Raw genomic sequence first — 44,952 nt, forward strand, 5'->3', positions numbered from 1 at the left:
GCGAAACCGCGAAACAGTTTCACGCGCAGGCCAGCCAGAACCCGCAAAGTTGAATCATGGGTCTGCAGCCGTTCGAAATAGCGTGCCGCAGTGCGCGACAGGGCGAGGAAACGGATGGCGGCAGAGGGCGCGAAAACGTCGAAGGCGAGAGCGGCCGTGGCGGAGAGCCCGGCGATGCCGGTGGCCGTGACAAACCAGCCAGACACGCCGAGAAGGGCAATGCCTGCCAGAACCGTGGTTGCGGCCAGCGCGACACCGGCAAGCAGCCCGAACCGGCGTTCGTTCAGGAACAGCCGGATGACCGGGCCGAGTGGCCTTAATCCACCCCGTCTCATGGGCGCCCCCTCATGTTCAACCCCTCAAGGATGATGACACGATCCATGCGTTCTGCAAGGACTGGATCGTGGGTTGCAATCACCATGGTCCGCCCGGAGGCGAGCGTCAGCAAGGCCTCGGTGATTTCGGATGCGGTGGCGCTGTCAAGATGGGCGGTCGGCTCGTCGGCAAGGATAAGCCCTGCCTTTCGGTCGGCCGCAGCACGCGCCAGCGTCAGGCGCAGCCCCTCGCCACCGGAAAGACCGGCGCCGTTCTCGCCGATCAGCGCGTGGCCATGGGCCTCGGCGGTCGTGTCCAGACGGGCAAGCGTCAGCGCCTGGGCGACGGCGCCGGCATCGATGTCGGTGCGGCCGAGCCGGATATTGGCGGCAATCGAACCGGCAAAAAGATGCGGTGTCTGGCCGATCCAGGCGATGCGGCGTCGCAGGGCGCTGGCCGTATCTGATGTCAGGGTCTCGTCATCGATCACGACGGAACCGCGATCGGCTTCAGCAAGACCGGCAATCAGCGACAGAAGCGTGGACTTGCCGCTGCCGGACGGGCCGAGAATGGCCACATGTTCACCGTCGGCGACGGAGAGGGAAAAATCCTCGAACACCGGGTCGGATGCACCGGCATGGGTGAAGCTCAGGTGGCGAATGGAAAGACGGGCTGGCCGGGCCGGGACTGCGGCCATGTCGTCCGCATCACCGTCAACCATCTTCAGGCCGCCTTCGGCCAGCCGGTCGAGCGCTTCAAGCGCTGCGACACCGGAAGCCCGGTCATGCCAGACGGCGGAAAGCATGCGCAGCGGGTCGAAAAAGGCTGGCGCCAGCAACAGGATGAACAAGCCTTCGGCAAGGGTGAGCTTGTCGCCCCAGGCGCCAAAGCCGATCTCGCCAAGCAGATGGAAGCCGATATAGGCGGCGGCCATGGCAACGCCTAGTGCAGAGAAAAGTTCAAGCACCGCAGACGTCAGAAAGGCGACCTTCAGCACGGCCATGGTGCGGATACGCAGGCTTTCGGCGCGCACGCGCAGCCGGTTTGAAACCATGTCGACGGCATCGAAGGCGCGGATCGTGGCAAGGCCGCGCAGCCGGTCAAGCAGAAAGGCGTTCAGCGTGCCCATATCAGCAAGGTGTTTTTCCGACGCGGACTGGGCGCTCCAGCCAATCAGCGCCATGAAAACGGGGATCAGCGGCGCCGCCAGCAACAGCACAAGGCCTGCGATCCAGGAGAAGGGAAAGATCACCGCCAGAATGACCAGCGGCACGATCGAGGCCTTCTTGCGGGCTGTCTGGAAACGGGCGAGATAAGGCACGATATGTTCGGCCTGCTCGGCGAGGATGCTGGCCGCCTCGCCGGACGGGGCACGGGCGGTATCAAGCGGCGAGCGGTGAGCGATGGCGGCAATCGCGGCGTCGCGCTTTTCGCTGAGGATCGAGCGGGCCGCGCGATAGGCAAGCCTTGCACCCTGACGCTCCAGCACGGCTTTCACAAGACCGAGAACCAGTACGATCACGGCCATCGGCATCATGTCGGCAACGGGCTGGCCGCGTGCGATCATGCCAATGGCATTGGCAAGACAGGCAGCCTGCGGCACCCACATCAATTCGGCGAGTGTCTGCAGCCAGGCAGCGGCGGACAGGCGGCGGCTGGTCGGGGTGGTCTTGGTCTTTTCGCGCCGGCGCCGGGGCGTGCGCGGCTTCTTGCCCGCCTTGCCGGCAATGGCTGCGGGCAACTCGAGTGCGACTGTACCGCTGTCGGGGGAAACACGCTGGTCCATCGCTCAGGCCACCTTGCCCTTGTCGCCCTTGGGCGGCTTTCCAAGCGTCATGATCCGGTCCTTGGTCTCGAGCAGTTTGGTAACCTTGGAGCCAAGGGTGAGCAGGGTCAGCAGCCGTTCGGTCTCGAGCGTCTTGATGTCGTCATACCAGCCGGTGAGCTGTTCGATCAGGGCGTGCATTTCATGCATGCGGGTCTGGGCATAGCTGTCGGCTGCATCTTCCGGTTCGCGCTGCAATATATCGCGGAGGACGGAGAGGGTGGGATCGATCTCGCGACGCTTGCGCTCCTCGGCGAGGATCCTCAGAATTGCCCAGACATCTTCCGGGGTGGTGAAATAATCGCGCCGGTCGCCCGGAACATGGCGCAGGTTCAGCAGTCCCCAGGACTGCAGCTCCTTCAGCCCCATGGAAACATTGGAGCGGGACATCTTCAGCGCTTCAACGATATCATCGGCAGAGACCGGTTCCGGTGCGATATAGAGGAGGGCATAGATCTGCCCGACCGTGCGGTTGATTCCCCAACGGCTTCCCATCTCTCCGAAATGTAGGACAAAGTCCTGCGCCATCGGCGACAAAATCATATCCGGTCCTGTCAAATCTGGAATTTCAGTAATTTCTGAAATCCTTGTACTGCGTCACCTGATATGTTGCAAGAGCGTTCCTGCCGGCCATCAAAATGCGCAATCGCGTCCCCCTAATCCTCAAAGGCTTTAGCAGAGCGGCCGCTCCGGTCATTTGATTTATGTCATGCCGCCTTGAAAAGGCCCGGATCGACTTTGGTCGTGGTTGTGATTTCGCCGCTGCGCTGCAAAAACTGGCTTTTGATATTTTTGCCGCCAAGGCCCGACGTCTCACGCCCGCCTTCTCGCGGCGCCCAAAGCTATGGTTCCGGCATCGTTCGGGCAACCATTCTTGAGTATAGGGAGGAGTTCCGGCTTGGAACAAAGAGTGCGCAATGCGAGCCTTCGCGAAAAGATTGTCAGCGCCGGCGAGGCGGCCGCGCTGATTACGGATGGCATGGTGGTCGGCATGAGCGGGTTCACCCGTGCGGGCGAGGCCATGGCGGTGCCGATGGCGCTGGCCGAGCGGGCCAAGAGCGCTCCCTTCCGTATCACGCTGATGACCGGCGCATCGCTTGGCAATGACCTCGACAAGACACTGGCCGAAGCGCACGTCCTGTCGCGCCGCATGCCCTTCCAGGTTGATACGGTGCTGCGTGGTGAAATCAATTCCGGCGAGGTGATGTTCATCGACCAGCATCTGTCGCAGACGGTGGAATTGCTGCGCACGCGCCAGATCGCGCCGGTCAATGTGGCCGTCATCGAGGCCGTCGCCGTGCTGGAACATGGCGGCATCGTGCCAACGACGTCCGTTGGCAATTCGGCCAGTTTCGCCATCCTCGCCGACAAGGTGATTGTCGAGGTCAATACCCATCACCCGCTGTCGCTGATCGGCCTGCATGATGTCTTTATCCCGGCCCAGCGTCCCTCGCGCAGTCCGATCCCGGTGGTTTCGCCGGAAAGCCGGGTCGGCCTGCCCTATATTCCGGTCCCGCCGGAAAAGATCGCTGCAATCGTCATCACCGAGAAGCAGGACAGCGCCGCCAAGATCCAGCCGCCTGATGAGGGCACGCGCGCCATTGCCGGCCATCTGATGGAATTCCTCGAACATGAGGTGAAGAAGGGCCGGCTCACCAATTCGCTGCTGCCATTGCAGGCCGGCATTGGTGCAATCGCCAATGCGGTGATGAACGGCTTTCTCGATTCTCCCTTCGAGAACCTGAAGATGTACTCAGAAGTCCTGCAGGACTCGACCTTCGATCTTTTCGATTCCGGCAAGCTCACCTTTGCCTCGGGCTCGTCGATCACACTGTCCACGCCGATGTATCGCAAGGTCTTTGCCGATCTCGATCGTTACAAGTCACGGCTGATCCTGCGTCCGCAGGAGGTGTCCAATCATCCGGAAGTCGTGCGCCGTCTCGGCACGATCGGCATCAATACGGCGTTGGAATTCGACATTTACGGCAATGTGAATTCAACCCATGTCGGCGGCACGCATATGATGAACGGGATTGGCGGTTCGGGGGATTTTGCCCGCAACGGCTACGCCTCGATCTTCGTCACCAAGGCGCTGGCCAAGGGCGGAGCGGTGTCATCGGTCGTGCCGATGGTCTCCCATGTCGATCACAGCGAGCATGATGTCGGCATTGTCGTCACCGATGTCGGCCTTGCGGATCTGCGCGGTCTGGCACCGCGCGAGCGGGCCCGCTCGATCATCGCCAATTGCGTTGACCCGCTCTACCGCGATGCGCTGAACGACTATTTCCAGCGTGCCTGCCGTCTTGGCGGCCACACGCCTCATATCATGGAAGAAGCCTTCGACTGGCACATCAATCTGAAGCGCCATGGTTCGATGCTGCCAGGGCTTTCGGTGGCGGCCGAATAATCGGCGCGCCGCAGGCTCAGCCGAGCGATGACGAGGCCCGGTGATCCGGGCCTTTGTCGCATCAGGCGGCTGCCCGGCGGCGGGAGACGGCGAGGGCGGTGAAGATGACCGCTGTGGTCGGAATGACCAGCCAGTTCATCAGGCTCCAGCCACCCTCAAGATTGACCAGGCTGCCGGCAAGGAAAGAAGCCAGCGCAACCGAACCGAAAACGAGGAAATCGTTGAGGCCCTGCACCTTGCCGCGCTCTTCCGATGTATGGCATTCGGTGATCATGGCGGTGGCGCCGATAAAGCCGAAATTCCAGCCGACACCGAGGAAGATCAGCGCGATCCAGAAATGAGCGAGCCCCAGGCCGGTGAGGGCGGAAATGGCGCAAAGCGCCAGGAGAACGAGGCCCGTCATGGCAATCTTCTCCTTGCCGAAGCGGGCAATGAGCCGTCCGGTGAAGAAGCTCGGGCCGAACATGGCCAGCACGTGCCATTGGATGCCAAGTGCAGCCTCCCCGACAGTATGGCCGCAGGCGACCATGGCCAGCGGTGCCGCTGTCATGACGAAGGCCATCAGCGCATAGGAGACGACGCCCGTCGAAACCGCCAGAACGAAGCGCGGGCTGCGGGCGATTTCGCTCAGCGGACGCCCGCCGGAAATCCCTTTCGGTCCGGGTGCAGCCGGCTTGGGGAAGCGCAGTCTCGAAATGACGAGAAGTGTCAGCAGCGCCAGCACTGACTGGCCGATGAAGCTGCCGGCATAGGGTATGCCGGGCAGGGCATCGCGGGTCCAGATCACCACCTGCGGACCGATGATGGCAGCGGCAAGCCCGCCGATCATCACGCGTGAAATCGCCTTTGCCTTCATGCCGTCGGCGACTGTATCGGCTGCAGCAAAGCGGAAGCTCTGCACATAGGCATTGTAGAGACCGGCGGCGACAGTGCCGAGGCAGAACAGCCAGAAGGCCGATGTGACGATGCCCGAAGCGGCGATGAGGCCGCCCATCATGCCGATCAGCGTGCCGAAGGTATAGCCGAGCCTGCGGCCATAGCGACGCATGATGAATGCGGCCGGCAATGTTCCGGCGGCAACACCGAGATTGAAGAGGCTCACCGGCAACGTTGCGAGCGTCTGATCCGGTGCGATCAGCTGGCCGACAATGCCGCCGAGCGAAATGACGATCGTCGGTCCGGCGCCGCCCAGAGACTGGGCAAGCGTGAGGGTGTTCATGTTGCGCCTTGAGGCGTCCATGGGGCAGCTTTCTGGATAGGGCGGCGGGACTATTCGTTTGCCGAGGAGAGGTCGTCTTCCATGCAGGCGAAATCGGTGGCGCAAAAGGTCTTGTAAAGCGCTGTCACGATGTCACGCGCTGGCGCGCTGTCGATGCGATACCAGATCGTCTGGCCGTCACGACGCCCGGAGATGAGCTTGTCGCGGCGCAGCAGTGCCAGATGTTGGGAGACGGTGCTATCGCGGATACCAAGAAAATCGGCGAGCTGTCCGACCGAGCGTTCGCTGTCGATCAGCTGGCAGAGTATAAGCAGGCGATGCCGATTGCCGAGCGCTTTGAGCAGCTCGCAGGCTTCATTCGCCGCATCTAGCATTTCTTCGCTTTTAATTTTCATTCTTGCGTATTTACGTTTATTTGCATATATTGTCAATGTGGTAAGTGTCATTTGTAACGTATGCTTTGATGATCGGCAATGATTGCGGTGCAACTTTGCCGCAGGGCAATCGTACCGCTTTCTCGAGGAGGATATTACGTGCAGGAGAGCCGGGAACATGGGGTCGAGGCACCAAAGGCAGCAACCGAAATCGTCTGCAGCCAATGTGGTGCGGTCAATCGTGTTCCGGCGTCGCGCAATGCGGGTGAGGCGCGCTGCGGAAAATGCAGCGAGCCGCTGTTTTCAGCCCACCCGGCCGATGTGGATGGTCAGATGTTCTCCCGACAGGTGAAGCGCTCGGGCGTGCCTGTGCTTGTTGATGTCTGGGCGCCCTGGTGCGGCCCCTGCCGGATGATGGCGCCGCAATTTGCCGAAGCAGCCAAGACACTCGAACCCGGTATCCGCCTGATCAAGCTGAATTCGGACAATGAGCAGACGCTTTCCGGCCAGCTCGGCATTCGCGGGATTCCCACCATGCTGCTCTATTCAGGGGGCCGCGAGGTGGCACGCACCTCCGGTGCCATGTCATCCACGCAGATCATCGCCTGGGTGCGTCAGTCTCTTGCGCCATGAGGTCTCGAGCGCCTTGCGTCCATTCGGGCGCACAGGCGAAATTCTGGCTGTCGTCAGTGGATGAAGTTTGCGACGGCGAAACCGTTCTTCTCCAGCTTGTTGCGGACAGCCTGGGCAATCAGCAGCGCTTCCGGCGTGTCGGAATGGACGCAGACAGAGCCCATCGGCGTTTCGATCCGCTTGCCGGATACGGTGATGATGGCGCCGTCGGACACCATGGCGACGACCCGGTCGCCGGCTTCTTCCGGATCATGAATGAGGGCGCCCTTCTGCCCGCGCGGAACCAGGAAGCCGTCATCGGAATAGGCGCGGTCGGCAAAGATCTCCGGCACCACCGTCAGCCCCATTTCCTCACCGATCCGGGCCTGATGGCCAAGTGCGATCGCCAGACAGATCAGCGCAGGATCAACGGCCTTGATGGCATTGTTGAGCGCGCGCGCCACGGCCTTGTCCTGCTGGGCCAGATTGCCGAGCGCGCCGTGGGCTTTCACATGGGTGATCGGATGGCCGACATAGTCGGAGACCGCCTGGGCCGCGCCGATCTGATAGGCGACCATGCGTTCGATATCGCCGATCGAATAGGGGATGTTGCGCCGCCCGAAACCCATGAGATCGGGAAAGCCCGGATGGGCGCCAACGGCGACATTGCGGTCGCGCGCAATCGCGAAGGTCTGGGCCATGATATTGGGATCACCGGCATGAAAGCCACAGGCGACATTGGCCGAGGAGACGATCTTGAGCATGGCCGCATCGTCGCCCTTTTCCCAGGCGCCGAAGCTCTCGCCCATGTCACTGTTGATATCGATCCGCTGGCGCATTTGGACCTCCCGGAAGTCTTGTTGATCATCTTGGATTTTTGCTTCAGTTTAGGGGCAGGTTTACCTGCACCTCAACGATTTTCTTGCTATAAGCTTCCCACTCACGACATAGCAATTCGGCGCGTTATGCGTAGGGAACATAGAAAAACAAGGCGAAAATCGTGATCAAGGGCTGCGTATGCCAGCGCAATCAATTGAGAAACCTGAGTTCTTGGAAATGGGGGTAAGAGAATGCAGCATCGTTATGGCAATCCTGGAACTGATGAATGCCAATGAACGCCGACGTGACGATCTTGGCGGAGACGATAACCGCCGCATCACAAAAGGTCGGAAACAGACGCCTTGTCATTGGCATTGCCGGTCCACCCGGTTCCGGTAAATCCACCATGGCTGCGGCGCTCGCCGCCGCGTTGATCGCGCGGGACCGTGCCGCGGTGATACTGCCCATGGATGGGTTCCATCTGGCGAACCGGCTTCTGGAAGAGAAGGGGCTTCTGTCCAGAAAGGGGGCACCGGAAACCTTCGACCGGTTCGGCTTCGCCTCGGCCCTCAAGACGGTCCGGCTGGATCAGCAGGAGGTGTTCGTGCCGGAATTTGACCGGGAGCAGGATCTGGCAATTGCCGCAGCGATCTCGATCGCGCCGGAAGACCGGATCGTGATCGTTGAAGGCAATTATCTGCTTCTTGATGAGCCAGGCTGGCGCGATCTGCGCCATATGCTTGATTTCACGGTCTTTCTGGATCCGCCCCTGAACCTCCTTGAGGAGCGTCTCGTCAGACGCTGGCGCGATCACGGGCTTGATGCCGAAGCCGCCGAACAGCGGGCAAGGGAGAATGATATCGTCAATGCGAAGCGTGTTCTGGCACATCGGCTACCGGCAACGCGGGTGTTCGACACGATTGCCTGATCTCGGTCCGTGAGCGATTGCCTCCATGGGCCGGCCAATGCTATGGCGGTGGCGAGTAAAACGCCGAAAGGAAGTCGCCGCCATGGATCGCCTGACACTCCGCCGCCCCGACGATTGGCATCTGCACCTGCGTGATGGTGCCATGCTTGAGGGCGTGATTGGCGACACCAGCCGCCATTTTGCCCGCGCCATCATCATGCCCAATCTGGTGCCGCCGGTGGTGACGGCCGCTGATGCGGTTGCCTATCGCGATCGCATTCTCAAGGCTATTCCGGACGGCGACAGCTTCAAGCCGCTGATGACGCTCTACCTGACGGAGAGCACCGATCCGGCAGATGTTGCCGCAGCCTATGAGAGCGGGCTGATCACCGCGGTGAAGCTCTATCCTGCGGGGGCGACCACCAACTCGCAGAGCGGCGTGCGCAATTTCGAAAATGCCATGCCGGTGCTTGAGAAAATGGCCGAGATCGGTCTCAATCTCTGTGTCCATGGCGAGGTCACGGCGAAGGATGTCGACATTTTCGACCGCGAGGCCGTGTTCATCGAAACCGTGCTTGATCCGCTGCGCCGGCGCCTGCCGGAGCTCAGGGTCACGATGGAACATGTGACGACGAAGGACGGCATCGACTATATTTCTGCTGCGGACAGGAACCTCGCCGGTTCGTTGACGACGCATCACCTGATCATCAATCGCAATGACATTCTCGTCGGCGGTATTCATCCGCATTATTACTGCCTGCCAGTCGCCAAACGCGAAAACCACCGTCAGGCGCTGGTTGCGGCTGCCGTTTCGGGTGATCCGCGCTTTTTCCTCGGCACTGATTCCGCGCCGCATGTGGATCCGGCCAAGGAATGCGGCTGCGGCTGCGCCGGTATCTATACCGCACCGAATACGATGAGCTGCCTCGCCCATGTCTTCGAGAATGAAGCGGCGCTTGACAAGCTCGAGGCCTTTGCCTCGCTCAACGGACCGGCCTGGTACGGATTGCAGCCCAATGCCGAGACGATCACGATGGTCCGGCGTGCGCAGCCGGTTGCCTATCCTGCAAGGATCACGACCGGTGCCGGCAGCGTCACGGTTTTCGACCCGAAATTCCCGCTGTTCTGGGATGTCGAGGCCTAGAGTATCCGTGCGTCCTTTTGGACGCACCAGGACGCTCTATCTTATTGAAACTACGCATCGGCCGGAAAAGCGGAGCCCGGTTTTTCGATAACCCGATCCAGCGCCCTTGCGAGCGGACGCGATGGCATTGCAGACGATCATACGGCGCGCAGCTGTGCCTGGCAGTCCTGGAGAATGAGAAGGCGCTGCATGTCGCGCTCATACAGACGGGTGCGGCGCGGATCGGGCACAACGGTCAGCTCGCTGGCCTGCATCGCGACGGCCGCTGCTGCAAGCCCGGCATGAAGACCGGCGGCAGACGCGGCATTAATGGCCGAGCCCAGCAGAACGGCGTCCTTCTCCCTGGCAAGAACGAGCGTCTTGCCGGTCACGTCAGGATAGATCTCGCGCAAGAGCGGATTGCGCGCATGGCCGCCGGCAAGCAGCAGCGTATCGGCGGCGAAACCTGCTTCAGCCATGGCGCCGATCACCTGTTTCAGACCGAGCGCAATGGCCACCAGCGCCCGGAAATAGAGCCGGCACAGTCCGTCAAAGGATTTATCCAGCGTCAGCCCGGCAATCATGCCCGTCATGGCCGGATCGGCAAAGGGCGAACGGTTGCCGTGGAAATCCGGCACCATGGTGATCCCGGAGGCGAAGCTGTCACCCTCCATTGCGCGCAGCGTTTTGATCCGGGCAATGACCCGGTCATGCAGAGCCTCGGTTGCGGTGCCGCCGGCGCTTGAAGCTTCCAGCAGATGGTTGAGCAGGCCACCGGTGGCCGACTGGCCGGCCTCCACCAGATAGGAGCCGCGATAAAGCGCGGAAAAGAAGGGGCCCCAAAGGCTCTTGCCGTGGTGCGGCACTGCTGACTGGCCAACGAGGCAGCTTGACGTGCCGCCGATCAGCGCCAGCGGCGAAGGGCTTCCCGTCTGCGGCGGCGGCAGGACACCGAGGGCGCCCGCATAGGCATCGACCATGCCGGGGGCGACCAGCACCGCTTCATCAAGACCAAGATCACGCGCGGCATTTGCTGTCAGCGGCCCGATGGCCGCGCCGATGGCAAGGGGCCGACGGTCAAGCCCGTCCCGGGCGGGAAGGTCTTCAAGGCCGACGGCTTTCAGAAAATCATGTGACCAGCCCGTCTCTGTTTCCGGCAGATAGGTCCACTTGGATGCCAGTGTCGAGATCGAACGCTGCGTGCTTCCGGTGGCGAGGAAGGTCAGAAAATCGGCGAGATCGAAGACATTGCCGCCGCTTTCAAGCAGATCGGGCCGGTTGCGGCGCGCCCACATCAGTTTCGGGATCTGCATTTCCGGTGACATGACGCCGCCAAGACGGCTGAGGACATCATGGCCTGTTGCCGTGCATTCGAAAGCCTCCGCACTGGCCCGGTGGTCGAACCAGGCGATGGTATCGAAGCCTTGACGCGACAGTGCGGCAGGTTTCTCGCCAGCGGGCTGAAAGACAAGCGAACAGGTGGCGCCAAAGGCGATTGCAGCAATCTCTGACGCCTCTATGTCCGCCTCGGCCCGCACCGCCCTGACGGTCGTCGCCACGGCCTGCCAGATGTTCTCTGAGGAATATTCGCCGCGCTGGGCCGTGTCACGGGAGAGGTCAAGCGGATATACGCTGCGCGCCTTCATGTATCCGTCGCCATCAAACAGGCCGGCACGGGCGCTTGCCGTGCCAACATCGACGGCAATCACAAATCTGCGCATTGCTGCTTCCTGTTGTCTCCTCACTCGCTAACACGTTGGACGAGTTCGGGCATGACGTCAAATTGTAGATCAGGGTGGAGGGCGGCAATCTGGTTGCGCAGGGGGGCGGAGGTGATGTGACTGCCGCCGAGAAAGGCGAAGATACGCATGCCCGCAGCCTTTGCCGCCTCAATGCCTGCCGGCGAATCCTCGATCACAATGCAGTCAGCCGGATCGCGCTGCATCTGTCTTGCCGCGTAGAGAAACAGGTCCGGCGCCGGCTTGCCATGACGCACCATGCTTGCCGAAAACAAATGCGGCGAGAAGCGCGGCAACAGGCCACAGATTTCCAGAGACAGCCGGATGCGCTCCGGTTGTGATGAGGAGGCGACGCACCAGTCTATACCGCGATCGGCCAGCATCTGCCAGGTCTCGGAAATGCCCGGGATCGGCTTCAGCTCGGAGCGGAAGCGCGCATAAAGCCGTGCCCGCATGCTTTCGAGAAAATCTGGCCCGATGGCAACGCCGAAATCATGGGCGACGACAGAAATCATGGTTGCCAGCGAGCGGCCGAGAAACAGCCGGCTTGCTGTTTCCGTGCCGATCACGATCCCCTCATCGGCAAGCGTCTCCTGCAATACGGACAGTGATATCGGTTCGCTGTCCACAAGGACGCCATCGCAGTCGAAGATGATCAGGGGATTATCGGGCATGGTTTCGTCATCAGATGTGAAGCTCGCCGGCAATATAGCGTTGCAATGTCGCGGCTGTCCCCTCTTTTCTGAGCGACAAAAGCGCCTGTGTGAAACATGCGACAAAAGCGGCATCGTCGGCAACGGAGCCGAAAATGTCGCGCTCGGCCAGAAAGATTGCCGGATCCTCTCTGGAGGCGAGGGCGGCATGGTGCAGCCGGTCGGCGGCCTCATCGTTGAAGCTGATCTTGCGGCCGCTGTCGGATGTGCCTTCGAAATAGCGGCACCAGAGCGCTGAAACCAGTGCCAGACCGGTGACATCGAGGCCTTTCTCGAGCCGGGCGGTCGTTGCCGGCAGGACGAATTTCGGCTGGCGGTTGGAGCCGTCCTGGGCAAGGCGTGCGATCGTGTCGCCGATCTTGGGATTGGCGAACCGGCTGGCGATCAGGGCATAATAGTCGTCAAGATTTGTATCCGGCACAGGCGGAACCACCGGAATGATCTCCTCTTTTTCCAGCCGGTCGAGAAAGGCGGCGATCAGCGGATGTTCCATGGCTTCATGGACGAAGTGGATATCCAGCAACTCACCCGGATAGGCGATCGCCGCATGGCCGCCGTTGAGGATCCTGAGTTTCATCAGCTCATAGGGACTGACATCATCGACAAAGGTGACGCCGACCTGTTCCAGTGCGGGCCGTCCGAGCGGAAAATTGTCCTCCAGCACCCACTGTTTGAACCCCTCGCAGAACACCGGCCAGGCATCGTCGATGCCGTAGATGTCGCGGGTCATGTCGATCTCGCGTTTGCCCGTTGCCGGGGTGATGCGGTCGACCATGGCATTGGGGAAGGCGACATTGTCGCCGATCCAGCGGGCAAAATCGCTGTCGGACAGGGCTGCAAGCCCGGTGACGGTGGCCCGGGTGACCGCGCCATTATGGGGAATGTTGTCGCAGCACATCACGGTGAATGGGGCGGTGCCGGCGGCACGGCGCGCCTTCAGCCCGGCAATGATCAGGCCGAAGACGGTCTTCGGGCTTTCCGGATTTGCCGCATCGGCAAGGATTGCCGGGTGATTCGGGTCGAACTTGCCCGTTGCCGGATCGATGAAATAGCCGCCTTCGGTGATCGTCATCGACACGATGCGGATCGCCGGATCGGCAAGCGCCTTGGTGATGCCGTCAAAATCGGGGGCGGCAATCATGCCGATCATGGCCCCGGTAATGGTCGCTTCGCTGTGGGTCGCTTCCTGTTCCACCACGGTGGTCAGGAAATCCTGGCCTGCGAGCTTGTCGCGCATGGCGGCGTCGGATGGCAGCACGCCGGCGCCGAGAATGGCAAAGTCATGATCACGGCCCATGTCGAACAGCGCATTCAGATAGACCGCCTGATGGGCGCGATGGAAATTGCCGACGCCGAAATGGAGGATTCCGGCCTGCAGGTCTGACCGGCGGTAGCCGGGAATGGCGGCTTTGCCGGCATGGGTGCCGAGCGTTTCAAGCGAGAGTGCGTTTGTCATTCTTCTACTCCAGTGCATGACGCGGACGGGCCGCTCAGCTCATCCAGTTGCCACCGTCGACATTGTAGGTCTGGGCGACGATGTAATCGGCTTCGGCAGAGGCGAGGAACACGGCCATGCCGGTGAGATCATCCGCCGTTGCCATGCGGCCAAACGGCACTTCGGCGCCGACGAGCCGTTTCTTTTCGCCGCGCGGGCGATTTTCATAGCGGGCAAACAGCGCATCAACGCCATCCCAGTGCTCGCCATCAACGACACCGGGGGCGATGGCGTTGACGTTGATGCCATGGGCGATCAGGTTGAGGGCTGCCGACTGGGTCAGCGAAATCACCGCCGCCTTGGTGGCGCAGTAAACGGCGACCAGCGGCTCGCCGCGGCGGCCGGCCTGACTGGCCATATTGATGATCTTGCCGCCCTTGCCACGGGCGATCATGGCCTTGGCCGCTGCCTGCAGCATGAACAGCGTGCCCGCGACGTTGACGGAAAACAGCCGCTCATAGCTTGTCCGGGTGATTTCGGTGATCGGTGCGAGGTCGAACAGCGCCGCGTTGTTCACCAATATGTCGAGCCCGCCCTTCCTGTCGCAGACGGTTGCCACAGCGTGATCGATGGACGCCTGATCGGTGACGTCGAGCGCGACCGGATAGGCCGATGGTCCGAGTGCTGCTGCAGTCTCGCCAGCACGGGCAAGATCGATATCGGCAATCGCCACGCTGGCACCCTCACGAATATAGGCGGCGGCAAAGGCGCGGCCGATGCCGCGCGCCGAACCGGTGACAAGCGCCGATTTGCCCTGCAACCGGCCTGTCATAGCGCCAGTCCCTTCTCATCGAAGCGGTAGAGACGGTTCTCGTCCGGGGTGATGAAGACGGTATTGCCGTGTCTGACCGGAAACTCGCCATCGGTGCGGGTGGTGATATGGCCAAGATCCGGCACATCGATATGCAGGAACGTGTCGGAGCCGAGATGTTCGGCGACGGCGACCTTGCCCTGCCATTGCCCCGCCTCGGTCGAAAGGGTGAGGTGTTCCGGCCGGATGCCGATCGTGTGGGCATTGAAGCGGGCCGCAGTCTCGCCTTCGATGAAATTCATCTTCGGCGAGCCGATAAAGCCTGCGACGAAGAGGTTGGCAGGCTTGTGATAGAGCTCCAGCGGCGAGCCGACCTGCTCGATATGGCCCGCGCGCAGCACCACGATCTTGTCGGCCATGGTCATGGCCTCGACCTGGTCATGGGTGACATAGATCGAGGTGGCGCCAAGCGTCTGATGCAGTTCGGAGATCTCGAGGCGCATGTTGACGCGGAGCGCGGCATCGAGGTTCGACAGCGGTTCATCGAACAGGAAACATTCCGGCGAGCGAACGATGGCGCGGCCGATGGCAACGCGCTGGCGCTGGCCGCCGGAAAGCGCGCGCGGCTTGCGATCCAGATATGGGGTGAGATTGAGGATACCCGCGGCGTCCTCGACCTTGCGGTTGATCTCGTCCTTGGCAACGCCCGCCATCTTCAGCGGAAAGCCGATATTGGCACGCACGCTCATATGCGGGTAGAGCGCATAGGACTGGAACACCATGGCCAGCCCGCGCTGGGCCGGCGGCTTTTGCGTGGCGTCGGCGCCATCGATCAGCACGCGGCCGCCGGAGACATCTTCCAGTCCGGCAATCAGCCGCAACAGCGTGGACTTGCCGCAGCCTGACGGGCCGACGAAGACGACGAATTCGCCGTCATTGATTTCGAGATCGATCCCCGGGATGACCTCATGCTCACCGAAACGCTTGGAGACTTTTTCGAGTTTGATGCTGCCCATTGGTCTTGTCCTTATTTAACAGCGCCGAAGGTCAGCCCGCGGACGAGCTGCTTCTGGCTGAACCAGCCGAGGATCACGATGGGCGCGATGGCCATCGTCGAGGCGGCGGAGAGTTTTGCGTAAAACAGGCCTTCCGGGCTCGAATAGGAGGCGATGAAGGCGGTCAGCGGTGCTGCTTTCGAGGCCGTGAGGTTGAGGGTCCAGAAGGCCTCGTTCCAGGCCAGGATGATGTTGAGGAGCAGTGTCGAGGCAATGCCGGGAATAGCCATCGGCGTCAGCACATAGACAAGCTCCTTGGCCAGCGTCGCCCCATCCATCCGGGCGGCCTCGAGAATCTCGCCGGGGATTTCCTTGAAATAGGTGTAGAGCATCCACACCATGATCGGCAGGTTGATCAGCATCATCACCACGATCAGGCCGATCCTCGTGTCGAGCAGGCCGAGATCGCGGAAGATGATGTAGATCGGGACCAGCACGCCGACGGCGGGGAGCATCTTGGTCGAGAGCATCCACATCAGCACGTCCTTGGTGCGCTTCGTCGGCGAGAATGCCATCGCCCAGGCGGCAGGAACGGAGATGATGAGGCCCACCAGCGTGGAGCCGAAGGAAATCGCCACCGAGTTGAAAAAGTGGTGGAAATAGTTCGAGCGCGACTGCACCTCGGCATAATTCTCCAGAGTCCAGTGGAAGAACAGGAAGGCGGGCGGCGTCGCAACCGCCTCGCTTTCGGTCTTGAAGCTGGTGATCACCGTCCAGAGGATCGGGAAAAAGATCAGAAGACCGATTGCCCAGGCCAGCAGGGTGAAGGCGATCTTGCGGTTGGTGGTAACCTTGCGTGCCATGATCAGTCCTCCAGATTCCTGCCGATCATCCGGATCAGGAAGATCGCGACGATATTGGCGAGGATGACAGCGACGATGCCGCCGGCCGATGCGCCACCGACATCGAATTGCAACAGCGCCTGCATGTAGACGAGATAGGTGAGATTGGTGGTTTCCGTGCCGGGCCCGCCATTGGTGGTGACGAGGATTTCAGCGAAGACCGAAAGCAGGAAAATCGTCTCAATCAGCACGACAACGGTGATCGCACGCGCCATATGCGGCAGCACGATATAGATCAGCCGCGCCAGCGCATTGGCGCCGTCCATTTCCGCGGCTTCCTTCTGTTCTTCGGAGAGCGATTGCAGTGATGTCAGAAGGATCAGCGTTGCGAAGGGCAGCCATTGCCAGGCGACGATGATGCTGATCGAGGTGAGCGGCATGACCGAGAGAAAGTCGACCGGCTGGAAGCCAAGGGTCTGCGCCACCCAGGCAAACAGCCCGTTGACCGGGTTCATCAGCATATTCTTCCAGACGAGTGCCGAGACGGTCGGCATGACGAAGAAGGGGGCGATGACGAGAATCCGCACGATCCCCTGGCCAAACATCGGCTGATCCAGCAAGAGCGCCAGCAAAATGCCGCCGGCAACCGTGGCAAACAGCACGCCGCCAACCAGGATCAGCGTGTTGCCGAGCGCCTGAAAGAAAGCCGGATCGGTGAGAAAGAAACGATAGTTCATGAAGCCGGCAAAGCTTTCCGTTCCCGGCATCAGAAGATTGTAGCGCAGGAACGAGAAGTAGATCGTCATCGCCAGCGGCACGATCATCCACAAGAGCAGAAGGATGACGGACGGTGCCATCATCAGGCGTGCGGCGTGTCTGGTATGGGTGGTGGCCATGTTGGTTTGTCCCGGTCTTTTGTCCCGTTCCTGTTGGAAACGGCGCTGCCGGCCCGCCCGGCGGAGCCGGACGGACAGGACGTGATCTTGACGGTCAGATATGCGGCCGGAGGAGACCCCCGGCCGCCGGGAGGCGTGTCAGTCGCTATTTGATGTAGCCGGCCTTCATCATTTCACGCGTGGTCAGCTGGTTGGCGCTGGAAAGCGCCTGATCTGCAGTCATGTTGCCGGCAAGGGCGGCCGAGAACTGCTGACCGACCGCGGTACCGATACCCTGGAATTCCGGGATCGAGACGAATTGCGCGCCGGTATAGGGAATGTCCTGAACCGAGGGCTTTGACGTATCGACCGCGTTGATGCTGTCCAGCGTCATCTTGGCGAAGGGGGCGGCCTTCTGGTAATCCGGGTTTTCGTAGAGCGAGGTTCTGGTGCCGGGCGGTGCCGCGCGCCAACCTTCCTTGGAGGCGACGAGATCGGTGTAATGCTTGGAGGTTGCCCAGGCGACGAAGGCCTTGGCGGCATCGCCCTTGGTGGTGGAGGCCGGAATGGCGAGGTTCCATGACCACAGCCAGTTGCCGCGATTGCCGAGATCACCCTTTTGCGGGAACAGTGCGAAGCCGACCTTGTCGGCAACCTTGGATTCCTTGGGGTCTGTCACGAAGGAGGCGGCGACGGTGGCATCAATCCACATGCCGCATTTACCCTGCTGGAACAGCGCCAGGTTTTCGTTGAAGCCGTTCGATGATGCGCCGGGCGGGCCATCATTCTTCATCAGCGTCAAGTAGTCGTTGAGGGTCGCCTTCCATTCATCGCTTTCAAATTGCGGCTTCCAGTCCATGTCGAACCAGCGGGCGCCATAGGAATTCGACATGGCGGTGATGAAGGCCATGTTCTCGCCCCAGCCGGCCTTGCCGCGCAGGCAGATGCCGTAGATACCATTGTCCTTGTCGGTCATGGCATCGGCAGCCGTCTTGATCTCATCCCAGGTCGGCTTTTCCGGAATGGTGACGCCGGCCTTTTCAGCAAGATCTGTGCGGTACATCACCATGGCGCTTTCGCCATAGAAGGGCGCCGCATACAGCGTGCCGTCGACGGAAAGTCCGCCGGCTATGGCTGGCAGCAGGTCGGCCGCATCGTAATCGGCTGGCATATCCTTGAGGGGCATCAGCCAGTTCTGCTTGGCCCAGATCGGCACTTCGTAGTTGCCGATGGTCATGACGTCATACTGGCCGCCCTTGGTGGCAATATCCGTGGTGACCTTCTGGCGCAGAACATTTTCTTCCAGGGTCACCCATTCCAGCTGAATGTCGGGGTGGCTGGCAGTGAAATCATCCGTCAGCTTCTGCATGCGGATCATGTCGCCGTTATTGACGGTGGCAATGGTCAGCGTCTCGGCCGAAGCGGATGTGAAACCGGAAATGGCGAGAATGGAGCAGGCGCCCAGAAACAGTGTCTTCAATCTCATTTCTTCCTCCCAGAGAATTGAGCAAATGCATAATGCATGGGCGATTACTCACAATTTGGCTGCGTTTTGTCAAGTGGGCGAATGCCCCAATCGTGGGCAAAAGTCATAAGTCCTTGTCCTGAGAGCAGAAAAACAACCGGGTAAGCCGAAAAGGAGGCCGGCGTGAACCGGCTTTCAGAGCGCCGATACAGTCATTCAGATTGCCTGTTTGGGGTGGGCCTTCCCTCGTCATCCCCGTGCTCTCACAGGGGTCCAGGCGCTTCAGGGCATCGGATACAAGGATCTTCCGTCGTGCAGACGCGCGTCGGCTGGATGCCTGTGACAAGCACAGGCATGACGTCAGCGAAAAGGGCAAGGTTTATCAGCACGCGGCAGGCCAGCGTGAACCGGCTTGGCGCATCGGCTCGAAAACCGGAATCGATTTTCGAAAAGAACGACGCGTAGATTCAATAAGATAGAGCGCATCGGTGATCGGCAACGGCGTTGGCAGCTGTGATCAGCGCCCGAGCAGATAGTGCGCGGCATCTTCGTCGGTGATCAGGGCGTTGATATGGCCACCTTCGAGTGCAGCACGGATTGATGCGTGCTTGCGCCGCCCGCGGGCAAGGCCGAAGACCACGGCCCCCTCATGGGTGGGCAGCGGAATGGAGGCGACCCGTTCATTGATCGGATGATCGAGCAACCTGCCATTGCGGTCGAAGATCCAGCCGCAGATCTCGCCCTCGGCGCCGGACGAGATCAGCTCATCCATTTCTGCAGCGGTCAGAAAACCATCCAGCAGAAGCGGGGCCTTGCGGCCAAGCTCGCCGATGCCGACAAAGGTGACATCGGCCTTGCGCCCGAGTGCGATTGTCGGGCGGACCAGCGGCTGGGCCTGAAAGATTTCGCGTTCTTCGGCCGATGACACCAGCACCGGCAGTGGCATCGGAAAATGGCGGGCATTGATGGCATCCGCCATGGAAAAGATGACGTTGTAATAGGCGGCCGAACCATCGGGGCTGATATTGCCGGTCAGGGACACGATCCGGTGCTGAGGGCAGTCCATCGGCGAAAGCTGGTCAACGGCGGCACGCAGCGTCCGTCCGGTGCCGATCGCCAGAACCAGCGGTTCGGGCCGCTTGAGCCAGCGTTCGATCTCGGCAGCACCGACTTCGGCAATGCCTGTGGTGGTGCTGTCGGAAGCGGGGTCCGCCGGAACGATCTCGACCTGAACCAGGCCATAGGTCTCCTTCAGCCGTTCGGCCAGCGCCAGGCATTCGGCGATCGGGTGGTCAAGCCGCACCTTGATCAGGCGTTCGGACATGGCGAGCGAAACGAGGCGCTGGGCACTCTGCCGTGAAATGCCCATGGCAGCGGCAATCTCATCCTGGGTCCGGCCGGCAACGTAATAAAGCCAGCCGGCGCGGGCGGCGTCGTCGAGTCGTGAAGATGTGCCGTTGCGTTTTGCCATGGGCGCCGTTCCTTTGGTCCTGAGTAGCCAAGGCGGCTTTGCCTGTCAATCGACGCAGGACATGGCTTGCCGAAGCCCGGAGCGCGACTGTGACATCATCACCATGCCTCTGGCTGCGGCCTCCCAAGCATTGCATTTGCCTGATGGTGAAACCGGTCCCGTCATCCGTCGTGATTGCCGCTGGTGGTCAGGCACTCAGCCAAGCCGATCCAGAAGTGCCATTGAGGGGTCGCCGGTGACCGGCAATCCGTTTTCCGCCTGATAGGCGGCAATGGCGGCGCGCGTCTTCGCGCCGAAAACTCCGTCGGCAGTGCCGGCATCATAACCTGCCTGGCTTAGGCGCCGTTGCAGTTCCTTGCGCTGGTCGGCGGTGAAGCCATAGCGATCCGGCGGAAAGCCGCCCTTTATCGGCCCGGCACCAGCAATCCTGTCGGCAAGATGTCCGACGCCGATCGCATAGCTGGTGGCATTATTATAGCGCTTGATGACATCGAAATTGGGACCGATCACGAAAACCGGTCCGCCGTCATGCGGCTGGATGCGACGATCACCATAGGCAGCGCCGGTCGAGCCTTCCTCGCCGCCCCAGGGCTGCCCCTTTTTCCAGCCGGATCGGGCCAGATAGTTGGCCGTGCTGGCCAGTGCATCTGTCGGGTCATCGCTCCAGATGTCGCGCCGGCCATCGCCGTTGAAATCAACCGCATAGGCGCGATAGGTGGTCGGGATGAACTGTGTATGCCCCATGGCACCGGCCCAGCTGCCGGTCATCTGTGCGGGGCCGATATCGCCGTTCTGGATGATCTTCAGGGCGGCCAGGAGCTGGCTTTGGAAGAAGGCGCCGCGTCGCCCATCATAGGAAAGTGTCGAAAGTGCCGCGATCACGGGAACCTCGCCGCGCCGCTCGCCATACATGGTTTCAACGCCCCAGATGGCAACGATGACATGGGCATCAACGCCATAGCGCGCTTCGATCTGGCTCAGGACATCGCCATAGCGGGCATAATTGGCCCGCCCCTTGGCCACCCGCTCGTCGGATGCGGCAATGGCGATATAGTCCTCGAGACTGCGCCTGAACTCAGTCTGATTGCGGTCATGGTCAACCACATCGGGCATATAGCCGACGCCGGAGAAAGCAGCCGCCAGAGTGGCGTCAGAGATACCGCTTGCCGCTGCCTGCGCCTTGAATTTCACGATGAATGCATCAAAGCCGGGGCTGGCGACCGTCTGGAATTTCGAGCCGCGCGTGGCAGAAAATCCGCCGATCAGATTGCTCGAACAGGCTGAAAGAACAGACGCCATCACTCCGAAAGACATTGCGCGTCGTGTCACATACATTCCGCTGCTCCGCTTGCGCGCCGGTTTGGGGCAAGTCTAGCGCATCGCTGCATGACTGCAAGGGGTTGCCTTGCGTGGTGCGATGGCTGCTAGCGTGTTGCGAGCATCGGCAGGACCAGGCCCCATCGGGTCTCCAGCGGCGGGCCGGACGGTTTGAAGCCGAGCTTGCCATAGACGGCAATCGCCCGCTTGTTCCTGGGGTGAGGGTCGGTCGCGATGACCGGTACGCCGGCAGCAAAAAGGGCCTGCATGCGGGCCGCGATCAAGGCCGTTCCATGCCCGCGTCCAAGCATTGTCGGCTCGCCGATAAACTGATCGATGCCACGGGATCCATCTGGCAGACCGGCAAAATGGTGGTCTTCCCATCCATGCACGGTGTAATCCTGAATGAATGCGAAGGGCCCTGCGGCGTCTGAGACGATAAGGCGTGCGACACGGGGATCCGCCAGTTCCTCTTCGCTGTAATACTTTGCGTCACCCCACCATTCCCGCACATGCGGCGACGAGCGCCATTTCATGAGCAGGTCGAGATCAGCCACCGTCACCGTGCGGAAATTATAGGGACTGGACGACAAGATGCGTGACCTCCGATATGGATTTGACGTTCTGGCGGCTTGTTTCGGCGCAATGAGGTCCACCACCCGGATCGGTCGGCGATAGGTCGTTTTCTGGTTCCGACATCGCCCATCCGTCCTGGTTGCAACGACTGTGCGTCCGGTCCGGACAATACACGAAAAAGGGCCGCCCCTGGAGGCGACCAGGCGCCCGATCTAGGCGATCATGCCGAAGGCGGCGCGCCCGGCCGTCGCCCGCGACGAAAAGGCAGCGAGGATCTGCTGCGCGGCGTCTCACCCCGCTGCACGGATGATGTCCTGTTTATGGCGAAGGTGTTTGTGCCGGATCTGTTTCGTCAAGGCCGGAGAGGCTGAACAGCATCTTGTGAATGGCTGAGGCGTTCAGGTCCCCGAGACCGCTATTATTGGCCGCGACGTAGAGCTCGCTGATCGTCGCCGTCACGGGAACAGGGACTTCGAGATGACGCGCAAGGTCGCGGACCAGCCGCGTATCCTTCAACATGTGGCGGAGGAAAAAGCTCGGTGCGAAATTGCCGCTAAGTGTCGACCGACCGACATTGCGGATCAGAGCCGAACTGTAATCGGTCACGTCGAAGACGCCCATGACCGCATCGCCGTCAAGACCGGCCTTGCGGGCAAGGGCCAGTGCCTCGCCAAGCGCGCTCATCTCGGCGGCGACCAGAAGGTTGCCGACCAGCTTCATCGTCGTGCCGGTCCCGGAAATGCCCATATAGTGGATGGATGCGGCGAGCGGTTCAAGGATCGGCCTGAATGTGTCAAAGGCTGTCTGATCGCCGCCGCAGACGAAATCGAGCCGCCCGTCCCAGGCCTCGCCCTTGCTGCCAAAGACGGGTGTGTCGAGATAGGCCGCGCCTCTGGCGGATAGGGCGGTGGCGATCTCGCGGCTGAGCGCCGGTTCCGTGGTTGTTGCATCGGCAAGGATGGCGCCCGGTCTCAGCTGTGCAATCAGCCCGTCCGGTCCGAAATAGATCGCGCGCTGGGCATCGGGGCCGGTCACGCAGACCATGACGCGTTCACTATCCGCGATCGCCTCAGACAGCAATGCTGCCTTTTTTGCCCGCGCAAGCTGCGGCGGGAGGTCAATGGGAGACCGGTTCCAGACGGTGACATCATGACCGGCCTGCAGAAGGTTGGAGACCATGCCTTGCCCCATGGTGCCGAGGCCGAGAAAAGTGATTGTCATCGGATATTTCTCCTGATGTTTCCGGGCGAGCGGAGCGCGGCTGCGGGTGCGCCGCGCCGCGTTTGCGCGGAGGCGCGGCTTATCCCGCCTGGCGCTATTGCTGGCTGACGGTTTCGCTCATGGACTGGATGATGAAGAGGCCGACGGTTGCGCCTGCGTCCTGAAGCCCCATGGATTTTTCCTGAAAGGCAGCGGCCTTGCCGTGCTGGGCAACCATCGTCTTGGTTTTTTCCAGCGCGAGCCCGGCGGCGGCAACGGCTTTCTGCATGGCCTCAGGCAGGCTTTCGCCCGCGGCGGCTGCGGCCTCAAGCGTGGCCGCGATCGGTTCGAGAACATCGACGACGGTCTTGTCACCGACCTTGGCCTTGCCGCGTTCGGCAACCCCGTTGCAATAGGCGCGCCAGAACGCTGCCATTTCAGCGGTTGCGATGGTGTCGGTGCCATCCAGCGCCTTGGAAGCGCGCAGGAAGCCGGTCGCCATCAGCGTGCCCATGGTTGAAGGCGCCGCCTTTGCCATGGCCATGCCGGCGCTTTTCAGCTGTTTCGCAATCGATGCGTCCGGCTCGGCCTTGACCGCATCGTCAGCGGCGGCAAAAGCCTTGCTCATCGTCAGGCCGAGATCGCTGTCGCCAACCTTGCCGTCGAGCGCGATCAGGAAGTCGCGCTGTTCGGCGAAGAAGCGCGCCAGACCCGCAAATATGCCGACCAGCTGTTCGGAATCGATCTTTTCCATCATCACCTCCCTCAGCCCTTGATATGTGTGAAAAACGGCGTGTGGGCAGGGGCGGCGATCAGGGGCTCGAGCTCGTCATCGAGTTTCAGCAGGGAAATCGAGGCGCCCGCCATCTCCATCGCCGTTGCATATTCACCGACGAAGACATGTTTTGCCGTGATGCTGCGTTCGCCAAGACGCTGGGCGATGCGGCGATAAAGGATGTAAAGCTCTTCGCGCGGCGTGCCGCCAAGGCCGTTGACGAGCACGGCGACCTGACCGCCGTCGTAATCCTGTTCGGCAAACAGCCGGTCCATCAGCGCGTCGACCACCGCGTCGGCAGGCTCCAGCGTCCGCCGGCTGATGCCGGGTTCGCCATGAATGCCCATGCCGATCTCCATCTCTGTCTCGCCGATCTCGAAGGTGGGATGGCCGATTTCCGGGACGATGCAGCTTGAAAGCGCAACACCCATGGTGCGGGTGTTCAGCCGCGCCTTGTCGGCAATGCGCGTCACCTCGTCAAGATCAAGGCCTGCGGCAGCGGCAGCGCCGGCTGCCTTGTAGACAAAGAAGATGCCAGCGACACCGCGACGCTTGTGTTCCTCACCGATCACCGAAGAGGCCGCGTCATCATTGCCGACAACGGAGGTCACGCGGATATCCTCGAACTCGGCCAGTTCTGCGGCCATGTCGAAGTTGATGATGTCGCCGGTATAATTGCCATAGATATAGAGGACGCCCGCGCCCTGATCGATATATTTGGTCACTTCGAGCATCTGCTCGGCGCTCGGAGACTGGAACACGCCGCCCACGGCGCAGCCATCAAGCATGCCGTCGCCGACATAGCCGAGAAACAGGGGGAGATGGCCGGAGCCGCCGCCGGTGGCAATGCCGACCTTGCCTGGCTTGGGGCTGGCGGTGACGAGGCAGTGCTTGTCATCCGCGGTGAAGGTGATTGCCGGGTGAGCGGCGTAAAGCCCGTCCAGCATCTCATCGACGAAACGTTCCGGCGCATTGATGAATTTTTTCATGTGAGTCTACTTTCCTGTGAATGTGGCTTCACGCCTTGCGCTGCTGTGTCATGAAGAAGGCTGCGGCGAGCAGGATGAAAAAGCCGACGACGAAACGCTGCCAGGTGCTTGGAATGCCGACCATGACGAGCACATTGTTGATGACGGTGATCAGCAGGACACCGAGAATGGTGCCGAGAACCGAGCCCGTACCACCGGTGATGCGTGCGCCGCCAAGGACCACCGCTGCGATCACGCTGATCTCGCTGCCGACGAGATCGAAGGGATTGGCCAGCCGGTTGCTGGCGACATGGATGATACCGGCCAGACCGGCCAGCGCGCCGGCATAGCCGAACAGGAACAGCTGCACGGTCCTGAGATTGTAGCCGAGCCGTTCGGCGATTGCGCTGTTGCCACCGATGGCGAAGATCGCCCGGCCCATGAGCGTCCGGTTCAGGATCCACCAGGTGAGGATGGCCGCCGCCGGCAGCGCCAGGAAGTAAAGCGGCAGGGTGACCGTGGCACCGGTTGCATTGGTGAACTGCAGCAGCGGCGCCCTGCCGAAAGCGATCATCTGCGGCGGCAGTTCCATGATCCAGACTGTGCCGATGAAGGCCAGCAGAATGCCGCGAAACAGATATTGGGTGCCGATGGTGATGATCAGCGATGGCACCCGCAGATAGAAGGCGAACAGGCCATTGACGAAACCCAGCAGCATGCCGCCGGCAGCGGCTGCCAGAACGATGAGCGGCATGGGCATGCCGGGGAAGTGATTGACCGTCACAAGCGTCACGGAATACATCGAAAGCGCTGCGATTGCGGTAAACGACACGTCGATGCCGCCGGCGGCGAGAATGACGAAGACGCCAAGCGCGAACAGGCCCATGACGACACTGGCGCGACCGATGTCAATCAGCGAGGATGCCTGAAGAAAATCCGGATTGATGATCGATACGGCGACGCAGATGGCGATCAGAAGCGCCAGCGTGATCATTTCGGGACGGTTCTTCAGGAACAGGCTGAAACTGAATCCACCGGCGGCAATCTTTTGCTGGGCGGCGGTGCGTTCCATCTCAACGGTTGTCATTCGATCACCTCCGGTTCTGCTGCCGTCATTGCCTGATAGAGGCTGTCTTCGCTGGCCTGGCTCGCGTCAAAGTTCTTGACCACGCGGCCGCCGAACATCACCAGCGTCCTGTCGCAGTTCTGCATCAGCTCCGGCAGGTCATCGCTGACGATGATCAGCGCCATGCCGGCTTCGGCCAGGGCCTGGATGGCGCGATAGATCGTGTCCTTGGAACCGACATCGACACCGACGGTCGGTCCGTGCAGGACAAGGAGTTTTGGCGTGATGGAAAGCCAGCGACCGATCAGCACGCGCTGCTGGTTGCCGCCAGAAAGCGACCCGACCGGCATGTCGATGTCTTTGGTGTTGAGCCGCATCTGCGCGGAAAGGTCTTCGGCCAGCGCGCGGCCCTTCTTGCCGTTGATGATGCCGAAACGGCTGGCAAGCTTTGCGACAACGAGGGCGATTTCATTGTCGAGGATCGATTTTTCCAGAAACAGGCCTTCGTCAAGGCGGTCCTCCGGCACGTAGCCGATGCCATGGCGGATGGAATCGGCGGTGCGGTGAACGGCAAGGGCCTTGCCTTCCATCATCATGGTTCCCGACTGGGCCGGAACAACGCCAGAAATGGCATAGGCGAGCTCATTGCGCCCGGAATCGGCAAGGCCGGTAATGCCGAGGATTTCCCCCTTGTGGAGGGAAAGGTTCACATTCTCAAAGCCCTTGCCGGACAGTGCCTTGGTTTCAAACAGAAGGTCGTTGCCAGGCGCGCCGCTGCGATAGCGGATCGCATCAATTTTGCGGCCCGTCATGAGTTCCGAGATTTCGCTCTTGCTGTAATCTTCCAGCTTTCCCTGTGCCACGCATTCGCCATCGCGGAAAATGATCGCCTGACCGCCGATGCGGTAGCATTCGTCGAGCTTGTGGGTCACGAACAGCACGGCGACATTGTCGGCGCGCAGCCGATTGACGACCGTGATCAGTTTCTCGACCTCGCGGCGCGTCAGCGATGTCGTCGGCTCATCCATGATGACCAGCTTGGCATTCGTGGCGATAGCACGGGCAATGGCAACGAGCTGGCGCTGTGCCAGCGGCAGATCCGAGACGATCGCCGAGAGAAACGCCCGTGTCGTCGGCAGTTCAACGGCAGCAAGCGCCCGGCTTGCGGTTTCGTGCAGCCGGGTGCGGTTGAAAAGCCGTGCGAGCTTGCCCTTGGCCATGACGAGCTGCTCACTCAGGGCAACATTCTCCGCAACACTGAGATTGGGGATCAGCGACAGATCCTGGTACACGGTCTCGATGCCGGCACTGAGTGCCTGTATCGGGGTCAGCGCCCGATAGCGGTCGCCGTCCAGGATGATTTCGCCGTCACTGGGTTCGATCGCACCGGACATGACCTTGATGACGGTGCTCTTGCCGCATCCGTTTTCGCCCAGAAGGTGATAGGCTTCTCCAAGGCTGATCGACATGTCCACGCCGCGCAGGGCGTGGACGCCGCCATAATTCTTGCGAATGCCGCGCAGTTGCAGGAAAGGTGCCTCGGCGGGGGTGGCTGCTGACACGTTCAAACTCCTTTCATTCAATCGAGTGCCGCAGGCCAAGCCGGGTTGCGCCGGCCTGGCATTTGGCATGGGACCGGGACGCTTCGCGCCGCGGTTCTCAACAGGAGATTTGCAGGATCAGAAGTAGACTTCCTTGTAGGTGTCCTTGTCAGCAAGCACCATGCCGTTGCCGATGGCCAGCAGGCCATTGCCGGCGCCCTTGGTCACGGTAATGCTGTGATAGCCGTCGACACCCAGATCCATGCCATCGACGATTTCCTCGCCGTTCAGGATCTTTTCTGCCGCGGCATTCATGGCCATGCCTGCCTTCATCGGATCCCAGAAGCCGATCGCCGTGATGGCACCGGACTCAAGATAAGGGGCAGACGGGGCGGGAAGACCGGTGCCGACCAGGCAAACCTTGCCGGCGAGCCCTGCTTCCTCGATTGCGCGGCCGACACCGAGAACGTCATTGCCTGCCGATGTCTGGAAGCCCTTGAGGTCGGGATATTTGCGCAGGATTTCCTTTGCCTTTTCATAGGTGCCATTGGCGTCGTCAAAGGATTCATTGTTCGGATCGACCAGCTGCATGCCGGGATATTTCTTGGCGTTTTCTTCACCGGCGCCAACCCATTGCATATGCGTGCGGCTGCCGAGCGAGCCGACAAAGGTGGTCCATTTGCCTTCGCCGCCCATGCATTGGGCAAGGCGTTCGTTGAGTGCCGTGCCGTAAGCGGCATTGTCGAAGGCCTCGATGTCGACCATCGTGTTCTTCTGGTTGTCGGCCTCATGGGTAACAACGACGACACCGCGGTCCATGGCGCGCTTCAGCGTGCCCTCGATCACGACCGGATCCATCGGTACGACCGCGAGCGCCTTGACGCCCTTGGCAATCAGGTCCTGGATGATCTGCAGCTGCTGGGCGGCGTCTGCGGTGGCCGGACCATAGCCCTCGGCCACGACTTCCGGATGTTCCTTGGCATATTCCTCCACACCGGTATTCATCCGGTCGAACCACGGAATACCGCTGATCTTGAAGACGGTGGCGATGACCGGTTTGCTGTCCTGGCTCGCGGCAATGCCTGCAGTGCCAGCGATCGCGGTCGCCGCGAACAATGATGCCAGTGCGACTGTTTTCAGTTTTGATTTCATGCTTTCCTCCATTTTTCCCTCCATCTCCTCCACCGTTGCGCATGAGGGCGTGCGTACGGCTAGCGACGGCCTCCCGGAAATACGAAACCGACGAGGTCATATCGACCGACAATCAGGAAGGCGAGGAGCAGGGCGCCCCAGGCGAAATCCCTGACGAAATTGGAAAATCCACCGAAATTCAGCAGGCTCGACATGAGCTGCAGGGCAATGGCGGCAAGGACGATGTTGATGATCCGGCCATAGCCGCCCTCCGGCCGGACACCGGCCATGACCGCGATCAGAATGGCGATCAGAAGATAGGACGTGCCGTAATCCCATTTCACATTGACATTCCGTGCGGCAATGATCACCCCGGCGATACCGGCGAGAAGGCCGCTCAATGTGTAGGTCGTGGTGATGACGGCGCGCTTGGGAAAACCGGCAAACGTGGCCGCCTTCAGATTGGAACCGCCGAGCATCAGCCATTTGCCATAGGGCATGAAACGGATGATCAGGCCGATGATGACGGCAACGCCAATGAAGATGATGAAACTGATCGGCACACCGAAAATGTAGCCATTGCCGAGATTGTAAAGCGGATCAGGGCTTCCGACCGTGACGGCGCGGCCATCGGATGCGATGACGGCAAGGCCGGTAAAGGCCATCTGCGTTCCCAGCGTGCACAGGATCGGCGTGATGTTCAGGAACGAGATCAGCAGGCCGTTGATAAGGCCGCCGGCAAGCCCCACCAGCACGGCAACGGCGGCAAAGGCCAGGGTAAAGGCGACGGGCTGATCATAGGCATCAAAGATGCGTGTCACGATGATTGCAGAGACAACACCGGAAAGGTTGGCAAGCGAAATACCGGAAAGGTCGATGCCGCCATTGCCCGCGCACATGGCCAGGCCGACACCGATCGCCAGCAGCCCGATCTCCGGCACCTGCGTTGCCATGGACTGCAGGTTGAAAGGTGACAGGAATGTGCCGCCCGAAATCAGCGCTCCGAGCGCAAAGAGTGCCACATTGATGCCGGCGAGCACCAAAAGTTGGCCATCTAACCGACGCATTAGCTCCTCCCGTTTACTAAAATACTCGGTCTTTAGTAAAAACTAGCAGAGAGTTTAGGGATCAACAAGCGGCATTTTGACCTTTCTCAGAGAATCTAGCTTTTCAAGCGCTGAATTGCGCGTTACTCCTTTACTAAAGTTCACTAAACAAATTTGTGTGCGAGACGGTTGCAACAACCGGCTGAACAGGCGACTAAAGACAGTATGAAAACGAAAAATGCTCTGACGATTCGGGATATTGCTGAGGCATCGGGTGTGTCTGCTGCGACGGTTTCGCTCGTTCTGAATGGAAAGGGCGAAATTTCGGAAGCGACCCGGCTTAAGGTGCTGGAAGCGGTATCCCGGCTGAACTACGTGCCGCGGCAGACGCGCAGCCGCGTGGTGGAAACCAAGGAGACCCTGTGCTTTCTGAAAATTGCCCGGCATGGGCGCACGGTCAACCGGGACCACAGCCATTTCATTTCGGATTATATTGACGGCATGTCTCAGGAAGCGCTCCGGCGCGGCTACACTCTGGAAGTCATCAGCCATGAGGGCGGCTCGATTGCCGCAATCGCCAAGTCGATCATTGCCGCCAAGGGCTTGCGCGGCATCATCGTGCTTGGAACCGAGCTTGAAGAAGCCGACATCATGCTGCTGCAGGGTATTGGCGTGCCCGCCGTCTTCATCGACACCTTTCACGAGGTCATCGAGGCCAATTTCATCAACATGAACAATGTTGATGCGGTCTACAAGGTTCTGGAGCGCTTCAAGAACAACGGGTTCAGCGAGATCGGTTTCATCGCCAGCCATGTCGCGACGACCAATTTCCGGCTGCGCCGGGAGGCCTATTTCAGCAGCATGAAACGCCTCGGGCTGACGGTCGACCCATCGCTGGTGCTGTCGGTGGAATCCACTTTTGCTGGCGCCTATCAGGGTGCGCTCAACTATCTGGAGGATGGTGGCCGCGTCGCGGAATGCTATTTCTGCACCAATGACATTATTGCCTACGGTTTTGCCAAGGCGCTGCGCGACAAGGGATATCGCATTCCCGCCGATGTCTCGCTCATCGGCTTTGACAATCTGCCCATGAGTGCCACTGCAGATCCGCCGCTGACGACCATTGACGTGTCGAAACGCAAGATCGGCTATCACGCGGTCACGCTTCTGGATGAACTGATCAACGGTCCGGAGGGTCAGCCATCGGTGAAGACCCTGGTCGGCGCCGATCTGGTCGTGCGTGAAAGCGACCGGCAGAAATAGCCGCCGGTTATTCCGGGTCAAACCGTCATCAGATCAGCTGTCAGAGGCGGGCAGGGCGAAACGAAGCGCTTTCGGCAGGCTGGCGACATAGATGCTGGAATGGTCTTCGTCATCGATCATTTCCCGGCGCAGGGCGATGGCGTCAGGATGTCTCGCCTGACAGTGTTCGGCAAGACGATCGATATTCCTGACCATCTGGCGCCTGCGCCGCAGTCTCGCATGTTCTTCTGCGCGTTCCGGCGTTTCCTGCCGCTGCCATGGCGCTGCATCGCCTTCCCAGCCTCCGGCGGTCAGGAACAGACGGACTGGTTTGTGAGGCTTTGCCGGGTGGGGCAGCGCATGTGCGAAAATCCGGTCCGGATCCCACCAGAGCGAGGGGCTGATGGCGATGTAGCTTGAGAAAAGCTGCGGATGGGTCAGGGCGAGCTCAACCACGAAATAGCCGCCGAGCGAATGGCCGAGTATGGTCTCTTGGTCTGTCCGTACCGGGAAACGGGCGGCGATGAGCGGTTTGAGCTTGTTACGGAGAAAGGCGACGAAAGCGTCCTGACCGCCAAAGGAAAAGGTCGTCTCCGCGTAGAATGCGTCTCTGGTCGGGCCGGCGGTGAAATCGAAATGCCGCCGTTCCTGGTTATAGCTCTCCGTTTCCGGATAGCCGATGCCAACGAGGATGGACGGTTCGACACCGGTCGCGCCGGGCCTGCGCGTCAGCCGTTCCATGACCTGATCAACCAGCGCGAAATCTGCATTGGCATCGAGAAGGTAAAGAACCGGAAAGCCCTGCGGGGGTGGCGGGTGGCGCGGAAGGCTGACGAAGATGTCGTATGGCAGTCCCGTCGCCGATTGCAGCCCGAAGCTGAGACAGTGGCGCCCGGAGGCAGGCGCGCGCATCTCGAAACCGGCGTCGGCGGCTGTCTTGCCCGCCGGGTGTCTGAACAGGTCCTTCACCGTCATGCCTCCGTTGCCTGAAAGTGTCCGGCTGAAAGCTGCGGTGCCGGACGATCGACGGACGGATCGTGCCATGCGGTTGCGGCCGGGGCCTGAGCGGCGGCGAAAAGGACAAGACAGAACAGAACGAGCTTGCGCAGCATGAGAACCATGTTTCCTGCAGAACCGTGAAAACCACGTCAGAAGACGGCGTGAGATGGCGGCGCCGGAGGCAGGCGCCGCCATCTCTTTTACCACTGGTATTTCAGTGTCGCATAGACCGAACGGGTGGTGCCGTAGAAGCAGCGGGTCGTGTAGGTGCACGAGGCCACATATTCGGTATTGCCGATGTTGGTTGCGGTGACGTTGAGTTTCAGTCCTTCATAAGTCGGCCATTTAACGCCGAAATCATAGTCGAAGCCGGCGTCGAACAGCGTATAGGCGGGCACCTTGAAGCTGTTTTCCTGGTCGCCCCAGGTTTCGCCATTGTAGCGGACACCGGCACCGATGCCGAAACCTTCGAGTGGCCCGCTGAGGAAGCTGTAATGCAACCATGCGGACGCGGCATTCTGCGGCACGGCGGCCGGCGCATTGCCGACGAGGGCGGCGGTGGCACTCTTGGTGATTTCCGGATCGGCATAGGTGTAGGCGAGTGTGATATCCCAGCCGTTGGCGAGCGCCAGCTTGCTCTCCAGTTCGATGCCTTTCAGCTGGATCTCGTCGGTCTGGACGTAATAGCCGCTATAGGTCGGGTCAGAGCTGAGCGCGTTCTTCTCGGTCAGCTGGTAGGCCGAGGCCATGATGTAGCTGTCGCTGTCGAGGAAGGGCTGATACTTGACGCCTGCCTCATATTGTTCGCCTTCCACCGGGTCAAGCGTGGTCCCGCCGGTGGCGCTATAGCCGAAGCCCGAGGGCGGTTCGAAGGAGGTCGAGTAGCTGGCATAGGGCGCGATGCCGCTATCAAACAGATAGGTGGCGCCGATCCGCCCGGTGAAGGCGTGGTTCTGATTGTCTGTCGAAGAGGTGACACCGGTCGACAGAACCGTGCTGTCATTGGTGATATCATAATAATCGTAGCGGCCGCCAAGCGCCACGGTCAGCCCGCCATAGGAAATCTCGTCCTGAAGATAGACACCGGTCTGATTGGTGATCTGGTTGGTGTCCGTCGAATAGGCCGGGTCGGTGATCGCCTGGCTGTAATCCGGGTTCAGATAGTCGATCGACGGCGCCTTGCCTTTGCCGAACAGGCGGTTGGCATTGATATAGCTGTAGTCGACCCCAAACAGACCGACATGATCGAGCGGCCCGGTCGAAAAATCCGCTTCGAGCTGGGTATCGACAGCCAGGGTATCGGCATGTTCCTTCAGATGCGACACGCCGCGGCTGAGTGTCGTGCCGCTGATCCCGGAAAAATAGAGCGAGCGATGCTCGGTATCGATGTGGGTATAGCGCAGGTTCTGGCGGAAGGTGAACACGTCGTCAAAGGCGTGTTCGAACTCGTAGCCGGCGGTGGTCGTCTGCCGGGTGAATTTGTCGAAACTGGAATCACCGATGTTGAAGTCATAGGGAATGTCAGGGTAATCGCCATTCGGCAGAACGGTTCCCACCGCCGGCAGGTAGCCCGGATAATTGCTCGACGGATCGTCGGTATAGCTGAACTGCATCACCAGGCTGGTGGCGTCGTCCGGGGAGATTTCAAGCGAGGGGAGAACCGAGATGCGTGAGGAGTCGACGCCGTCAATATTGGTCTCGTTGTAGCGCCCGGACGCGACGAAACGGTAACGGTAGATGCCATCTTCGTCGATCGGACCGCTGAGATCGACACCTGACTTGATGTAGTTGTCCGTACCGATCGTGGTGAAAACCTCTCCGCGTGCCGTTTCGGTTGGCTTTTTGGAAACGAGATTGACCATGCCGCCGGGTGTCATCTGGCCATAGAGGACCGAGGCCGGCCCCCTGACCACCTCGACACGATCGATGTTGTAGAGGTCGATGGTCGGCTCGGCATAGGAGATGCCTTTGAGGATGCGCAGACCGTCAAGATATTGCACAAAATTCTGATAGCCGCCAAAACCGCGTACGGGAACGATGTCGTAACGATCATTGGGCCTTATTTCGGCCTGGACGCCAGCGCTGTAGAGCAGCGCCTGCTGCACCGAGGTTGCGTTATGTTCCTCGAATTCCTTGCGGGTTACCACGGATACGGATTGCGGTGTCTCGATCAGCGCCCGGTTGGTCTTCATTGCCGCGCCGGACGTGGTGGCGACGAAATTGGTGTCTTCCGTCGCCGATCCGTCCGTGGTGACGTTGACCGGCTGCAGGATGACCGGATCGTCATCCTGCGCCACGGCCGGACCTGTGGCTTGCAGTGTCAGCAGGCTTGCGGTGGCAGCCAGTAAGGCGCTTTTCGTCGCCGAGATTCTCATCAAAGACCCCCAGAAAGGACGCCAGTCCCGTTATCGTGATCAAAGGCGGGACGGCGCATAAACTTGATAATAATATTCATGTTTTATATAGAGGACGGGGAAACCGCAAATCTACAGATTGTGTGTTTGCGAAAGCGCCAATTTGTTTTGCAAAACGACCAGACCGGCTGTTGGGAATTGTCATGCAGGATCGCGCCGTTCCGTTTGAAACAGAGAATTTTCTCGCGCATATGCGCCGCGCCAATGGCTCCTTCAGGCTCTTGAACCGGGCCTCGACGGGCGACAGGGCATTTGACGGCCATTATGGCCACGAAAAGCTTCGCGACGGTCTGAGCGTCCTGCATTCCGACACGGTCAGTCTGTGCGAAATGGAAACCGAATCCGAGCTTCCGCCGCATCTGAGTATCAAGCTGTTCTTTGCCGGCAGCGTTGAAGCGAGATTGGCCGATCGCGCACTGCCCATGCCCACGCGTCATTCCGGCCGCCAGACATGGGAGCCGGTGGGGGTCGTCTGTGCGCAAAGCGAGCCGGTCAGATTCTGGCGCAGGGTGAAGAAGGGCGACCGGATCCGCAAGTTCAACATATCGATCCTGCCGGAATGGCTGGCCTCGGGCGATGTCTTCGGCGGTCACGCCGCAGCCGCGATTGAGAATTTCTGCCAGACACCGCTTTCGCTCCACCGCTGGACCCCCAGCCCTTCAGCCATCGCCTTTGCCGAGCAGGCGATGCGCGCGCCCTTCGATGAACCACATCTTCATCGGCTTCAGGTGGAAGGCTGCGTGCTGATGATCATCGCCGAGGCGTTCCGCGTCATTGGCGGAGACAATGGAGCGTCGTTTGCAAGGACCTGCCTCAATCCGGCCGAAAGCGCCAAACTGGCTCGCGCGGAAGAGATGATCGCCGCCGCACACGGGCAGCTGCCGAGCGTCGAGGCGCTGGCCTCGCATGCCGGAGTGAGCGCCAACACGCTGCAAAGGCTGTTTCATGCGGCCCATGGCATGACGGCGTTTCATTATATGCGCAAGACCAAGCTGGATCATGCGCGCACGATGCTCAACCGCGGCGAGGTCTCGATTGCGCAGGCAGCATTTGCCGCCGGATACAGCTCGACGGCCAACTTCTCGACCGCCTTTCGCCGACAGTTCGGAATGCCGCCGGGCAAAATCGGCTAGAGCGCCATGCGTCCTTTTGGACGCATCGGGACGCTCCATCTTGTTGAATCGACGCATCGGCTCGAAAGCGCCGAAGAGAGATTACGAGGCGTTGCTCCGGGCGGGCGGATCGCCATGCCGGTCATGCATGAGGGGCGCATCCCGACTGCCAGCACGACCCGGACATTCACGACGTGGCTGTTGTGGCTTTTGCTGCGCTTTTTTCCTACGGGAAAACCCTGCCGTCAAAGAGCTTGCGCGCGGTGCGGCGGTTCCCGGCGCCACGCATGGTGCCATCGGGGCCGATATCGAGGAAGACATCGAGAAGCCCCGTCGGGTGTTCGATCCGATAGTCGCCGCCTTGCGGCAGACTGGCGAGTTCTGCAGCAACACTGCCTTCAAGCCGCGCCGCCGTTGCGACCGACACGGCTGCAAAAACGCCGATGGCAGCATGCACCCGGTGGGGAATGAAGGACCGGGTCGCAATCACGCCGCCGTTCCTTGCTGCAGAAACGAGCGTCATCTTAGGCACGGAAGCCGCCGAGACGTCGCCCAGCCGCATCATTGGCCCCGCTTTCAGCCGGATCGCTTCCAGCCGCTGCTTCAGCTCGCCATTCGCCGCAAGCATTTCCGGGCTTTCCTGCCCGGTGAGGCCGAAATCTTCGGCCCGCAGGATGACGCAGGGCATGCCGTTGTCGATCAGCGTCACCGCCGTGCCGTCGATCGTATCAGTGACGTTACCGGTCGGCAGAAGCGCACCGCACATCGACCCGGCGATGTTGTGGAACAGCAGCGGCACGGCGGCGTGGTGGCCGGGAACGCCGGCGATTTCGGCATTGCCCGCGTAGTTGACGCGGCCGTTTGGAGTTTCGATCCGGGCCACGGCAATCTCTGCGCTGTTGACCATGTGGATCCTGACTTCGGTCACCGCGCCGGAGATCTTGACCAGGCCGCGTTCGATGGCGGCAGGTCCGACACCGGCGAGAATATTGCCGCAGCCCTGGGCGTCCGAGACCAGCGCCTGATCGACAAAGACCTGCAGGAACAGATAATCGACATCGGCGTCCTCCCGCGATGGCGGTGACAGGATTGCCACTTTCGAGGTCAGCGGATCGCCTCCGCCGATCCCGTCAATCTGGCGCGGATCGGGTGATCCCATGATCCGAAGCAGAAGATCATCGCGTCGGGCCACATCTTCAGGCAGGTCCCTTTTCAGAAAATAGGCGCCCTTGGAGGTGCCGCCGCGCATCCACAGGCAGGCAATGCCGTCCTCAGACATATTTGAGCCCCTTCTCGGCAAGGCGCGGACGCATATTGTAGATATCAAGTCCGAGCTCGCCAGCTGCCAGGCGCTTGCGCTTCATTTCCTCCAGTTCGGTCCGCTTCTCCGCCGCCGCCAGCGTCGCCTCTGCCTCCTGTCGTGGCACGACGCAGACACCGTCATCATCGGCGACGATGATATCGCCGGCATTGACCAGAGCACCGGCACAGACAACCGGAATGTTGACCGAGCCGAGCGTCTCCTTGACGGTACCCTGCGCCGAGATTGCCCGCGACCATACGGGGAAGTCCATCTCGGTCAGATCGCGGATATCGCGGACCCCGCCATCGGAAATCAGCCCGCGGCAGCCGCGCGCCTTGGCCGAGGTGGCGAGAAGATCGCCGAAATAACCGGCATCACAGGGACTGGTCGGTGCCAGTACAAGAATGTCCCCCGCGCGGATCTGCTCGATTGCCACATGGATCATCCAGTTGTCGCCGGGCGGCGCCGAGATGGTGATTGCCGAGCCTGCGATGCGGGCACCGGGGAAGATCGGACGGATATGAGCCTGCATCAGCCCCTTGCGCCCAAGCGCCTCATGGACGGTTGCCGCACCGGCGATGGCGAGGCCGTTGATGATCGCCTGATCAGCGCGGAGGATATTCTGAACGACAACAGCCATGATCATGTGTCCTTGGTTCTGATGGGCGGTGTGCCATGGGTGTGGAAGGTCGAAATGGTTTTGAGCCCCCAGGCCTGACCCTTTTTGCGGTCTGCCTCGCTCCAGCAGACGGGTTGCCAGTCGGGGGCGAGGATCAGCCTGGCACCGGCATTGGCAAGCTCGACGCGATTGCCGGCGGGCTCCCAGACATAGAGGAAAAAGGTACCCTGAATCGCGTGCTTGTGCGGCCCGGTTTCAATATGCACGCCGTTCTGCAGAAAGATGTCGGCGGCGCGCAGGATGTCCTCACGCTGATCTGTGGCATAGGTCACATGATGCAGCCGGGCATGGCCGCCGCCATGTTCCTCGGTGCAGGCAAGATCATAGGTCTTGTTGTTGATGGTGAACCAGCAGCCGCCGATCCGGCCGTTATCGAGCCGGATATATTCGGTGACCCGGGCGCCAAGGCAGGTTTCCATGAAGCGCCGGAATTCGCTGACATCTTCCGCCAGAAGGTTGAGATGGTCGATCCGCCGGGGGGCGGCGCCTGTAAAGGCGGACGCGGTATTCTTGAGCGCTGCCTGTTCTGCTTCCGTGCGCGGGGCATGCCAGTTGGTCTCGTAATAGATCTCGAAGACATGGCCGGAAGGATCTTCGAAGCGGAAGGCCCGGCCATGGCTGAGATCGCCGTCGACCCAGCCGATGACCTTGAAATCTGAGGATTTTATGGCGGCAACGCGGCGCATCAGCGCTTCCGGCGAGGCGGCGCGATAGCCGATATGGGCTACACCGGTCGTGTCTGAACGAGTCAGTTTCAGCGTCGCAAATTCATAATCGTCCCAGGCTCTGAGATAGGCCGAATTCTCATCCTGTCCGGAAAGCTTGAGCCCGTAGATACGGGTAAAGAAATCGAGGCTTTCCGCGAACCTGTCGGTCAGCATTTCGACATGGCCGAGATGGGCGATGTCGAAACTCGGGTTGGTTGGTTCGTTGGTCACCAAAGCTCCTCCACTTTACTGTGATCCTGCAACGGGGAGCTCTCTTTCAGAGTTCGTCAACCGTGCGTGGAAAGATTGACTGGAACCCTTCCGCATATTTGCAATCGCGCCCGCCCGACTGACCGCCGGAATTGCGCTTGAAATGATTGGCACGGTTGAGCGCCACCCGGGTGTAATATTCCCAGAGATGCTCCTGTCCCTGCATGCATTCGATGGCGGCGCGCTTCTTCTCCCAGACCGGCGTGATGTCGAGGAAGGTGTCGGGTTTCCAGCCCATCTGCTCGGTCTGATGCGGCTCGAACAGATAAAGCTGCGGCGCACCGAGCACCTTTTCGCCGGGATTATGGCCCCAGGCCTGGGCAATCATCCGGCATTCAAGCGCAACCTGCGTGGCATAGCTGTGATCGGTATTGTAGGGGTCATATTGCGAATGCGACAGCATGAAAGCGGGCTGTACCCTGCGGATGACATCGACCACCCTGTTCTTGTCGTCGCGGGTAAGGTCGAGCGGATAATCACCGAGATCGAGGCAGACGAGATCGTGCACACCAAGAGCGGTCGCGGCCTTTTCGGCCTCCATGTGCCGCGCCGCCTTCACCCGATCCAGCGTCATGCCCTGCTGCTTCCACAGTTTCGCTGACTCGCCGCGCTCACCGAAGGAAAGGCAGAGTACTGTGACGTCATAACCTTGTGCCGCGTGCAGTGCGATGGCGCCGCCGCAGCGCCAGACGAAGTCGGCGGCATGGGCGCTGATGACGAGGGCGGTCTTTTTCTTGTCCGACATGGTGTCCTCCATATTCCTGTCGCCATTCATCTCGCGCGGACACCTCGCAAATGCCAATTCGGATTGACGCCACCTCCATAAGAAATTGCTATACGTATTAATCGAGAAGAACGATTTCATGTTTTATTACAGTGTTTTGATGGAAGATTTTCTCAAGACATCCAGCGATCGCGGCGAGGATTTCGTGTTGCTATAGCGATAACTTATGATCTGTCCGATCTTCTGAATGGCGTTTTGCCCATGGCATCGGCGAGATTGAGCCACGGAGCGATAACCGGTGCCCGGAGGTCTTGGGAACCTGCATTCGATCGATCCAGCCACGAAGGGTGGCCATGCCACCTCTGAACACGAATGCCAATGCTGACAGTGGAGACGGCGTTTGCATTCTTCTTGAGGAATTATCAGACGCAGGCCTTTGGAACCGCGCGTTCGGACCGGGATGCGTTCAGGGAGGAGACATCATGTTCAATGTAAAGAGCCTCGCCATCGGGGCGGCGATGCTGGCCGTCACGGCCATGGGCGCCAAAGCCGAGGAGATGAAGTTCGCCAATTTCATGGCGGCAACCCATCCCTATGTCGCCGGCGCCTTTGAACCCTTTGCCGAAATGGTCAAGGAAAACACCAATGGCGATGTCACCGTTCGGCTCTACAATGGTGGCGAACTCGGTCCGGGGCCGGTCGAGCAGTTCACCCGCGTCAGCGAAGGCGTTGCCGAATTCGCCATCAGCCTGCCGGGATATACCGCTTCGAATTTTCCACGCACTTTGCTTGCCGAATTGCCGGGCGTTCTTGATACAGCTACCGGCACGGCCGATCTCTGGCAGAATATCGGTCTGCTGCAACCTGAATATAAGCGCGTCAAGCTGATCGCCCTGTGGTCAAGCGCACCGAACCTTCTCTACATGCGCGACAAGGCGGTCCATTCGCCGGATGATCTGAAGGGGCTGAAGATCCGCGTACCGTCACGCAATACCGGCCTGATGGTTGAAGCCTGGGGAGCATCCCCCGTCTCGCTTCCGGTCTCCGACATCTACAACGCCATGCAGACGGGCGTGATCGATGGCGCCATGATTGACGGCACGGCAACCGGCGCCTTCAAGCTGGGCGAAGTGTCGAAATATCTGACGGTCGGCATGGACAGCACCAATTCACCGTTCTTCATCCTGATGAACCGCGATGCCTTTCAGGGCCTCTCGGCCGACGATCAGGCTGCGGTTGAAAAGGCTGGCAAGGATGCTTCGCTCCTCGCCCAGAATGTCCAGCTGACGGTCGCGGAGAAGGGGATCGCCGATTTCGCCGCCATGCCCGATCACGCGGTGATCACGCTGACGCCGGATGAGGCAGCCGCCTTCAATGCTCTATCCGCTCCGATCGTTGACACGGTGATTGCGGAAGAGACGGCTGACGGCATTGAAGCCCAGAAGATCGTCGATGCACTGAAGGCCGGCCAGTAAGGCCGGGTCATGTCGATGAAACAGCATTCCCTGATCGGAAAAGCGTTTCACAGTGCCGCGACCGTCCTTTCGGCGGTCGCAGGGCTCAGCCTCCTGGCCATGGTGGTGCTGATCGCCACCGGTGTGGTGGCGCGCTATTTCTTCAATGCACCGATCCTCGGCGTCAATGAGATCGTGCAGTTCCTCTCCGTTTTGACGGTGATGCTGGCTTTGCCGCTCTGCACGCTTGCCGATGGCCACGTCAATGTCGACATCTTCGACCGCCATCTGGGTGAGATTGGCCGCAGGCTTGCCGATCTTCTGGCGCGGCTGCTCTCCGGCGGCGTGCTCTATGTGCTGGCGCGCCGCGCCTTTCTCAAAGCGCTCGATGCCCATGAATTCGGCGATACGACCAATATGCTCGATCTGCCGCTCTGGCCCACCTATGCCCTGATTGCGCTCGGTGCTGCACTCTGCGTCGCGGTGCTGGCCTTTCAGTTTGTCATTCTTGCCACGGGAAGGCCCGTCGAATGAGTGTCCAGATTGTCGGATTGATTGCCATCGGCCTGTTATTCGTGCTGCTGGCGCTCAGAACGCCGGTTGCCTTTTCCATGCTGATCATCGGTTTTGGCGGCATGTGGTATCTGAACGGCATGCGCTCGGCCGGCGCGGTGCTGATTACCGAAAGCTATGGCTCGGTGACCAATTATTCGCTGATCGTCGTGCCGATGTTCGTGCTGCTCGGCAATGTCGCCTCAGCGGCGGGTTTCAGTCGCGGCCTTTATGACGCCGCCTATGCCTGGGTCGGCTGGCTGCGCGGCGGACTGGCTTCGGCCTCGGTCATCGGCTGTGCCGCCTTTTCCGCCGTCTCCGGGTCTTCCGTTGCAACGGCAGTGACAATCGGCAAGGTCGCGCTGCCGGAGATGAAACGTCTCGGCTATGGCGCGGGGCTTTCCACCGGCGCGATTGCGGCTGGCGGCACGCTTGGTTTCCTGATCCCGCCATCAACCGGCTTTGTCATCTATGCTATCCTGACGGAAGAAAGCATCGGGCGGCTGTTCATGGCCGGTATCCTGCCCGGTCTTTTGATGATGGCGCTGTTCATGGCAACGGTCGGCATCGTCACCTGGATCAACCCGGCCGCCGGGCCGCGGGGCGAACCGATGCGTCTTGTCAGGCGCCTTGCCATTCTGGCCCGGGCCCTGCCGATGATTGCCGTGATCATGCTGTCGATCGGCGGCATCTATCTCGGCATTTTCACCCCGGTGGAAGCCTCCGGCATCGGCGCGGCTCTGGTCGTCATCCTTGCCGTCGTCTCCCGTTCGCTCAGTCGCGGCCAGTTCTTCCATGCGGTGATGGAAACGGTCAGAACCTCGGCAATGCTTTACATGATCGTCATCGGCGCCAATGTGCTCAATCCGTTCCTGGCCGTGACCCATATTCCCGACATGCTGGGCTCCGCGCTCAGCGCCACCGGGCTCGGCCCCTATGGCACGCTTGCGATCATCATCTTCGCCTATATCGTGCTCGGCATGTTTCTGGATGGCCTGTCGATGCTGGTGGTGACAATCCCGATCGTCTACCCGGCCATTCTGGCGGCCGGTTTCGATCCGATCTGGTTCGGTGTCGTCGCCGTGATCGTCATCGAGATGGGGATGATCACGCCGCCGGTCGGGCTCAATGTCTTCGTCATCAAGGGGGTTGCGCGTGATGTGCCGCTCGTCACCATCTTCAAAGGCGTGGCGCCGTTCCTGCTGGCGATGATCATCTGTCTGCTGCTGATCATCATCTTCCCTGAGATCGCGCTGGTGATCCCCAACACGATGTTCGGCTGACACACTTTCAGGAGGCAAAACAATGCAGGAGATCGGTTTCATCGGCTTTGGTGAAGCGGCGCGGGCCATCGTCGACGGCTGGCAGGACGAGGGGAGACATGCCCGGATCTCGGCTTTTGATCTCAAGGTCGCCGATGCGGACAAGGCTGAGGCCATGCGGGCCGCCTGCGCTGAAAGGGGGGTGACCTGCGCTGCCACGGTCGCGGACATGCTTGACCGCCGTGATCTGATCTTCAGCCTCGTCACTGCCGACAACGCGCTTGAGGCGGCCAGGAGCGTTGCGACCGCAATCGGTCCCGGCGCATTCTATCTCGACGGCAATTCCTGTTCGCCGGATACCAAACGCAAGGCCGCTGCTGTGATTGTTGCGGCGGGCGGGCGCTATGCCGATGTCGCCATCATGAGTCCGATCCATCCCGGACGGCATCAAACGCCATGCCTCGTTTCCGGACCCGATGCGGCAGATGCAGCCGCGGCAATGACGGCCTGGGGCATGAAGCTGCGACCGGCAGGGGCGGCTATCGGGGATGCATCAGCGGTGAAAATGGTGCGTTCCGTCATGATCAAAGGCACGGAAGCGCTGATGGCGGAATGTTTTCTGACCGCCTTTCGGGCCGGTGTTCTCGATCAGGTTCTGGCCTCGCTCGGCGCGTCTGACCCTGGCATCGACTGGCCGCGAAAGGCGGCCTATTGCCTGGAACGGATGATGGTGCATGGAACGCGCCGGGCAGCCGAAATGGGCGAAGCGGTCGCGACGCTTCACGAATATGACGTTCCTGCCGGCATGAGTGCGGCCTGCGTTTTATGGCAGAAGCAGATTGGCGCACTGCATCTCGATCCGGGGGCAGATGATCTGGCGACGCGGCTCCAGGCGCTCTCAGGCGCGCTGAATGCCACGCCAGGTGATACGGTTTGATGGTTCCGAAACGGCGCGGCTTTGCGTAAGATCGGCAAAATGACCGGGAGGCCGAATGCCCTATAATCTGCGCCATCTGCGCGTCTTTCTGGCGGTTGCCGATACGCGGTCGGTGACGCGGGCGGCGGAAATGTGCTTCGTCTCGCAGCCTGCGGTTACGCAGGCGCTTGGCAAGATCGAGGCAATGACAGGGCTGTCGCTTTTTTCCCGCACGCCCCAGGGGCTTTATGCAACAGAGGCCGGTGATATTCTGGCCAGGCGGGTGCGGCGCGCGCTCGCGCTCCTCGATCCCGCACTTGAAGACGTGTCTCCCCGCCTCAAGGTCACTGCCACATCGGCGCAGCTGCTGGCGCTGATCGCAGTGCGTGAGACCGAGAATTTCACGCTTGCCGCCAGAAAGCTTTCGCTGGCCCAGCCGACGGTGCACCGGGCGGTCAGTCAGCTGGAGAGTGAGGCCGTGCGGCCCCTGTTCGAACGCACCTCCTTCGGCATCGTCGCCACGCGCGTCTGTGAAACGCTTGCCCGCGCCGCCCGCCTGGCCTTTGCCGAGCTGGAACAGGCAGGCATGGACCTTGCCGAGACCATGGCCCGGGAAACCGGACGGATCGTCGTCGGTGCCATGCCGTTGTCACGCGCCTGTATCCTGCCCGAGGCGATCACACGCTTTCGGGCGAGCGGCCGCTCGATCCCGATCGAGGTACAGGAAGGCCATTATGATGACCTTCTCGCGGCGCTTCGCCGGGGCGAGACCGACGTGCTGATCGGTGCACTGCGAGAGCCTGCGCCGATCGGCGATGTCGTGCAGGAAACACTGTTTCACGACAGCGTGGTGATTGTTGCGGGTCGAGATCATCCACTGGCCGCTGCTTCGGCGATCACGGCGGAGGCCATGGCGGCCTTTCCCTTCATCGTTGCTCCGCAAGGCACGCCGATCCGTATGCACTTCGACCGGATTTTCGAGCAGGCGGGATGTGCCGTGCCGACACGCCTGATCGAGACCCGCTCAGTGATCCTGATGCGTGAGCTTCTGGCGGAAAGCGATCATCTTGGCTGTGTATCGAAACGTCAGGCCGAGGCGGAAATCGCCCGCGGGCTGATGGTGGCGCTTCCCTTTGTCCTCAAGAATACTGAACGGCCGATCGGTCTGACGCTGCGCCGAAACTTCATGCCGTCAGCCGCGCAGGCGCTGTTTCTCGATCTCCTGCGCCAGGCTGCACGGGCTTCTGCGGCAGACTGACGAATGCATCCGGGACGCCACATGGCAGAAACGGTGATGCCGGGCGCCTTGATCTGCCGTGCAGCCGCTGGAGCGCCGTGTTCGTGATCTGGCATTTGCCCACGCCAACTGGGAGCGGCTGTCAGGGGACCGTGAGGACGCGGGGTAGGCGCGTTTCGGCAAGACGCCAAGTTTCAGGGCCGGAAACCCTTGTCGCGACAGGCGCGCGGGCAGCTTTCGGTTTCCTGCATATTGGCGGGCAGTCTTGTTGTGATGAAATCAGGTTGTCAGCGTCAAATACGAAACTAAAATGGTTCCGCAAAGTGGAGCCCTCCCGATCATGTCAGCAACACCGAAGCCGCAGGCCGTCCGTGGCCGACCGAAAACACTTGCGGATGATGACCGGCGGGCGCTGCTGCTCACCGCCGCCATGACTGTCTTCATCGAAAAGGGCTTCGCCCGGGCGACGACCACCGATATCGCCACGCGGGCGGGCATGTCGAAGCGCGATCTC

At 60.8% G+C, this 44,952-nt stretch carries 42 protein-coding genes (1 of these 42 cut by a window edge); 12 read left to right on the plus strand and 30 right to left on the minus strand.

Annotation, left to right across the window (positions count from 1 at the left end; all coding sequences use genetic code 11):
- The 3 genes in view from cydC to HCK86_RS19855 are tightly spaced (at most 3 nt apart) and all read right to left on the minus strand, a layout consistent with a single transcriptional unit that may run on beyond the window.
- On the minus strand, window positions 1–335 hold the beginning of the coding sequence (gene cydC / locus HCK86_RS19845; RefSeq protein WP_176086216.1) for a thiol reductant ABC exporter subunit CydC. The gene continues 1,366 nt to the left of window position 1, outside the view; the window shows 335 of its 1,701 coding nt (coding positions 1–335); it begins with the start codon at window positions 333–335; its stop codon lies off the left edge, out of view.
- Window positions 332–2,101: a thiol reductant ABC exporter subunit CydD gene (gene cydD, locus HCK86_RS19850; protein WP_176086217.1), complete on the minus strand. Its 1,770-nt coding sequence runs from the start codon at window positions 2,099–2,101 to the stop codon at window positions 332–334. Before cydD ends, cydC begins: the two co-directional genes overlap by 4 nt.
- Window positions 2,102–2,104: 3 nt before the next feature.
- The gene (locus HCK86_RS19855) at window positions 2,105–2,683 is read right to left on the minus strand and encodes a GbsR/MarR family transcriptional regulator (protein WP_176086218.1); all 579 of its coding nucleotides are present in this window, start codon (window positions 2,681–2,683) and stop codon (window positions 2,105–2,107) included.
- Between the two features lie 355 nt (window positions 2,684–3,038).
- Between HCK86_RS19855 and HCK86_RS19860 the strand changes: the two genes are divergently transcribed.
- Window positions 3,039–4,547 (plus strand): acetyl-CoA hydrolase/transferase family protein, encoded by a 1,509-nt coding sequence (locus HCK86_RS19860; protein ID WP_246739688.1) that lies wholly within the window; start codon window positions 3,039–3,041, stop codon window positions 4,545–4,547.
- A 61-nt stretch (window positions 4,548–4,608) separates the two neighbouring features.
- Here HCK86_RS19860 and HCK86_RS19865 read toward each other — a convergent pair whose 3' ends face one another.
- The gene (locus HCK86_RS19865; protein WP_176086220.1) at window positions 4,609–5,787 is read right to left on the minus strand and encodes an MFS transporter; all 1,179 of its coding nucleotides are present in this window, start codon (window positions 5,785–5,787) and stop codon (window positions 4,609–4,611) included.
- A 29-nt stretch (window positions 5,788–5,816) separates the two neighbouring features.
- Window positions 5,817–6,161 (minus strand): metalloregulator ArsR/SmtB family transcription factor, encoded by a 345-nt coding sequence (locus HCK86_RS19870; protein WP_176086265.1) that lies wholly within the window; start codon window positions 6,159–6,161, stop codon window positions 5,817–5,819.
- A gap of 138 nt (window positions 6,162–6,299) precedes the next feature.
- Between HCK86_RS19870 and trxC the strand changes: the two genes are divergently transcribed.
- Entirely contained in the window at window positions 6,300–6,773 is a 474-nt protein-coding gene (trxC, locus tag HCK86_RS19875; RefSeq protein WP_348641106.1) for a thioredoxin TrxC, read from the plus strand.
- 53 nt (window positions 6,774–6,826) lie between these two features.
- Here trxC and HCK86_RS19880 read toward each other — a convergent pair whose 3' ends face one another.
- Window positions 6,827–7,591 (minus strand): 5-oxoprolinase subunit PxpA, encoded by a 765-nt coding sequence (locus tag HCK86_RS19880; RefSeq protein ID WP_176086222.1) that lies wholly within the window; start codon window positions 7,589–7,591, stop codon window positions 6,827–6,829.
- Window positions 7,592–7,863: 272 nt separating this feature from the next.
- Between HCK86_RS19880 and HCK86_RS19885 the strand changes: the two genes are divergently transcribed.
- Together HCK86_RS19885 and pyrC are read left to right on the plus strand one after the other, a co-directional pair.
- A complete protein-coding gene (locus tag HCK86_RS19885; RefSeq protein ID WP_176086266.1) occupies window positions 7,864–8,499 on the plus strand; it encodes a nucleoside/nucleotide kinase family protein in 636 nt (211 codons plus the stop codon).
- An 82-nt stretch (window positions 8,500–8,581) separates the two neighbouring features.
- The gene (gene pyrC / locus HCK86_RS19890; RefSeq protein WP_176086223.1) at window positions 8,582–9,622 is read left to right on the plus strand and encodes a dihydroorotase; all 1,041 of its coding nucleotides are present in this window, start codon (window positions 8,582–8,584) and stop codon (window positions 9,620–9,622) included.
- Between the two features lie 137 nt (window positions 9,623–9,759).
- Here the strand turns inward: pyrC and HCK86_RS19895 are convergent, their stop codons facing one another.
- From HCK86_RS19895 to HCK86_RS19980, 18 genes are all read right to left on the minus strand, one after another.
- Window positions 9,760–11,322: an FGGY-family carbohydrate kinase gene (locus HCK86_RS19895; RefSeq protein WP_176086224.1), complete on the minus strand. Its 1,563-nt coding sequence runs from the start codon at window positions 11,320–11,322 to the stop codon at window positions 9,760–9,762.
- Window positions 11,323–11,342: 20 nt separating this feature from the next.
- A complete protein-coding gene (locus tag HCK86_RS19900; protein WP_176086225.1) occupies window positions 11,343–12,014 on the minus strand; it encodes an HAD family hydrolase in 672 nt (223 codons plus the stop codon).
- Window positions 12,015–12,024: 10 nt separating this feature from the next.
- Entirely contained in the window at window positions 12,025–13,509 is a 1,485-nt protein-coding gene (locus HCK86_RS19905) for a mannitol dehydrogenase family protein (RefSeq protein WP_176086226.1), read from the minus strand.
- Between the two features lie 34 nt (window positions 13,510–13,543).
- Window positions 13,544–14,320, minus strand: a complete 777-nt coding sequence (locus HCK86_RS19910) for an L-iditol 2-dehydrogenase (RefSeq protein ID WP_176086227.1) — start codon at window positions 14,318–14,320, stop codon at window positions 13,544–13,546.
- Window positions 14,317–15,315 (minus strand): ABC transporter ATP-binding protein, encoded by a 999-nt coding sequence (locus HCK86_RS19915; RefSeq protein WP_176086228.1) that lies wholly within the window; start codon window positions 15,313–15,315, stop codon window positions 14,317–14,319. Before HCK86_RS19915 ends, HCK86_RS19910 begins: the two co-directional genes overlap by 4 nt.
- An 11-nt stretch (window positions 15,316–15,326) precedes the next feature.
- Window positions 15,327–16,157, minus strand: a complete 831-nt coding sequence (locus HCK86_RS19920) for a carbohydrate ABC transporter permease (RefSeq protein ID WP_176086229.1) — start codon at window positions 16,155–16,157, stop codon at window positions 15,327–15,329.
- Between the two features lie 2 nt (window positions 16,158–16,159).
- Window positions 16,160–17,032 (minus strand): sugar ABC transporter permease, encoded by an 873-nt coding sequence (locus HCK86_RS19925; RefSeq protein ID WP_141147796.1) that lies wholly within the window; start codon window positions 17,030–17,032, stop codon window positions 16,160–16,162.
- A gap of 145 nt (window positions 17,033–17,177) precedes the next feature.
- Entirely contained in the window at window positions 17,178–18,497 is a 1,320-nt protein-coding gene (locus HCK86_RS19930) for a sugar ABC transporter substrate-binding protein (RefSeq protein ID WP_176086230.1), read from the minus strand.
- 496 nt (window positions 18,498–18,993) lie between these two features.
- Window positions 18,994–19,947, minus strand: coding sequence for a sugar-binding transcriptional regulator (locus tag HCK86_RS19935; RefSeq protein WP_176086231.1), 954 nt, complete (start codon window positions 19,945–19,947; stop codon window positions 18,994–18,996).
- A gap of 195 nt (window positions 19,948–20,142) precedes the next feature.
- Window positions 20,143–21,246, minus strand: coding sequence for a lytic murein transglycosylase (locus tag HCK86_RS19940; RefSeq protein WP_246739689.1), 1,104 nt, complete (start codon window positions 21,244–21,246; stop codon window positions 20,143–20,145).
- A gap of 125 nt (window positions 21,247–21,371) precedes the next feature.
- A complete protein-coding gene (locus tag HCK86_RS19945) occupies window positions 21,372–21,860 on the minus strand; it encodes a GNAT family N-acetyltransferase (RefSeq protein WP_176086267.1) in 489 nt (162 codons plus the stop codon).
- A 298-nt stretch (window positions 21,861–22,158) separates the two neighbouring features.
- Window positions 22,159–23,061 (minus strand): NAD(P)-dependent oxidoreductase, encoded by a 903-nt coding sequence (locus HCK86_RS19950; protein WP_176086233.1) that lies wholly within the window; start codon window positions 23,059–23,061, stop codon window positions 22,159–22,161.
- Window positions 23,062–23,155: 94 nt separating this feature from the next.
- The gene (locus HCK86_RS19955) at window positions 23,156–23,794 is read right to left on the minus strand and encodes a dihydroxyacetone kinase subunit L (RefSeq protein ID WP_176086234.1); all 639 of its coding nucleotides are present in this window, start codon (window positions 23,792–23,794) and stop codon (window positions 23,156–23,158) included.
- An 11-nt stretch (window positions 23,795–23,805) separates the two neighbouring features.
- Window positions 23,806–24,804: a dihydroxyacetone kinase subunit DhaK gene (locus tag HCK86_RS19960; protein ID WP_176086235.1), complete on the minus strand. Its 999-nt coding sequence runs from the start codon at window positions 24,802–24,804 to the stop codon at window positions 23,806–23,808.
- A 28-nt stretch (window positions 24,805–24,832) separates the two neighbouring features.
- Window positions 24,833–25,855, minus strand: a complete 1,023-nt coding sequence (locus HCK86_RS19965; protein ID WP_176086268.1) for an ABC transporter permease — start codon at window positions 25,853–25,855, stop codon at window positions 24,833–24,835.
- An 11-nt stretch (window positions 25,856–25,866) separates the two neighbouring features.
- Window positions 25,867–27,411 carry a sugar ABC transporter ATP-binding protein gene (locus HCK86_RS19970; protein ID WP_348641107.1) on the minus strand — a complete coding sequence of 515 codons (1,545 nt, stop codon included), beginning with the start codon at window positions 27,409–27,411 and terminating at the stop codon, window positions 25,867–25,869.
- 117 nt (window positions 27,412–27,528) lie between these two features.
- Window positions 27,529–28,542 (minus strand): substrate-binding domain-containing protein, encoded by a 1,014-nt coding sequence (locus HCK86_RS19975; RefSeq protein WP_176086237.1) that lies wholly within the window; start codon window positions 28,540–28,542, stop codon window positions 27,529–27,531.
- A 59-nt stretch (window positions 28,543–28,601) separates the two neighbouring features.
- Window positions 28,602–29,588, minus strand: coding sequence for an ABC transporter permease (locus tag HCK86_RS19980; RefSeq protein ID WP_176086238.1), 987 nt, complete (start codon window positions 29,586–29,588; stop codon window positions 28,602–28,604).
- A 204-nt stretch (window positions 29,589–29,792) separates the two neighbouring features.
- Here HCK86_RS19980 and HCK86_RS19985 point away from each other — a divergent pair, with 204 nt between their 5' ends.
- Window positions 29,793–30,830, plus strand: a complete 1,038-nt coding sequence (locus HCK86_RS19985) for a LacI family DNA-binding transcriptional regulator (RefSeq protein WP_176086239.1) — start codon at window positions 29,793–29,795, stop codon at window positions 30,828–30,830.
- A 33-nt stretch (window positions 30,831–30,863) separates the two neighbouring features.
- Here HCK86_RS19985 and HCK86_RS19990 read toward each other — a convergent pair whose 3' ends face one another.
- A complete protein-coding gene (locus HCK86_RS19990) occupies window positions 30,864–31,784 on the minus strand; it encodes an alpha/beta hydrolase-fold protein (RefSeq protein WP_176086240.1) in 921 nt (306 codons plus the stop codon).
- Between the two features lie 224 nt (window positions 31,785–32,008).
- Entirely contained in the window at window positions 32,009–34,183 is a 2,175-nt protein-coding gene (locus HCK86_RS19995) for a TonB-dependent siderophore receptor (RefSeq protein WP_176086241.1), read from the minus strand.
- Between the two features lie 182 nt (window positions 34,184–34,365).
- Between HCK86_RS19995 and HCK86_RS20000 the strand changes: the two genes are divergently transcribed.
- The gene (locus HCK86_RS20000; protein WP_176086242.1) at window positions 34,366–35,355 is read left to right on the plus strand and encodes an AraC family transcriptional regulator; all 990 of its coding nucleotides are present in this window, start codon (window positions 34,366–34,368) and stop codon (window positions 35,353–35,355) included.
- A 205-nt stretch (window positions 35,356–35,560) separates the two neighbouring features.
- Here the strand turns inward: HCK86_RS20000 and HCK86_RS20005 are convergent, their stop codons facing one another.
- From HCK86_RS20005 to HCK86_RS20020, 4 genes are read right to left on the minus strand one after another with little or no spacing between them, the layout of a single operon-like run.
- Complete coding sequence (locus HCK86_RS20005) at window positions 35,561–36,613, minus strand: 4-oxalomesaconate tautomerase (RefSeq protein ID WP_176086243.1); 1,053 nt, start codon at window positions 36,611–36,613, stop codon at window positions 35,561–35,563.
- Window positions 36,606–37,277 carry a 4-carboxy-4-hydroxy-2-oxoadipate aldolase/oxaloacetate decarboxylase gene (locus tag HCK86_RS20010; protein WP_176086244.1) on the minus strand — a complete coding sequence of 224 codons (672 nt, stop codon included), beginning with the start codon at window positions 37,275–37,277 and terminating at the stop codon, window positions 36,606–36,608. Before HCK86_RS20010 ends, HCK86_RS20005 begins: the two co-directional genes overlap by 8 nt.
- 2 nt (window positions 37,278–37,279) lie before the next feature.
- Entirely contained in the window at window positions 37,280–38,254 is a 975-nt protein-coding gene (locus tag HCK86_RS20015) for a VOC family protein (RefSeq protein WP_348641108.1), read from the minus strand.
- A gap of 46 nt (window positions 38,255–38,300) precedes the next feature.
- Window positions 38,301–39,038 (minus strand): PIG-L deacetylase family protein, encoded by a 738-nt coding sequence (locus tag HCK86_RS20020; RefSeq protein WP_210259977.1) that lies wholly within the window; start codon window positions 39,036–39,038, stop codon window positions 38,301–38,303.
- 461 nt (window positions 39,039–39,499) lie between these two features.
- Between HCK86_RS20020 and HCK86_RS20025 the strand changes: the two genes are divergently transcribed.
- The 6 genes from HCK86_RS20025 to HCK86_RS24250 form a co-directional block, all read left to right on the plus strand.
- Window positions 39,500–40,492, plus strand: coding sequence for a TRAP transporter substrate-binding protein (locus HCK86_RS20025; protein WP_176086245.1), 993 nt, complete (start codon window positions 39,500–39,502; stop codon window positions 40,490–40,492).
- A 15-nt stretch (window positions 40,493–40,507) separates the two neighbouring features.
- Complete coding sequence (locus tag HCK86_RS20030; RefSeq protein WP_210259978.1) at window positions 40,508–41,005, plus strand: TRAP transporter small permease; 498 nt, start codon at window positions 40,508–40,510, stop codon at window positions 41,003–41,005.
- The gene (locus HCK86_RS20035) at window positions 41,002–42,306 is read left to right on the plus strand and encodes a TRAP transporter large permease (protein ID WP_176086247.1); all 1,305 of its coding nucleotides are present in this window, start codon (window positions 41,002–41,004) and stop codon (window positions 42,304–42,306) included. The genes HCK86_RS20030 and HCK86_RS20035 overlap by 4 nt, the downstream gene beginning before the upstream one ends.
- Before the next feature lie 22 nt (window positions 42,307–42,328).
- A complete protein-coding gene (locus tag HCK86_RS20040; protein ID WP_176086248.1) occupies window positions 42,329–43,222 on the plus strand; it encodes an NAD(P)-dependent oxidoreductase in 894 nt (297 codons plus the stop codon).
- A 55-nt stretch (window positions 43,223–43,277) separates the two neighbouring features.
- On the plus strand, window positions 43,278–44,459 hold the full coding sequence (locus HCK86_RS20045; RefSeq protein ID WP_176086249.1) for a LysR family transcriptional regulator: 1,182 nt from the start codon (window positions 43,278–43,280) through the stop codon (window positions 44,457–44,459).
- Window positions 44,460–44,778: 319 nt separating this feature from the next.
- A partial coding sequence (locus HCK86_RS24250; protein ID WP_176086250.1) for a helix-turn-helix domain-containing protein occupies window positions 44,779–44,952 on the plus strand: 174 nt, incomplete at its 3' end.

Source organism: Martelella sp. HB161492, assembly GCF_013184775.1.
In the GTDB taxonomy this organism is placed as follows: domain Bacteria; phylum Pseudomonadota; class Alphaproteobacteria; order Rhizobiales; family Rhizobiaceae; genus Martelella.

Excerpts from the sequence above, each read along its gene's own strand:
- HCK86_RS19935 (WP_176086231.1), bottom strand. The coding sequence starts at position 19,947 with ATGGCAAAACGCAACGGCACATCTTCACGACTCGACGACGCCGCCCGC.
- HCK86_RS20030 (WP_210259978.1), top strand. The coding sequence starts at position 40,508 with ATGAAACAGCATTCCCTGATCGGAAAAGCGTTTCACAGTGCCGCGACC.
- HCK86_RS19880 (WP_176086222.1), bottom strand. The coding sequence starts at position 7,591 with ATGCGCCAGCGGATCGATATCAACAGTGACATGGGCGAGAGCTTCGGC.
- HCK86_RS19905 (WP_176086226.1), bottom strand. The coding sequence starts at position 13,509 with ATGACAAACGCACTCTCGCTTGAAACGCTCGGCACCCATGCCGGCAAA.
- HCK86_RS19995 (WP_176086241.1), bottom strand. The coding sequence starts at position 34,183 with ATGAGAATCTCGGCGACGAAAAGCGCCTTACTGGCTGCCACCGCAAGC.
- HCK86_RS19965 (WP_176086268.1), bottom strand. The coding sequence starts at position 25,855 with ATGGAACGCACCGCCGCCCAGCAAAAGATTGCCGCCGGTGGATTCAGT.
- cydD (WP_176086217.1), bottom strand. The coding sequence starts at position 2,101 with ATGGACCAGCGTGTTTCCCCCGACAGCGGTACAGTCGCACTCGAGTTG.
- HCK86_RS20020 (WP_210259977.1), bottom strand. The coding sequence starts at position 39,038 with ATGTCGGACAAGAAAAAGACCGCCCTCGTCATCAGCGCCCATGCCGCC.
- pyrC (WP_176086223.1), top strand. The coding sequence starts at position 8,582 with ATGGATCGCCTGACACTCCGCCGCCCCGACGATTGGCATCTGCACCTG.
- HCK86_RS19885 (WP_176086266.1), top strand. The coding sequence starts at position 7,864 with ATGAACGCCGACGTGACGATCTTGGCGGAGACGATAACCGCCGCATCA.
- HCK86_RS20005 (WP_176086243.1), bottom strand. The coding sequence starts at position 36,613 with ATGTCTGAGGACGGCATTGCCTGCCTGTGGATGCGCGGCGGCACCTCC.
- HCK86_RS19910 (WP_176086227.1), bottom strand. The coding sequence starts at position 14,320 with ATGACAGGCCGGTTGCAGGGCAAATCGGCGCTTGTCACCGGTTCGGCG.
- HCK86_RS19895 (WP_176086224.1), bottom strand. The coding sequence starts at position 11,322 with ATGCGCAGATTTGTGATTGCCGTCGATGTTGGCACGGCAAGCGCCCGT.
- HCK86_RS19920 (WP_176086229.1), bottom strand. The coding sequence starts at position 16,157 with ATGGCACGCAAGGTTACCACCAACCGCAAGATCGCCTTCACCCTGCTG.
- HCK86_RS19925 (WP_141147796.1), bottom strand. The coding sequence starts at position 17,032 with ATGGCCACCACCCATACCAGACACGCCGCACGCCTGATGATGGCACCG.
- HCK86_RS19865 (WP_176086220.1), bottom strand. The coding sequence starts at position 5,787 with ATGGACGCCTCAAGGCGCAACATGAACACCCTCACGCTTGCCCAGTCT.
- HCK86_RS19950 (WP_176086233.1), bottom strand. The coding sequence starts at position 23,061 with ATGACAATCACTTTTCTCGGCCTCGGCACCATGGGGCAAGGCATGGTC.
- HCK86_RS19955 (WP_176086234.1), bottom strand. The coding sequence starts at position 23,794 with ATGGAAAAGATCGATTCCGAACAGCTGGTCGGCATATTTGCGGGTCTG.
- HCK86_RS19915 (WP_176086228.1), bottom strand. The coding sequence starts at position 15,315 with ATGGGCAGCATCAAACTCGAAAAAGTCTCCAAGCGTTTCGGTGAGCAT.
- HCK86_RS19990 (WP_176086240.1), bottom strand. The coding sequence starts at position 31,784 with ATGACGGTGAAGGACCTGTTCAGACACCCGGCGGGCAAGACAGCCGCC.
- HCK86_RS19940 (WP_246739689.1), bottom strand. The coding sequence starts at position 21,246 with ATGGCGTCTGTTCTTTCAGCCTGTTCGAGCAATCTGATCGGCGGATTT.
- HCK86_RS20045 (WP_176086249.1), top strand. The coding sequence starts at position 43,278 with ATGCCCTATAATCTGCGCCATCTGCGCGTCTTTCTGGCGGTTGCCGAT.
- HCK86_RS20040 (WP_176086248.1), top strand. The coding sequence starts at position 42,329 with ATGCAGGAGATCGGTTTCATCGGCTTTGGTGAAGCGGCGCGGGCCATC.
- HCK86_RS20010 (WP_176086244.1), bottom strand. The coding sequence starts at position 37,277 with ATGGCTGTTGTCGTTCAGAATATCCTCCGCGCTGATCAGGCGATCATC.
- HCK86_RS19980 (WP_176086238.1), bottom strand. The coding sequence starts at position 29,588 with ATGCGTCGGTTAGATGGCCAACTTTTGGTGCTCGCCGGCATCAATGTG.
- HCK86_RS19975 (WP_176086237.1), bottom strand. The coding sequence starts at position 28,542 with ATGAAATCAAAACTGAAAACAGTCGCACTGGCATCATTGTTCGCGGCG.
- HCK86_RS20035 (WP_176086247.1), top strand. The coding sequence starts at position 41,002 with ATGAGTGTCCAGATTGTCGGATTGATTGCCATCGGCCTGTTATTCGTG.
- HCK86_RS19870 (WP_176086265.1), bottom strand. The coding sequence starts at position 6,161 with ATGAAAATTAAAAGCGAAGAAATGCTAGATGCGGCGAATGAAGCCTGC.
- HCK86_RS19930 (WP_176086230.1), bottom strand. The coding sequence starts at position 18,497 with ATGAGATTGAAGACACTGTTTCTGGGCGCCTGCTCCATTCTCGCCATT.
- HCK86_RS19855 (WP_176086218.1), bottom strand. The coding sequence starts at position 2,683 with ATGATTTTGTCGCCGATGGCGCAGGACTTTGTCCTACATTTCGGAGAG.
- HCK86_RS20025 (WP_176086245.1), top strand. The coding sequence starts at position 39,500 with ATGTTCAATGTAAAGAGCCTCGCCATCGGGGCGGCGATGCTGGCCGTC.
- HCK86_RS19900 (WP_176086225.1), bottom strand. The coding sequence starts at position 12,014 with ATGCCCGATAATCCCCTGATCATCTTCGACTGCGATGGCGTCCTTGTG.
- HCK86_RS19960 (WP_176086235.1), bottom strand. The coding sequence starts at position 24,804 with ATGAAAAAATTCATCAATGCGCCGGAACGTTTCGTCGATGAGATGCTG.
- HCK86_RS19985 (WP_176086239.1), top strand. The coding sequence starts at position 29,793 with ATGAAAACGAAAAATGCTCTGACGATTCGGGATATTGCTGAGGCATCG.
- HCK86_RS20000 (WP_176086242.1), top strand. The coding sequence starts at position 34,366 with ATGCAGGATCGCGCCGTTCCGTTTGAAACAGAGAATTTTCTCGCGCAT.